This is a genomic window from Cellulomonas sp. P5_C5 (assembly GCF_054049655.1).
On the sequence record NZ_JBFULY010000007.1, the window covers coordinates 115,343 to 170,677 of the forward strand.

The 55,335-nt window shown below is 72.3% G+C and carries 51 protein-coding genes (1 of these 51 running past the window's edge); 19 read left to right on the plus strand and 32 right to left on the minus strand.

Annotated features, from left to right (window positions below):
- From acnA to ACXJKF_RS08655, 4 genes are all read right to left on the minus strand, one after another.
- Positions 1-2,200, minus strand: the 5' portion of a protein-coding gene (gene acnA / locus ACXJKF_RS08640; protein WP_456787329.1) for an aconitate hydratase AcnA. 545 nt of this gene lie to the left of the window's left edge; only the first 2,200 of its 2,745 coding nucleotides appear in the window; the start codon lies at positions 2,198-2,200; its stop codon lies off the left edge, out of view.
- Between the two features lie 200 nt (positions 2,201-2,400).
- Positions 2,401-2,571 (minus strand): hypothetical protein, encoded by a 171-nt coding sequence (locus tag ACXJKF_RS08645; protein WP_055913928.1) that lies wholly within the window; start codon positions 2,569-2,571, stop codon positions 2,401-2,403.
- A gap of 81 nt (positions 2,572-2,652) precedes the next feature.
- Positions 2,653-3,921: a class I SAM-dependent RNA methyltransferase gene (locus tag ACXJKF_RS08650; RefSeq protein ID WP_456787330.1), complete on the minus strand. Its 1,269-nt coding sequence runs from the start codon at positions 3,919-3,921 to the stop codon at positions 2,653-2,655.
- Positions 3,911-5,914, minus strand: a complete 2,004-nt coding sequence (locus ACXJKF_RS08655; protein WP_456787331.1) for an APC family permease — start codon at positions 5,912-5,914, stop codon at positions 3,911-3,913. The genes ACXJKF_RS08650 and ACXJKF_RS08655 overlap by 11 nt, the downstream gene beginning before the upstream one ends.
- Before the next feature lie 101 nt (positions 5,915-6,015).
- Here ACXJKF_RS08655 and ACXJKF_RS08660 point away from each other — a divergent pair, with 101 nt between their 5' ends.
- Together ACXJKF_RS08660 and ACXJKF_RS08665 are read left to right on the plus strand one after the other, a co-directional pair.
- Positions 6,016-6,666 (plus strand): potassium channel family protein, encoded by a 651-nt coding sequence (locus tag ACXJKF_RS08660; RefSeq protein ID WP_456787374.1) that lies wholly within the window; start codon positions 6,016-6,018, stop codon positions 6,664-6,666.
- The gene (locus ACXJKF_RS08665) at positions 6,663-7,337 is read left to right on the plus strand and encodes a potassium channel family protein (RefSeq protein WP_456787332.1); all 675 of its coding nucleotides are present in this window, start codon (positions 6,663-6,665) and stop codon (positions 7,335-7,337) included. Before ACXJKF_RS08660 ends, ACXJKF_RS08665 begins: the two co-directional genes overlap by 4 nt.
- On the opposite strand, the gene ACXJKF_RS08670 is transcribed toward ACXJKF_RS08665, so the two are convergent.
- The 4 genes from ACXJKF_RS08670 to dut form a co-directional block, all read right to left on the minus strand.
- Entirely contained in the window at positions 7,270-8,037 is a 768-nt protein-coding gene (locus ACXJKF_RS08670) for a DUF3159 domain-containing protein (RefSeq protein WP_456787333.1), read from the minus strand. The genes ACXJKF_RS08665 and ACXJKF_RS08670 overlap by 68 nt on opposite strands.
- A complete protein-coding gene (locus tag ACXJKF_RS08675; protein ID WP_056584684.1) occupies positions 8,030-8,398 on the minus strand; it encodes an OB-fold nucleic acid binding domain-containing protein in 369 nt (122 codons plus the stop codon). The genes ACXJKF_RS08670 and ACXJKF_RS08675 overlap by 8 nt, the downstream gene beginning before the upstream one ends.
- Positions 8,395-9,192 (minus strand): DUF3710 domain-containing protein, encoded by a 798-nt coding sequence (locus ACXJKF_RS08680; protein ID WP_456787334.1) that lies wholly within the window; start codon positions 9,190-9,192, stop codon positions 8,395-8,397. Before ACXJKF_RS08680 ends, ACXJKF_RS08675 begins: the two co-directional genes overlap by 4 nt.
- Positions 9,193-9,256: 64 nt before the next feature.
- Positions 9,257-9,727, minus strand: coding sequence for a dUTP diphosphatase (gene dut, locus ACXJKF_RS08685; protein ID WP_456787335.1), 471 nt, complete (start codon positions 9,725-9,727; stop codon positions 9,257-9,259).
- 38 nt (positions 9,728-9,765) lie between these two features.
- Between dut and ACXJKF_RS08690 the strand changes: the two genes are divergently transcribed.
- Positions 9,766-10,245: a DUF3093 domain-containing protein gene (locus tag ACXJKF_RS08690; protein WP_456787336.1), complete on the plus strand. Its 480-nt coding sequence runs from the start codon at positions 9,766-9,768 to the stop codon at positions 10,243-10,245.
- A gap of 68 nt (positions 10,246-10,313) precedes the next feature.
- Here the strand turns inward: ACXJKF_RS08690 and ACXJKF_RS08695 are convergent, their stop codons facing one another.
- From ACXJKF_RS08695 to ACXJKF_RS08705, 3 genes are all read right to left on the minus strand, one after another.
- Positions 10,314-10,613: a DUF4193 domain-containing protein gene (locus ACXJKF_RS08695; protein WP_055913906.1), complete on the minus strand. Its 300-nt coding sequence runs from the start codon at positions 10,611-10,613 to the stop codon at positions 10,314-10,316.
- A gap of 161 nt (positions 10,614-10,774) precedes the next feature.
- A complete protein-coding gene (locus ACXJKF_RS08700) occupies positions 10,775-11,584 on the minus strand; it encodes an inositol monophosphatase family protein (protein WP_456787375.1) in 810 nt (269 codons plus the stop codon).
- 59 nt (positions 11,585-11,643) lie between these two features.
- The gene (locus tag ACXJKF_RS08705; protein WP_456787337.1) at positions 11,644-12,276 is read right to left on the minus strand and encodes a trimeric intracellular cation channel family protein; all 633 of its coding nucleotides are present in this window, start codon (positions 12,274-12,276) and stop codon (positions 11,644-11,646) included.
- 148 nt (positions 12,277-12,424) lie between these two features.
- Here ACXJKF_RS08705 and sepH point away from each other — a divergent pair, with 148 nt between their 5' ends.
- Entirely contained in the window at positions 12,425-13,456 is a 1,032-nt protein-coding gene (gene sepH, locus ACXJKF_RS08710) for a septation protein SepH (protein WP_456787338.1), read from the plus strand.
- Between the two features lie 6 nt (positions 13,457-13,462).
- On the opposite strand, the gene ACXJKF_RS08715 is transcribed toward sepH, so the two are convergent.
- Genes ACXJKF_RS08715 through ACXJKF_RS08730 form a run of 4 tightly spaced genes read right to left on the minus strand, consistent with a single transcriptional unit; the run spans position 13,463 to position 18,687 of the window.
- On the minus strand, positions 13,463-14,122 hold the full coding sequence (locus ACXJKF_RS08715; protein ID WP_456787376.1) for a thymidine kinase: 660 nt from the start codon (positions 14,120-14,122) through the stop codon (positions 13,463-13,465).
- Positions 14,122-15,330, minus strand: coding sequence for an alkaline phosphatase family protein (locus ACXJKF_RS08720; RefSeq protein WP_456787339.1), 1,209 nt, complete (start codon positions 15,328-15,330; stop codon positions 14,122-14,124). Before ACXJKF_RS08720 ends, ACXJKF_RS08715 begins: the two co-directional genes overlap by 1 nt.
- A complete protein-coding gene (locus tag ACXJKF_RS08725; RefSeq protein WP_055913890.1) occupies positions 15,327-15,902 on the minus strand; it encodes a DUF5998 family protein in 576 nt (191 codons plus the stop codon). Before ACXJKF_RS08725 ends, ACXJKF_RS08720 begins: the two co-directional genes overlap by 4 nt.
- Positions 15,903-15,951: 49 nt before the next feature.
- Positions 15,952-18,687: a GNAT family N-acetyltransferase gene (locus tag ACXJKF_RS08730; RefSeq protein WP_456787340.1), complete on the minus strand. Its 2,736-nt coding sequence runs from the start codon at positions 18,685-18,687 to the stop codon at positions 15,952-15,954.
- Between the two features lie 103 nt (positions 18,688-18,790).
- Between ACXJKF_RS08730 and ACXJKF_RS08735 the strand changes: the two genes are divergently transcribed.
- Positions 18,791-21,265, plus strand: coding sequence for a DNA gyrase/topoisomerase IV subunit A (locus ACXJKF_RS08735; RefSeq protein WP_456787341.1), 2,475 nt, complete (start codon positions 18,791-18,793; stop codon positions 21,263-21,265).
- A 3-nt stretch (positions 21,266-21,268) separates the two neighbouring features.
- Here ACXJKF_RS08735 and ACXJKF_RS08740 read toward each other — a convergent pair whose 3' ends face one another.
- From ACXJKF_RS08740 to ACXJKF_RS08750, 3 genes are all read right to left on the minus strand, one after another.
- Positions 21,269-21,997 carry a lysoplasmalogenase gene (locus ACXJKF_RS08740; RefSeq protein ID WP_456787342.1) on the minus strand — a complete coding sequence of 243 codons (729 nt, stop codon included), beginning with the start codon at positions 21,995-21,997 and terminating at the stop codon, positions 21,269-21,271.
- 125 nt (positions 21,998-22,122) lie between these two features.
- Entirely contained in the window at positions 22,123-23,163 is a 1,041-nt protein-coding gene (locus tag ACXJKF_RS08745; RefSeq protein WP_456787343.1) for a GNAT family N-acetyltransferase, read from the minus strand.
- 40 nt (positions 23,164-23,203) lie between these two features.
- The gene (locus tag ACXJKF_RS08750) at positions 23,204-25,330 is read right to left on the minus strand and encodes a DNA gyrase/topoisomerase IV subunit B (protein WP_456787344.1); all 2,127 of its coding nucleotides are present in this window, start codon (positions 25,328-25,330) and stop codon (positions 23,204-23,206) included.
- A 163-nt stretch (positions 25,331-25,493) separates the two neighbouring features.
- On the opposite strand from ACXJKF_RS08750, the gene ACXJKF_RS08755 reads away from it, so the two are divergent.
- Both ACXJKF_RS08755 and ACXJKF_RS08760 read left to right on the plus strand, forming a co-directional pair.
- The gene (locus ACXJKF_RS08755) at positions 25,494-25,703 is read left to right on the plus strand and encodes a DUF7455 domain-containing protein (protein ID WP_055915761.1); all 210 of its coding nucleotides are present in this window, start codon (positions 25,494-25,496) and stop codon (positions 25,701-25,703) included.
- 126 nt (positions 25,704-25,829) lie between these two features.
- Entirely contained in the window at positions 25,830-26,195 is a 366-nt protein-coding gene (locus ACXJKF_RS08760) for a hypothetical protein (protein WP_456787345.1), read from the plus strand.
- Positions 26,196-26,296: 101 nt separating this feature from the next.
- Here ACXJKF_RS08760 and ACXJKF_RS08765 read toward each other — a convergent pair whose 3' ends face one another.
- From ACXJKF_RS08765 to ACXJKF_RS08775, 3 genes are all read right to left on the minus strand, one after another.
- Entirely contained in the window at positions 26,297-27,859 is a 1,563-nt protein-coding gene (locus tag ACXJKF_RS08765; RefSeq protein ID WP_456787346.1) for an RNA polymerase sigma factor, read from the minus strand.
- Between the two features lie 253 nt (positions 27,860-28,112).
- Entirely contained in the window at positions 28,113-28,508 is a 396-nt protein-coding gene (locus ACXJKF_RS08770; RefSeq protein WP_456787347.1) for a universal stress protein, read from the minus strand.
- A 97-nt stretch (positions 28,509-28,605) separates the two neighbouring features.
- Positions 28,606-29,730: a DUF4192 domain-containing protein gene (locus tag ACXJKF_RS08775; RefSeq protein ID WP_456787348.1), complete on the minus strand. Its 1,125-nt coding sequence runs from the start codon at positions 29,728-29,730 to the stop codon at positions 28,606-28,608.
- Positions 29,731-29,853: 123 nt separating this feature from the next.
- Here ACXJKF_RS08775 and ACXJKF_RS08780 point away from each other — a divergent pair, with 123 nt between their 5' ends.
- Both ACXJKF_RS08780 and ACXJKF_RS08785 read left to right on the plus strand, forming a co-directional pair.
- Entirely contained in the window at positions 29,854-30,408 is a 555-nt protein-coding gene (locus ACXJKF_RS08780) for a hypothetical protein (RefSeq protein ID WP_456787349.1), read from the plus strand.
- A gap of 9 nt (positions 30,409-30,417) precedes the next feature.
- On the plus strand, positions 30,418-31,539 hold the full coding sequence (locus ACXJKF_RS08785) for a polyprenyl synthetase family protein (RefSeq protein WP_456787350.1): 1,122 nt from the start codon (positions 30,418-30,420) through the stop codon (positions 31,537-31,539).
- 23 nt (positions 31,540-31,562) lie between these two features.
- Here the strand turns inward: ACXJKF_RS08785 and ACXJKF_RS08790 are convergent, their stop codons facing one another.
- Complete coding sequence (locus tag ACXJKF_RS08790) at positions 31,563-31,976, minus strand: Rv2175c family DNA-binding protein (protein WP_456787351.1); 414 nt, start codon at positions 31,974-31,976, stop codon at positions 31,563-31,565.
- A 144-nt stretch (positions 31,977-32,120) separates the two neighbouring features.
- On the opposite strand from ACXJKF_RS08790, the gene ACXJKF_RS08795 reads away from it, so the two are divergent.
- Both ACXJKF_RS08795 and pknB read left to right on the plus strand, forming a co-directional pair.
- Positions 32,121-33,257 carry a LysM peptidoglycan-binding domain-containing protein gene (locus ACXJKF_RS08795; RefSeq protein WP_456787352.1) on the plus strand — a complete coding sequence of 379 codons (1,137 nt, stop codon included), beginning with the start codon at positions 32,121-32,123 and terminating at the stop codon, positions 33,255-33,257.
- Positions 33,258-33,305: 48 nt separating this feature from the next.
- On the plus strand, positions 33,306-35,345 hold the full coding sequence (pknB, locus tag ACXJKF_RS08800) for a Stk1 family PASTA domain-containing Ser/Thr kinase (protein ID WP_456787353.1): 2,040 nt from the start codon (positions 33,306-33,308) through the stop codon (positions 35,343-35,345).
- Between the two features lie 56 nt (positions 35,346-35,401).
- On the opposite strand, the gene ACXJKF_RS08805 is transcribed toward pknB, so the two are convergent.
- The 3 genes from ACXJKF_RS08805 to ACXJKF_RS08815 form a co-directional block, all read right to left on the minus strand.
- Positions 35,402-36,754, minus strand: a complete 1,353-nt coding sequence (locus ACXJKF_RS08805; RefSeq protein WP_456787354.1) for a class II 3-deoxy-7-phosphoheptulonate synthase — start codon at positions 36,752-36,754, stop codon at positions 35,402-35,404.
- The gene (locus ACXJKF_RS08810) at positions 36,751-37,971 is read right to left on the minus strand and encodes a pyrophosphate--fructose-6-phosphate 1-phosphotransferase (protein ID WP_456787355.1); all 1,221 of its coding nucleotides are present in this window, start codon (positions 37,969-37,971) and stop codon (positions 36,751-36,753) included. Before ACXJKF_RS08810 ends, ACXJKF_RS08805 begins: the two co-directional genes overlap by 4 nt.
- A 79-nt stretch (positions 37,972-38,050) precedes the next feature.
- Positions 38,051-38,851 carry a lysophospholipid acyltransferase family protein gene (locus tag ACXJKF_RS08815; protein WP_456787356.1) on the minus strand — a complete coding sequence of 267 codons (801 nt, stop codon included), beginning with the start codon at positions 38,849-38,851 and terminating at the stop codon, positions 38,051-38,053.
- A gap of 134 nt (positions 38,852-38,985) precedes the next feature.
- Here ACXJKF_RS08815 and ACXJKF_RS08820 point away from each other — a divergent pair, with 134 nt between their 5' ends.
- A complete protein-coding gene (locus ACXJKF_RS08820; protein WP_456787357.1) occupies positions 38,986-39,636 on the plus strand; it encodes a hypothetical protein in 651 nt (216 codons plus the stop codon).
- A 36-nt stretch (positions 39,637-39,672) separates the two neighbouring features.
- Here ACXJKF_RS08820 and ACXJKF_RS08825 read toward each other — a convergent pair whose 3' ends face one another.
- Entirely contained in the window at positions 39,673-40,620 is a 948-nt protein-coding gene (locus ACXJKF_RS08825; protein ID WP_456787358.1) for an ROK family glucokinase, read from the minus strand.
- A 209-nt stretch (positions 40,621-40,829) separates the two neighbouring features.
- Between ACXJKF_RS08825 and ACXJKF_RS08830 the strand changes: the two genes are divergently transcribed.
- Entirely contained in the window at positions 40,830-42,644 is a 1,815-nt protein-coding gene (locus ACXJKF_RS08830; RefSeq protein ID WP_456787359.1) for an AMP-dependent synthetase/ligase, read from the plus strand.
- A gap of 4 nt (positions 42,645-42,648) precedes the next feature.
- Here the strand turns inward: ACXJKF_RS08830 and ACXJKF_RS08835 are convergent, their stop codons facing one another.
- From ACXJKF_RS08835 to ACXJKF_RS08850, 4 genes are all read right to left on the minus strand, one after another.
- A complete protein-coding gene (locus ACXJKF_RS08835) occupies positions 42,649-42,885 on the minus strand; it encodes a hypothetical protein (protein WP_456787360.1) in 237 nt (78 codons plus the stop codon).
- Positions 42,886-42,920: 35 nt separating this feature from the next.
- Complete coding sequence (locus ACXJKF_RS08840; RefSeq protein WP_456787361.1) at positions 42,921-44,219, minus strand: NYN domain-containing protein; 1,299 nt, start codon at positions 44,217-44,219, stop codon at positions 42,921-42,923.
- A gap of 88 nt (positions 44,220-44,307) precedes the next feature.
- Positions 44,308-45,801 carry a S1 family peptidase gene (locus ACXJKF_RS08845; RefSeq protein WP_456787362.1) on the minus strand — a complete coding sequence of 498 codons (1,494 nt, stop codon included), beginning with the start codon at positions 45,799-45,801 and terminating at the stop codon, positions 44,308-44,310.
- 91 nt (positions 45,802-45,892) lie between these two features.
- The gene (locus ACXJKF_RS08850; RefSeq protein ID WP_456787363.1) at positions 45,893-46,852 is read right to left on the minus strand and encodes a LysR family transcriptional regulator; all 960 of its coding nucleotides are present in this window, start codon (positions 46,850-46,852) and stop codon (positions 45,893-45,895) included.
- A gap of 104 nt (positions 46,853-46,956) precedes the next feature.
- Here ACXJKF_RS08850 and ACXJKF_RS08855 point away from each other — a divergent pair, with 104 nt between their 5' ends.
- Positions 46,957-48,882, plus strand: a complete 1,926-nt coding sequence (locus ACXJKF_RS08855) for a DEDD exonuclease domain-containing protein (protein WP_456787364.1) — start codon at positions 46,957-46,959, stop codon at positions 48,880-48,882.
- Positions 48,883-48,890: 8 nt separating this feature from the next.
- Positions 48,891-49,172 (plus strand): Lrp/AsnC family transcriptional regulator, encoded by a 282-nt coding sequence (locus ACXJKF_RS08860; protein ID WP_146844535.1) that lies wholly within the window; start codon positions 48,891-48,893, stop codon positions 49,170-49,172.
- Between the two features lie 58 nt (positions 49,173-49,230).
- On the opposite strand, the gene trpD is transcribed toward ACXJKF_RS08860, so the two are convergent.
- Positions 49,231-50,298, minus strand: a complete 1,068-nt coding sequence (gene trpD, locus ACXJKF_RS08865) for an anthranilate phosphoribosyltransferase (protein WP_456787365.1) — start codon at positions 50,296-50,298, stop codon at positions 49,231-49,233.
- The gene (locus ACXJKF_RS08870; protein WP_456787366.1) at positions 50,295-50,726 is read right to left on the minus strand and encodes a hypothetical protein; all 432 of its coding nucleotides are present in this window, start codon (positions 50,724-50,726) and stop codon (positions 50,295-50,297) included. Before ACXJKF_RS08870 ends, trpD begins: the two co-directional genes overlap by 4 nt.
- Positions 50,727-51,026: 300 nt before the next feature.
- On the opposite strand from ACXJKF_RS08870, the gene ctaE reads away from it, so the two are divergent.
- From ctaE to qcrB, 4 genes are all read left to right on the plus strand, one after another.
- On the plus strand, positions 51,027-51,674 hold the full coding sequence (gene ctaE / locus ACXJKF_RS08875; RefSeq protein ID WP_456787367.1) for an aa3-type cytochrome oxidase subunit III: 648 nt from the start codon (positions 51,027-51,029) through the stop codon (positions 51,672-51,674).
- A 70-nt stretch (positions 51,675-51,744) separates the two neighbouring features.
- Entirely contained in the window at positions 51,745-52,530 is a 786-nt protein-coding gene (qcrC, locus tag ACXJKF_RS08880; protein WP_456787368.1) for a cytochrome bc1 complex diheme cytochrome c subunit, read from the plus strand.
- The gene (gene qcrA / locus ACXJKF_RS08885) at positions 52,527-53,567 is read left to right on the plus strand and encodes a cytochrome bc1 complex Rieske iron-sulfur subunit (RefSeq protein WP_456787369.1); all 1,041 of its coding nucleotides are present in this window, start codon (positions 52,527-52,529) and stop codon (positions 53,565-53,567) included. The genes qcrC and qcrA overlap by 4 nt, the downstream gene beginning before the upstream one ends.
- Entirely contained in the window at positions 53,564-55,300 is a 1,737-nt protein-coding gene (gene qcrB / locus ACXJKF_RS08890) for a cytochrome bc1 complex cytochrome b subunit (RefSeq protein WP_456787370.1), read from the plus strand. The genes qcrA and qcrB overlap by 4 nt, the downstream gene beginning before the upstream one ends.
- Positions 55,301-55,335 lie beyond the last annotated feature (35 nt).

Consider the following 55,335-nt stretch of genomic DNA (forward strand, 5'->3'; position numbering starts at 1 on the left):
CCTCGTGGTTGCCGCGGCGCGATCCGTAGGAGTTGAAGTCGCGACGACCCACGCCGTGCTCGGCGAGATAGAGACCTGCCGGGCTGTCGGCCTTGATCGAGCCGGCCGGGCTGATGTGGTCGGTGGTCACCGAGTCGCCCAGCTTGGCCAGCACGCGCGCACCGTGGAAGTCCACGACCGCCGCCGGCTCGGCCTGCATGCCCTCGAAGTACGGGGGCTTGCGGACGTACGTCGACTCGGGGTCCCACTCGAACGTGTCGCCCTCGGGCGTCGGCAGCGCACGCCACCGGTCGTCGCCGCTGAACACGTCCGCGTAGTCCTTGGTGAACATGGCGCGGTCGATCGACGCGTCGATCGTGGTCTGGACCTCGTCGGGCGTCGGCCAGATGTCCCGCAGGAAGATCGGCTGGCCGGCCTCGTCGCGGCCCAGCGGGTCCGCCTCGAAGTCGAAGTCCATGGTCCCGGCGAGCGCGTACGCGATGACCAGCGGCGGCGAGGCCAGGTAGTTCATCTTGATGTCGGGGTTGATGCGCCCCTCGAAGTTGCGGTTGCCCGACAGGACCGCCGCCACGGCGAGGTCGTGCTCCTGGATGGTCTCCGAGACCTTCTCGTCGAGCGGGCCCGAGTTCCCGATGCAGGTGGCGCAGCCGTAGCCGACCAGGTGGAAGCCCAGCTTCTCGAGGTACGGCCACAGGCCGGCCTTCTCGTAGTAGTTGGTGACGACCTGCGAGCCGGGCGCCATCGACGTCTTGACCCACGGCTTGGCGGTCAGGCCCTTCTCGACGGCCTTCTTCGCGACGAGCGCCGCGGCGATCATCACCGACGGGTTCGACGTGTTGGTGCAGCTCGTGATGGACGCGATCGCGACGGCGCCGTGGAACAGGTCGAACGACCGGCCCTCCGTGTCCGTCGTCGGGTACACCCGCATGGCCGACGACGTGATCGCGGGCGAGTCGGACGCCGGGAAGGACTCCCGCTCGGCCTCGTCGACCCCGTTGGTGACCTCGGGCGCGTACGTCGGCAGGTCGCGCTGGAACTGCTCCTTGGCCCGCGACAGCTCGATGCGGTCCTGGGGACGCTTCGGGCCGGCGATGGACGGCACGACGGTGGACAGGTCGAGCTCGAGGTACTCGGAGAACACCGGCTGGACGTAGCTGTCCTGCGTCGGGTCCAGCCACATGCCCTGCTCCTTGGCGTACGCCTCGACGAGCGCGATCTGCTCCTCCGAGCGGCCGGTCAGGCGCAGGTAGTCGATCGTCACGGAGTCGATCGGGAAGATCGCGGCGGTCGAGCCGAACTCCGGGCTCATGTTGCCGATCGTGGCGCGGTTGGCCAGCGGCACCGCGGCGACGCCCTCGCCGTAGAACTCGACGAACTTGCCGACGACGCCGTGCTGGCGCAGCTTCTGCGTGATGGTGAGCACGATGTCGGTCGCCGTGACGCCCAACGGGATGGTGCCCGTCAGCTTGAAGCCGACGACGCGCGGGATGAGCATCGACACGGGCTGGCCGAGCATGGCCGCCTCGGCCTCGATGCCACCGACGCCCCAGCCGAGCACGCCCAGGCCGTTGACCATCGTGGTGTGCGAGTCGGTGCCGACGCACGTGTCGGGATAGGCCTTGCCGTCCCGGACCATCACGACGCGCGCGAGGTACTCGATGTTGACCTGGTGCACGATGCCGGTGCCGGGCGGCACGACCTTGAAGTCGTCGAACGCCGTCTGGCCCCAGCGCAGGAACTGGTAGCGCTCGCGGTTGCGCTCGTACTCGAGCTCGACGTTGCGCTCGAACGCGTCGGCGCGGCCCGCGACGTCGATCTGCACGGAGTGGTCGATGACCAGCTCGGCGGGGGCCAGCGGGTTGATCCGGCTGGCGTCGCCGCCGAGGTCGACGACGGCCTCGCGCATGGTGGCCAGGTCGACCACGCAGGGCACGCCGGTGAAGTCCTGCATGATCACGCGCGCGGGCGTGAACTGGATCTCCGTGTCGGGCTGGGCGTCCGGGTCCCACTCGGCGAGCGCGCGCACGTGGTCCGCCGTGATGTTGGCGCCGTCCTCGGTCCGCAGGAGGTTCTCGGCGAGAACCTTGAGGCTGAACGGCAGGCGTTCCACCCCCGGGACGGCCGAGAGCCGGTAGACCTCGTACGAGGCGTCACCGACCTCGAGTGTTCCCTTCGAACCGAAGCTGTCGACGCTGCTCACGGGGGGCTCCTTCGCTGGCGAGTCTGCCGGTGGTGCTGCCGGGGATGGGTAGTCACCCGGACCGCTGGGCGGTGCGACCTCTCAGCCTAGGTGGCCGGGGTCGCGATTTATCTCGACATCAAGATACATGCTCGCGGGCCCCCGCGCACGCGTGTGCCACATCGGCGCGCCGCGTGCGCGAGGGCCCGCAGGGCCGGTGCTCAGCTGCGCGCGGCCTGCTCCGCGTCGACGGCGTCCTGCGCCTTGCGCTCCGCCTCGATCGCGCGCTGGTGCGAGCGCGGGTCGTAGTCGGGTGTGCCCTGCTTGTGCAGCTCCTGGGTGACCAGCCGCTTGGCCTCCGCCAGCCGGCTGACCGCGTCCTTCTCGCTCACCGTGCCGCTCCTCCCTGCCGGGCCGTGGCCGGTCCGGCGACGACTTCCACGCTAGCCCGGCACCCCTGCCCGCGCACCCAGTCAGCGCGTGAGGACCGCGACCGCCTCGAGGTGGTGCGTCATCGGGAACAGGTCGTAGGCCTGCAGGTCCGCCAAGACGTAGCCGGCGTCGCCGAACAGCGCGATGTCCCGCGCCAGCGCCGCCGGGTCGCACGCCACGTAGACCACCCGCTCCGGCCGGAGCTCCGTGATCCCGGCCACGACCTTGCGGCCGGCGCCGGTCCGCGGCGGGTCGAGCACGACCGCGTCCGCGTGCACCACGTCGGAGTCGGCGTCGAGCCGCCCGGTGAGCACCTGCGCGACGTCGCCGGCGTGCAGCTCGACGTTGCGTCGGTCGTGCAGGTTGCGGCGGGCGTCCTTCACGGCGCGCGCGTCTCCCTCGACCGAGATCACCTCGCCGGTCTCCCCCACCGCGTCGGACAACGGTGCGGTGAACAGGCCGGCACCCGAGTAGAGGTCCAGCACCGCGGCGCCGTCGACGTCTCCCAGACCCGCCAGCACCGCGGCGACCAGCAGGTCCGGCGCCTCGCGGTGCACCTGCCAGAACCCGGCGCCCGCGACCCGGAAGTCGTACCCGACGTCCCCGAGCTGGACGTGCTCCTTGACCGCCGTGCGCGCGTTGGGCCGACCGTCCATCCGACCGCGACCGATGTCGAAGGGCGCTCCGTCGACCAGGACGAGAGGGCTGTCGCCGCTGGACGGGGCGATCGCCTCGACGCGCGCGCCGCCCGACCAGCGGCGGCCGAACAGGTCGAGCGCCGCGATCGCATCGCTGGCCAGCGGCATCGAGTCCAGCAGGTGCACGTCGTGCGAGCGGAAGCCGTGCATGCCTGCGCGGCCCTCCGCGTCGGTGACCAGGTCGATGCGCGTGCGCCACCCGAGGCCGCCGCGCTCGTCGTCACCGGGCGCCGCCTGCACGGGCACGTCGAGGTCGAGCTTCGCCAGCCGGCGCAGCTGCTCGGCGAGCACCGCGGTCTTCCATGCCCGCTGGCCAGGCAGGGACACGTGCGCGAGCTCTCCCCCGCCGACGCCACCGGCACCGGCGGCCGGCCACGCGGACTCGACGCGGTCCGGGGACGCCTCCAGCACCTCGACGGCGTCGGCACGCCAGAACTTGGCGGTCTCCCCCGCGTCGGTCAGCCGGGCCCGGACGCGCTCGCCCGGGAGGGTGTGCCGGACGAAAACGACGCGGCCCTCGTGGCGCGCCACGCAGTGGCCGCCGTGCGCCACCGGGCCGATCTCGAGCTCGACGAGCCCGCTCGTGCTGTCGGAAGACGTCTCAGTAGCCACGCGGAACCGTACCCCGGACCGGCTCCTCGAGACCCGTCTGCCCCTCGGAGGACGCCAGCTGCCAGGGCACGGACGCCACGACGACACCCGGCGTGAACAGCAGCCGGCCCTTGAGGCGCAGCGCCGACTGGTTGTGCAGCAGGTGCTCCCACCAGTGCCCGACCACGTACTCGGGGATGTAGACCACGACGAGGTCGCGCGGGCTGTCCCGCCGGATCGACCGCACGTACGTGAGCACCGGGCGCGTGATCTCCCGGAACGGCGAGTCGAGCACGCGCAACGGCACGGGGATGTTCATCGTCTCCCACTGCTCGCGCAGGACGTCGACGTCCTCCGGGTCGACCCCGACCGTGAGCGCCTCCAGCACCTGCGGCCGGGAGGCGCGTGCGTACGCCAGCGCGCGCATCGTCGGCCGGTGCAGGTGGGACACCAGCACGATGGCGTGCACGCGGCTCGGCAGCGCGCGGGCGGCCTCCGCGTCGGTGCCCAGCGCCAGCTCCTCGCGCACCAGCGCGTAGTGCCGGTGGATGGACTGCATGAGGACGTAGATGATCACCATCGCCAGGATCGCGATCCACGCCCCGTGCGTGAACTTGGTGATGAGCACGATGACGAGCACGGTCGCGGTCATCACCAGACCGACCGAGTTGATGATCCGCGACCGCTTCATCCGCGTGCGGGTGGCGGGATCCGGCTCCGTGCGCAGGTGCCGGGTCCAGTGCCGGACCATGCCCAGCTGGCTGACCGTGAACGACACGAAGACACCGACGATGTAGAGCTGGATCAGTCGGGTGACCTGGGCGTCGAAGGCCCAGATGAGCGCGATCGCGACGAGCGCCAGGGTGACGATGCCGTTGGAGAACGCCAGCCGGTCGCCGCGCGTGTGCAGCTGGCGCGGCAGGTACCCGTCGCGCGCCAGGATCGAGCCGAGCACCGGGAAACCGTTGAACGCCGTGTTGGCCGCGAGCACGAGGATCAGCCCGGTGACCACCGAGATGAGGATCGCGACCACCGGCACGCCCGAGAACACCGCGGAGGACAACTGGCTGATCACGGGGTGCTGGACGTAGCTCTCCCCCACCGGCACGCCGTTCTCCAGCAGCTGCGTCTGCGGGTCGTCCGCGAACACCACCCCCGTCGCCCGGGACAGCAGCAGGATCGACATGATCATCACGATCGACAGGCCGCCGAGCAGAGCGAGGGTCGTCGCCGCGTTCTTCGACTTCGGCTTCTTGAACGCGGGCACGCCGTTGCTGATCGCCTCGACACCGGTCAGGGCAGCACACCCGGACGCGAACGCCCGCAGGATCAGGAAGAACCCGGCGAGTCCCGTGAGGCCCTGGTCGAACGCGGCGTCCGGCGCCAGCTCGAAGCCCGAGCTCTCCGCCATCGTCAGGTTGCCCGTGAGCAGCTGGATCGAGCCGACGACGGCGATCGAGCCGATGGCGAGCATGAACAGGTAGACGGGGAGCGCGAACAGACTCCCCGACTCCTTCACCCCGCGCAGGTTGGCGACCGTGAGGAGCACGACCAGGCCGACGGCGAACAGCGCCTCGTGCCCGCGCAGCGCCGGGAACGCCGACGCGGCGTACTGGGCGCCGGAGGAGATCGACACCGCGACCGTGAGGACGTAGTCGACCAGCAGCGCGCTGGCGACCGTGACGCCGGCGTTCTTGCCGAGGTTGGTCGTCGCGACCTCGTAGTCACCGCCACCCGAGGGGTACGCGTGGACGTTCTGCCGGTACGACGCGACGACGACGAGCATCACCGCGACGACGGCCAGGCCGACCCACGGCGAGATGACGAGCGCCGCCATCCCGGCGAGCGAGAGCGTCAGCAGGATCTCGTCGGGCGCGTACGCCACCGACGAGAGCGCGTCCGACGCGAACACCGGCAGCGCGATGCGCTTCGGCAGGAGCGTGTGACCGAGCCGGTCGCTGCGGACGGGACGTCCGAGCAACAGGCGTTTGGCAGCATCCGCGAGGTCCGACACGATCCGCAATGCTAGGCCCGCGCACGGCCGCCCACACCACCTCACCCGGCGCGCCGGGTGAGGTGGACGGTATAGCGTGCCGCACTGTGCACTTCGTGATCATGGGATGCGGCCGGGTCGGAGCGACGCTGGCGAAGAGCCTGGAGGACAACGGGCACTCGGTGTCCGTCATCGACCAGAATCCCGAGGCCTTCCGGCGGCTCGACTCCGAGTTCGGCGGGAACAAGGTCACCGGGCTCGGCTTCGACCGCGACACCCTCAAGCAGGCGGGGATCGAGGACGCGTTCGCGTTCGCCGCAGTGTCCGACGGCGACAACTCGAACATCCTCGCGGCCCGGGTGGTGCGCGAGACGTTCGGCATCGAGAACGTCGTCGCCCGCATCTACGACCCGCACCGGGCCGAGATCTACCAGCGCCTCGGAATCCCGACGGTCGCGACCGTCCGCTGGACCGCCCACCAGGTCCTGCGTCGGCTCCTCCCGATGGGTGCCACCGACGAGTACCGCGACTCCTCCGGCCAGATCCAGCTCTCCCAGGTCGACGTGCACGTGGGGTGGGTCGGCCTGCCGTTGCGCGCCCTCGAGGACGCCACCGGAGCCCGGATCGCGTACCTCACCCGCTACGGCGACGGCCTCCTGCCGACGTCGACCACCGTCCTGCAGGAGAACGACACCGTGCACGTGCTCATGCGGGCGGACGCCTCCGCCCTGGTCGAACGCATCCTCACGAGCGCACCGGCGGTGACCGCGTGAGGGTCGTCATCGCGGGTGCCGGCTCGGTCGGCCGCTCCATCGCGCGCGAGCTCCTCGGGCACGGCCACGAGGTGACGCTGATCGACCGTCAGCCGTCCGCCATGCGGGTCTCGCAGGTGGCCGAGGCGGACTGGCTGCTGGCGGACGCCTGCGAGCTGCCTACCCTGCGCGAGGTCAAGACCGACGAGTGCGACGTCGTCGTGGCGGCCACGGGCGACGACAAGGCGAACCTCGTGATCTCGCTGCTGGCCAAGACCGAGTTCGGCGTCCCCCGGACGGTCGCCCGCGTGAACAACCCGAAGAACGAGTGGATGTTCGACGAGGCCTGGGGCGTCGACGTCGCCGTCTCGACCCCCCGGATCATGACCGCCATGGTCGAGGAGGCCGTCACGGTCGGGGACCTCGTGCGCATCTTCACGTTCCACCAGTCCCGTGCCGACATCCTCGAGCTCACGCTCCCGGACGACTCGCCGCTGGCCGGGGTGCGCGTGGGTCAGATCGAGTGGCCGGCCGACACGGTACTGGCCTGCATCGTGCGCGACGCGCGGCCCATCGCCCCCAGCCCCGACGACACGCTCGAGGGCCGCGACGAGCTGCTGTTCGTCACGGCCCGGGAAGCGGACGAGGCTGCTCTGGAGGAGCTGCTGACGCACGGACCACGAGCCAGCTGACCCACAGCGCCAGCGCCGTGCCGGGCACGCCCATCACGAGCTTCGCGGTGCCCAGCCAGGTCACCTCGGAGCTGAAGTAGAGCGGCAGCTGGACGGCCAGTCGCAGGCCGAAGAGCGCGACGAAGGGCACGGTCGCCAGCGCGTACGTCCTCCGCAGCGGGCGGTCCTGACGCCACGCGACGGCCCCGGCCCACGACCCGCCCTCGTTGAGCGGACCGACCTTCGAGAACAGGCCGACGACGAGGCCGACGAGCGGCCAGCCGATGACGATGGTGAGCAGCGTCCCGAGGAACCAGGAGACGTTCACCCACAGCCCGTAGGCGAAGAAGTCCTTGGCGTCGCCGGTCCGCCACGCCCACAGCACGCCGATCCCGACGCCGAGGAAGCCCCCGAACGCCTGCGTCGGTGCCTGCCGCTGGACGAGCCGGACGACGACCGTGATGACAGCGGCCGAGAGCGCGACGACGAGTGCCGGCGCGAGCGTCTGCCCCGTCGCGATGTACACGACGACGAACAACATGCCGGGTGCGACGGACTCGATGATCCCGCGCACACCCCCGACGGCGTCCGACGCGGAGAAGGTGTCCGACGTCAGCACCTTCATCCCGCGCGCGGGGCCGTCCTGAGGATCTGTGCCGTCGTCGACGTCGTCGACGCCAGCGATGACGTCGTCCGGGTCCCTGCGCTCCGGCTCACTCACCGGGACGCGGCCTGAGCTCGTAGCGGGGGTTGAACACGGTCCGCCGACCGTCGATCAGGCACACGAGCCCTTCGATCTTCAGCCGACGCCCGGGCGTGACGCCACCGATCTCCCGGCGACCCAGCCACACCAGGTCGAGCGCGCCGCTGCCGTCGTACAGCTCGGCCTCGAGGGCGGGCACGCCTTCCCGAGGCCGCAACGTGACCGACCGGATGACGCCGGAGACACTCGCGCGGGAACGGTCCGCCAGCTGGTCGACCGGCGTGCAGCCGACCGAGCGGTGGGCGTCGGCGCGCTCCTCGTCGGCCTCGATCTCGGCCTGCGACGCGACCGCCTTCTTCAGGCGCTCCTTGAGGCTCATCGGATCTCCGTGATCTCCGGGCCCCGGGTCAGCGGGTCGAAGTCGGGAGCCGCAGGAGCGTCAGTCGCGTCGGTCGCCTCGGCCGCCTCGACCGGCGCGGCGTCGCCGGAGGACTTGAGGTTAGGCGTGCCGGGTCCCGGCAGACGGAGCGTGAGCAGGTCCCGGGGCGGACGGGCGTCCGTGCCACGGACGACGACGATCCCGGCGAACAGCTGCTCGAGGGCGGTCGCGGCCGACGGGTCCACCGCCGCGCGACCGGTGATGACGCCCCGCACGAACCACCGGGGACCGTCGGCGCCGACGAACCGGGCCGGCCGGTGCCCCGTGCGCCCCTCGGGCGTCCGGACGGGGAGGCGGGCCAGGAGCTCGCGGCCGAAGGGACCGGGCAGGTCGTCGGCGGAGCCGCCCTGCTGCGTCACGGACTCGGCGATCTCGGCGCGGATCTCGTCCCAGATGCCGTCGGTCCGCGGTGCGGCGAACGCCTGCACCTGCAGCGACGAGCCGTCCAGGAGGATCGAGGCGGCGGACACCACGTTCGTCGCCTTGTCGATCTCCATCCGCAGCTCCATGCCCTGCACGCCGGGCAGGAGGATGGCGCCGAGGTCCACGCGCGGCAGGTCGTCGTCGACCTGCGAGGCGTCCCACGGTCCACCCGTCCGCTCGACGGGGGCCGGTCGTACGTCGTCGATCTCGTCGATCTCGTCGCCGCCGTCGACCGCGGTCGACTCGTCGACGTCGGTCTCCACCGCGTCTTGGGGGGCGGGATCCTTCCCACCACGCCGGAACAGCGCCACGTGCTCACTCCTCTTCGACGCGCTCGCACGCATCAGTTGCCAACAGATCGACAGTAGTCCCGACCTAGTGGGTCGGCGCAGCCTTCCAGCCACCGCTCGACCCGAAACCGCCCTCGCCGCGGTGCGACCCGGGCAGCTGCTCCGCCTCGACGAAGCGGACGCGCTCCACGCGCTGGATGACCAGCTGGGCGATCCGGTCGCCCCGGTGCAGCTCGATCGGGTGCTCGACGTCGGTGTTCAGGAGCGTCACGGCGATCTCTCCGCGGTAGCCCGCGTCGACGGTGCCGGGGGCGTTGACGATGGTGAGCCCGTGCCGCATGGCCAGCCCGGAACGTGGGTGCACGAACGCCGCGAAGCCGTCGGGCAGCGCGATGGCCACCCCGGTGGGGACGGTCACGCGGCCCTGCGGCGGGATCACGACGTCGATCCTGGAGACCAGGTCGGCGCCGGCGTCACCGGGGTGCGCGTAGGCGGGCGCGGGAAGCTCGGGGTCGAGGCGCAGGAGGAGCACCTCGGTGCTGGGATCGGCCGTCACGGGGCCCGACCCTACCCGCCGGATGGGATGCTGGGTGCATGCCTGAAGCTTCCCGTGGAACCCCGCTGCCCTCGCCCCGGGCGACCACGCCGACCTATGCCGAGCGGCTGTGGCTCGGGCCGCTCGGCTGGGTCCTGCTCGTCGTGTTCGCCGCCATGATGGCCGTCGCGTTCCTCCCCCTGGACCCGCGCGTCGCGACCCTGGTCGGCGTCGGTGTCCTGGTCGTCGGCGCAGTCGTCCTGGTGGGACTGGCGCCGCGCGTCGAGGTGCGCGACGGCGTGTTCCGCGCCGGTGGGGCGCACATCCCGGTGGAGCTCCTCGGCCCCGCCGTGCCGCTCGACGCGGACGCGACCCGGGCCGAGCTGGGCCCGAAGCTGGATGCGCGCGCGCACCTGTGCCTGCGCGGCTGGATCCACTCGGCGGTCCGGGTCGAGGTCCACGACCCGCAGGACCCGACGCCGTACTGGGTGGTGTCCACCCGCCGGCCGGCGGCGCTCGCCGCCGCCCTGCACGCCTGAGGGTCGGCCGCCCGGTCGTGCGGGGCGGCCGACCCTCAGGTCAGGCGTGGGCGGTCGGGTGAAGACCGTCAGGCAGCGCACTCCGAGCAGACGGGACGACCGTCGCGCTCGTAGGCAAGCTGGCTGCGGTGGTGGACCAGGTAACAGCTCGAGCAGGTGAACTCGTCCGCCTGCCGAGGCAGCACGCGCACGGAGAGCTCTTCGCCGGACAGGTCCGCGCCCGGGAGCTCGAACCCTTCGGCCGCCTCGGTCTCGTCCTCGTCCACCACGCCCGAGTTCTTGTCGGAGCGCCGAGCCTGAAGCTCCTGGAGCGAGTCCTCGCTCAGGTCCTCTTCGGTCTTGCGCGGGGCGTCGTAGTCGGTAGCCATGTGTGGCGTCACACTCCGTGGTCTTGATGGAAACGCATACGCGGGATCAATGCACGCGACGCGCTTTTTGTTCCCGCGCGCGGTGGGATTCTGCACCACTTTCGAGCCCCGTGCGAACCGGACGCGCGACCGATTTCGTCACACGTGCCGTGAGAGCGTTTTCATAGGTCGGAGTCGGCGTCGAGCGCCTCCAGGAACGCCCTCAGGTCCTCGACCCGTCCGGGGGGTCCCCCGACGGTCATCGACTCCTGGGCCGCCTGCCCCCGAAGCCCCGTGACCAGCGCGCCTGCCTCCTGCGCGACCAGCGCGCCCGCCGCGAGGTCCCACGGCTGGAGCCCTCGTTCGTAGTACAGGTCGAGAGTTCCGGCGGCCAGCGCGCACAGATCTAGGGACGCACAACCGACGCGACGAATATCACGTACCTGCGGCAACAGTTCCGCGACGATTCGTCCCTGCACACGCCTGCGCGAGGCGACGTATCCGAAGCCCGTCCCGACGAGCGAGTCGATCAACGGTCGCGCCGCACCCACGCGCAGGCCGACCCCGTCGAGCGTCGCGCCCAGCCCACGGCCCGCCGTGAACGTCCGGCCGTCCTCGGGCGCGAAGACGCACCCCGCGAGCGCGGTCCAGGTCGCCGGGTCCGGGGCGGCGGTCGGGTCGGGACCGACCACGGCGGCGACGGACACCGCGTAGCTCGCGGACCCGTAGAGGTAGTTGACGGTCCCGTCGATAGGGTCCACCACCCACGTCACGCCGGAGGTGCCGGGCCGGAACGCCTCCTCCTCGCCGAGGATCGCGTCGTCGGGACGCAGCTCGGCCAGGCGGCGTCGCAGGAGCGACTCGGACGCGAGGTCCATCGCCGTGACCACGTCCTGGTCGCTGGACTTCGTGGCCGCCACGGTGACGAGCTGTCGTCGCCCGTCCCGCACGAGCGCTCCGGCCTCCCGGGCGAGCAGCTCGGCGACCGCCATGAGCGCGCGGACCTGGTCAGGAGATTCGGGGTTCACCCGTCCATCCTCCCAGCAGGCACTCAGTGCACCGATCCCCGCCACGGGCCGGGCGCCTTGAGCTGGAACCGCAGGGCGCCCACCCGCAGCACGAACACGGCGATCACGACGACCACGCTCGTCGCGGTGGTGAGCACCTCCTGCCACCACAGGATCGCGGTGGCGGTCGACCCGAGGAGCGCGGGGATCGCGTAGAGCTGGCGGTGGTGCAGGACCACCGGCACCTCCCCCGAGAGCAGGTCGCGCAGCACTCCCCCGCCGACGCCGGTCATCACGCCGACGATGACCGCCGCGGTGAGCGTCGTGCCGTACTCGAGACCCTTCGTCGTGCCGACGACGCTGAACAGGGCGAGCGCCCCGGCGTCCAGGACCACGATGAAGCGACGCGCCCGTTCGAGCCGGGGGTGGAAGAAGTAGATGACGGTGGCACCGGCGACGGCGGTCGCGATGAACCGCCAGTTCGAGATCCCGACGGGCGGCACCGCGCCGATGAGGACGTCGCGCAGGATGCCACCGCCCAGCCCGGCCGCCCACGCGAGCACCATGATCCCGAACACGTCGAACTGCTTGCGCACCGCGGCCAGCGCCCCGGACATCGCGCCGACGAAGACCCCGACGAGCTCGAGGACGGGCTCCAGGGGGATGTCTGTGTCCACGGCGCCGATCATCGCAGCGGCACCCCGGCAGGCGTCGAAGGCTGCCGACGACGCCCCGATACGCCGGTGATCATGCGCCGCACCGCTGCGGGTGCACGCCGACGGGCCGGATCGGTGGCAGGCTCGTGCCGAGTTCCCGGGAGGTCGCATGGGTGAGCTGGAGCTGGTGGGTCTGCACGAGGACGGGGAGCATCTCGTCCTGGTGGCCCCGGACGGGGCGCGCTTTCGTGTGCGCATCGACGAACCGCTGCGCGCTGCGGTGCGCCGCGACCGCCCGCAGCTCGAGCAGCTGCGCGCCGAGAGCGCCGGGACCCTGAGCCCGCGGGAGATCCAGGCACGCATCCGTGCGGGCGCGACGACGCAGGAGGTGGCGGACTCCGCCGGCCTGCCCGTGGAGCGCGTCCGCCGGTACGAGGGCCCCGTGCTCGCCGAGCGCGAGCACGTGGCGGAGCAGGCGCGTGCCACCCGGGTCGGACGGGACGCCGGCGCGCCGACGCTCGGTGACCTGGTGACGGACCGTCTCGCCGCGCGCGGCGTCGACCCCGCCTCGCTCGCGTGGGATGCCGCGCGTGACGCGTCGGGGCCGTGGGTCGTCCTCGCGCGGTTCGCCGTGGGTGACGTCGAGCACGAGGCACGGTGGACCTTCGACCTGGCCAAGCGCACCGTCGTCGCCGACGAGGACGAGGCGCGCTGGCTCTCGGAGACCGAGCTGCCCGACGAGCCCGTCTCCCGCCGCCACCTCGCCGCCGTGCGCGACGTGGTCTTCGACTTCCAGGGCGACGGCACCCTGCACACCCCGCAGGACGTCGTCGTCGACGAGCCCGAGCCCCTGCCCGACCCCCAGGAGGAGACCGCGTCGCTCCTGGACGACCTGCGTAGCCGGCGCGGGGTCCGGCAGGCCGTCGAGCTCGACGACGACTCGGAGGAGTTCGAGGGCTTCGGACCGCAGCACGCGTTCGACTTCGGACGACCCGACGCGTCCGTGCCCGGCGCCCATCCCGTCGACGCCGACCCCGCTGCCGAGGCTCAGGTCTACCCGGCTCCTGCGGTCGTGCCCGAACCGGTCACCACCCCGGCGGCGGCGGTCGAGCACGACGACAGCGAGCGACCCCGCGCACGCCGCGGCCGCGCCAAGGTGCCCAGCTGGGACGAGATCGTCTTCGGCGCCAAGCCCGAGTAGGGGTTCTCAGGCGGTCGAGTCCTGCGCGGACGTGAGCGTCTGCGCGCTCGGCGAGGACGCGCGGGCCGTGGCGGCGGTCATGCGTCGCATGTGGTGGCGACGGCACAGGACCTCGTAGCCGACCTCGTCGGCACCGGCCTCGACGTCCCCGACGACGACCTGAGCACCCTCGACGACCATGGTCCCGCCGATGGTCCGGGCGTTGTGCGTCGCTCGCGAGCCGCACCAGCACAGTGCGCGGACCTGCAGGATCTCGACGCGGTCGGCCAGCTCGACCAGCCGGGCGGCACCGGGGAAGAGCCGGGCCCGGAAGTCGGTCGAGATGCCGAACACGTAGACGTCCACCCCGAGCTCGTCGACGACCCGGGCCAGCTGCTCCACCTGGTCCGCCGTGTAGAACTGCGCCTCGTCGCCGATGAGGTAGTCGACGGGCCGACCACGCGTCCGGCGGGAGATGACGTCCGACCAGAAGTCGGTCGCGTCGTCCACCTCGTGCGCCCGCTGCGTGAGCCCGAGCCGGGAGGAGATGGTCGCCGCGCCGGCGCGGTCGTGCCGCGTGAACAGCACACCGTCGCGGCCCCGCGCGGCGTGGTTGTGGTGCATCTGAAGTGCGAGCGTCGACTTGCCGCTGTCCATCGTGCCGGAGAAGAACACCAGCTCGGCCATCAGGCGACCACCAGGCACGGGACGAGCATCTCGTGACGGGTCAGCGATCCGTGCACCCCGACGAGGTCCAGCGACGCCGGGGTCTGGGTCCGGGAGTCGACCACGGTCGCGCGCCCCGCCATCGCCACCACCACGTCCCCGATCACGGGTGCGACGTGCTCGGCGACCTCACCGAACCAGGCGTCGGCCATCGCCTCGGCGCGTGTCACGACGACCGCCGCAGGACCGAGCACGTCCCGCCACCGGTCCGCGACGTGCGTCGGGTCCGCTCCCGGCTCGAGGTGCAGGTGCAGCGCGCGCGGCTCCCCCGCGACGAGCGCGACTCCGGCGCCGAGGACGGCGTCGGTCCCGACGTCCCACCGCTGCGTACGGTCCACGTCGACCATCCCGTGGTCGGCCGTCACGACCAGGAGGGTGTCCCGGGGCAGCAGCCGCGCGAGCCTGCCCAGCTCGGCGTCGAGCTCGGCGAGCGCGTCTCCCCACTGCCAGGACCCCCACCCGTGGTGGTGGCCCGCCTTGTCGACGTCCCCCCAGTACAGGTAGGCCACGCCCGGTTGCCGCAGCGCGTCCACGGTGGCGTCGACGCGCGCCGCGAGCGACTCGGCCGCCTTGTAGGTGGGTCCACGCAGGGCGGCCTCGGTGAGCCCGGAGCCCGCGAACCGCGCCGGGCCGATGCTGGTCACGGCGGTGCCGGCCGCGACGAGACGCTCGAACACGGTCGTCTCGCGCTGCCACTGCCGCGCGGGCGGCAGGCCGGTCCAGCTGACCAGGTTGCCCAGACCGCCGGTCGCGGGGTCACGGACCGTGTATCCGAGCATCCCCGTGCGACCCGGCGGCAGCGCGACACCGAACGTGCCCATCGCGGTGGCGGTCGTGGAGGGGAACGTGCTGGTCAGTGGCGTGGAGCCACCGAGCCGACGACGCAGGAACGGTGCGTGTCCCGCGCGTTCGGCGAGGTTGGCGTGCCCGAGCCCGTCGACCAGCACCACGCAGACCCGGGTCGCGTCGGGGAGCCCGAGCAGGCGCTGCGAGTCGGCCGCCTCCGGCACGTCGACCACGCCGAGCGCACCGGCGACGGCCGGGAGCACCCGGCCCAGGCACGGGTGGTCCGAGCCCGGCGCCACGAGGTCGGCTGCCTCGAGCACGGCGCGCACGCGCGACGGGACCGTCGACAGCGGTGTCGTCGCCGGCGACTCGAGGTCGGTCATCGGGCCCGGGCGCTCGCCGCGGACAGCTGCCGGGCGAATGCCGTGGCGGCGCGCACCGAGTCGAGACCCTCCGCGGCCGCACTCACCCGCACGACCACGTCGTCGGGCGCGAGGGTCCCGGTCAGGCCGTGGTCCGCGTCGCAGTTCGGGTCGCCGCAGGTGGCCGGCTCCAGGTCCACCCGGGAGACCGCGCCCCAGCCGACCACCAGGGTCAGCTCCTGCGCGGGCCGGCCGCGCTCGTGCTTCTCCGGCAGCGGCACGACGTGGGTCAGCGCCACCGACGTGAGCTCCGCCAGCGGAACCGCCTCGGTCGTGGCCGACGCAGACGCCGACGGGTGCTCGGAGTCCGCGGGGTGGTCGTCGACGTGGGCGACGATCAGCCGTGTGGGTGTCAGCACCAGCACGGTGACGTGGCGGCGCACCTCGGCCGCGTCGAACGTCGTCTCGGGGTGGACCAGGTGAGCCACGACCTCTTCGTCGGCCAGGGCCACGTCCAGCACGTCGACGACGAGCTCGGGGTAGTAACCGGCACGGTGGAGATCGTGGTGCAGGGCGGGAGCAGCAGCGGGCACGCGCCCATCCTCCCACCTCACGGGGCGTGTCCCGCGAGCGTGCACAGGGTCACACCCTCGGGAGCCGTCGGGTGGCGTCAGCACGGTCCGCGCGGGACACCGCGGCGCGGGCGCCGAGGACCGCCACGCCGTGCTCGGACACGACCACCGGGTTGAGCTCCAGCGAGCGCAGCTCCGGCAGGTCGTCGGCGAGCACCGCGACGCGGGCGATGAGGTCCTCCAGCGCCGCGACGTCCAGCGCCGGCAACCCGCGGTACCCGAAGAGCCGAGGGGCTGCGCGGGCCGTGCGGACCAGCTCGGAGACGTCCACGTCGGTGAGCGGCGGCACGCCGTACGCGACGTCACCGAGCAGGTCGGAGGCGTCGCCGGCCAGCCCGAAGCTGATGATCGGGCCGAACAGGGGGTCCTCGACCGAGCGCACGACGCACGCGGAACCGTGCGGGGCCATCGCCTGCACCTCCAGGGGCTCGTCCCCGTCCGTCGTCTCGAACCCCGCGGCGAGCGCGAGCACCTGCGCCACGTCCGCCCGCAGCTCCGCCTCGTCCTCGACGTCCAGGCGGACCCCGCCGAGGTCGGCCCGGTGACGCAGCGCCGGCACGGTCGTCTTGAGCGCGACCGGCCAGCCGATCCGTTCTGCGGCGGCGACGGCGTCGTCGGCGTCGTGCACACGGGTCGACGGCACCACCGGCACGCCGACGGTGGCGAGCAGCTGCGCGACCTGGCTGCTGTCGAGCGCCAGGGCGGTGTCGCCCGAGGCGTCCGCACCGAGCCATCCCGCCACGAGCCGGCGGGCGGCCCGTGTCTCGGCGCCCTCGGGGTGCAGGGGCCGCCCGCGGTCGCTGTCCCGCCAGCGCGCGTAGCGGGCGGCGTGCCCGAGCGCCAGGGCGGCGTCCTCGGGCGTGCTGTACGCGGGGACCGTCCACTCCCGGTCGTCGTCGTCGCGGGCGGTCAGCTCCGGTGTCAGGCCGTGCAGGTCGTAGATGCACGCCACGGTCGTCCGCCGGGACCGCGCGGCCCGCTGCGCGACCGCGTCCTGCAGCACGGTGTCGGGACCGCCGACGGTCGGGATGCGGACGACCACGACGACGTCGCTGTCGGGGTCGTCGTAGAGGGCGTCGACCGCCGCCCGGACCCGGTCCGGCGGGGCGTCCTCGGCGAGCAGCTGGACGTGCCCGCTGACCACGAGCCCGGCCGCCGCGACAGCCTCGGCGACGAGGGCGGCCACCGACGCGGAGCTCGCCAGGATCGCCGTGCGGCGGCCGGCGGGCAGCGGCTGGTGCGCGAGCACCTGGGCGACGTCGAGGAGCTGGTGCGTGTTCTCGACGCGCACCACCCCGGACTGGCGCAGCATCTCCGCGAGCGTGCGCGGTGGGGCGTGCGTCGGCCGCACGGCGTGCCCCGGTGGCACCACCTGGCCGGACCGCCCGGCGGTCACGACGATCACGGGCTTGATCAGCGACAGTCGCCGGGCCACCCGGGAGAACTTGCGCGGGTTGCCCAGCGACTCCAGGTACAGCCCGACGACGTCCGTGCCGTCGTCATCGGCCCAGAACTGCATCAGGTCGTTGCCGGACACGTCGGCGCGGTGACCGGCGGACACGAACTGCGAGACCCCGATGCCCCGGCGTCGCACCGCCGCGAGCAGCGCGACGGACAGCGGGGCGGACTGGCAGAACAGCCCGACCCGCCCCGACGCCGGCGGGGACTTCGCCAGGGACGCGTTGAGCTGCAGGCCGCCCTCGCGCGTCGAGACGATCCCGTAGGAGCTGGGACCGACCACCCGCATGCCCGACCCGTGCGCCGCGCGGAGCACCGCGCGCTGCCGGTCCAGGCCGTCGGGGCCGTCCTCGGCGAACCCCGCACTCAGCAGGACGATCCCGTGCACGTCGAGGCGCGCGAGGTCCCGGGCCACGTCGGACGCCGCGGCGGCGGGCACGGCGACGACGGCGAGCTCGACCGGCCCGGGGACGTCCGCGATCCGGGCGTGCACCGGCAGCGGCGGGTCGCCCGGGACGGCGACCGCGTGCACGACGACGGACGGGTCCCCGACGAGCAGGTCCGCCAGCACGCGCGAGGCCAGCCGGCCCTCGAGCGTCTCGCCCGCCTCCGTCCCCGGCCCGACGACGACGACCGACGACGCGTGCAGGACGCCGCGCATCGACAGCGCCTCCGCGCGGTGCTCGCGGTCGGCCATCACGGCCAGCGAGCGGTCGGTCGGGTCGATGTCGAAGCCGACCGCGACGATGCCGTCCTCGGTCCGCTGCCGGACCTCGTACCCGGCCTGCTTGAAGACGGCGATCATGCGGCCGTTCTGCGGCAGGACCTCGGCGACGAACCGTCGCACGCCCCGCTCGCGTGCGGCCGCGGCCAGGTGCTCGAGCAGCACGGAACCCAGGCCACGTCCCTGGTGGGCGTCGGCGATGTTGAACGCGACCTCGGCCTCGTCGGTGCCGATGCGGTCGTACCTCGCGACGCCGATGATCTGGTCAGCACCCGTAGGTCCTGCCCCACTCGACACCGCGACCAGCGCCACCCGGTCGACGTGGTCGACGTTGACCAGCCGCGCCAGGTCCCGCTCGGACAGCCGCTCGAGCGGTGCGAAGAAGCGCAGGTACGTCGACCGTTCGGACTGCCCGACGTGGAACGCCTGCAGGGCGTCGGCGTCGTCGGGACGCAGCGGCCGCACGTGCGTGGTCGAGCCGTCGTGCAGCACGACGTCCGCCTCCCAGGCGGCCGGGTACGCGAGACCCGGACGCGGGTGGCCGTCAGCCGTGACGTCTGCCATGACGGTCACGCTAGTGCGGGCAGCAGCGCGCCGCGCCCGCCAAAGGTCCCGGACGGTCCACAATGGTCGCCGCACAGCAGACCGGCCCCGAGGAGCAAGCAGCATGGCGCGTCGCCCCGCGACACCCGACCTCCCGCCCGAGGACCTCGTCGAGCGCATCGTCGACATCGACGTCGCGACCGAGATGGAGGGCTCGTTCCTCGAGTACGCCTACTCCGTCATCTACTCGCGCGCCCTGCCCGACGCCCGCGACGGCCTCAAGCCGGTGCAGCGCCGGATCCTCTACCAGATGTCGGACATGGGCCTGCGCCCCGACCGTCCGTACGTGAAGTCGGCGCGCGTCGTCGGCGAGGTCATGGGCAAGCTGCACCCGCACGGCGACGCGGCGATCTACGACGCGATGGTGCGCCTGGCCCAGCCGTTCTCGCTCCGCCTGCCGCTGGTCGACGGCCACGGCAACTTCGGCTCGCTCGACGACGGTCCCGCGGCGCCCCGGTACACCGAGGCGCGCATGGCGCCGGCCGCGCTCGCCATGACGACGGGTCTCGACGAGGACGTCGTCGACTTCGTTCCCAACTACGACAACAAGCTCACGCAGCCCGAGGTGCTCCCCGCGGCGATCCCGAACCTCCTGGTCAACGGCGCGTCGGGGATCGCGGTCGGCATGGCCACCAACATGGCTCCGCACAACCTTGTCGAGGTCGTCGCGGCGGCCCGCCACCTCGTCCTGCACCCCGACGCCACGCTCGAGGACCTGCTGCGCTTCGTCCCGGGCCCCGACCTGCCGTCCGGCGGCAAGATCGTCGGCCTCGACGGTGTCCGCGACGCCTACCGCACCGGGCGCGGTGCGTTCCGCACCCGTGCGACGGCCCGGATCGAGAACGTCACGCCCAAGCGCAAGGGCATCGTCATCACCGAGCTGCCGTACACGGTGGGCCCGGAGAAGGTCATCGAGAAGATCAAGGAGGGCGTGCAGAGCAAGAAGCTCTCGGGCATCTCCGACGCGGTCGACCTGACCGACCGCCAGCACGGCCTGCGCCTGGTCATCGAGATCAAGACGGGCTTCGTCCCGGAGGCCGTCCTCGAGCAGCTCTACCGGTTCACCCCGCTCGAGGACTCGTTCTCGATCAACAACGTCGCGCTCGTCGACGGGCAGCCGCGCACCCTCGGGCTGCGCGAGCTGCTGGTCGTGTGGGTGGAGCACCGCCTCGTCGTGGTGCGGCGGCGCTCGCAGCACCGCCTGGCCAAGCGGCTGGAACGCCTGCACCTGGTCGAGGGCCTGCTCGTCGCGATCCTGGACATCGACGAGGTCATCCAGGTGATCCGCACGTCCGACGACGCCGACACCGCGCGCGCCCGGCTGCGGACCGTGTTCGACCTGTCGGAGCCCCAGGCCGAGTACATCCTGGAGCTGCGCCTGCGCCGCCTGACCCGGTTCTCCCGGATCGAGCTGGAGAAGGAGCAGCAGCAGCTCGTCGAGGAGATCGCGGAGCTGCGGGCCATCCTCGCCGACGAGTCCCGGCTGCGCGGGCTGGTCTCCGACGAGATGGCCGAGGTCGCCGCCACGTACGGCACCCCGCGCCGCACGATCCTGCTCGAGTCGGCGGGCGGGACCTCCATCACCGGAGCCCCTGCGGCGCGCGGTGCGGCGGCCCCGCTGGAGATCGCCGACACCCCGTGCTGGGTGCTGCTCTCGGGCACCGGCCTCCTCGCACGCACGGCGTCGGAGGACCTGCCGGCGCGTGCCGACGGTGCCCGTCGGGCCAAGCACGACGTCGTGTCCGCGTCGATCCCCGCCACGGCGCGTGCCGAGATCGGTGTCGTGACGTCGCAGGGCCGCATCGTGCGCGTCTCCGTGCTCGACCTCCCGGGTCTGCCCCCGACGGACGGCGCGCCGTCGCTGTCGGGCGGCGTGCCGCTCGGCGAGGTCGTGTCGCTGCTGCCCCGTGAGCGGGTGGTGGGCCTGGCGTCGCTCGCGACCGACGCGCCGACCCTCGCGCTGGCCACGGTCCAGGGCACCGTGAAGCGCGTGACGTCCGGTGACGTCCCGGGCAACCGCGACGCCTGGGAGGCGATCTCGCTCAAGGACGGTGACGAGGTGGTCGGTGCGGTCGCCGTGCGCGACACCGACGAGCTGGTCCTGCTGTCCTCCGACGCCTCCCTGCTGCACTTCCCCGCGTCGGCCGTCCGGCCGCAGGGGCGCTCGGCGGGCGGCATGGCCGGCATCAAGCTGGCGCCCGGCCAGCGCGTGGTCGCGTTCAGCGCGGTGCCCGCCGACGGTGCCGCCGACGCGGTCGTGGTGACCGTCGCGGGCGCGTCCGGCGCGCTCCCCGGCACCCAGACCGGCTCGGCGAAGGTCACCCCGTTCGAGGCCTACCCGGGCAAGGGGCGCGCCACGGGCGGCGTCCGGGCGCACCGCTTCCTGCGCAACGAGGACGTGCTCCTGCTCGGCTGGGTCGGTCCGTCCCCGGCGTGGGCGACGGGCTCGGCGGGTCAGCCGGTCGAGCTGCCCGCGGTCGACCCGCGGCGAGACATGTCGGGCACGTCGTTGTCCGCGCCCGTGCACGCCGTCGGCTGAGCGTCAGACGAGCGCGACCACGTTGTCCGGCACGGGCGGCCGCTGCGCGTACGTGCGAACAGGTCGCGGCGCGGGCGCCCGACGCTCGGCGACGTTGCGCCCGATGACCGCCGCGGCCAGGAGCCCTTGGCCGACGGTGTAGGTCAGCATCACCCAGAAGCCCTGCCCGGCCAGCTCCCAGCCGGGCACGAACGCCTCGAGCGCGATCAGGCTGTCGCTCAGCAGGAAGACCGCGCCGCCGAACGCGCCGAGGCGCCCCAGACCCGTCGCCAGGACCGCCATCGCGACCAGGACGCCGCCGTAGAGGGCGACCGGGACGAGCAGCGCACCCGCGCCCGGCGCGCACAGCGCCACCAGCGTGACGAGCACGGCCGCGTACGGCAGCAGGAGGACCGGGCGGCTGTGCACCACGGAGCGCCGGACCAGGGGTGCGAACGCCACGACGTACGCCACCTGCGCGAGCAGGAAGAAGCCGACCATGACGAGGAAGGACGCGTCCGGGCCCACCAGAGACGGCACGAGGTCGCCGAGCCAGGAGAAGCCGAGGGCGACGAGCGTCCACGTCACGACGCGACCGCGCGGCCACCGCGTCGCGCTGACGACGACCGCGGCGAGCGCGGGCATGAGCATCCACTGGGTGACGTCGGCCAGCGTGGTGGCGCCCGCCCCCTGCGCGGCGAGATGCACGAGCACCAGCACGACGAAGACCGCGACCCACGTGCGCGCGGCCATGGACAGCGAGCGTCCCACGGCGACCTCCAGGAGGCCGGACGTCCTCGTCCGGCGACAGCGACGGCGGGACCTCGTCGTCCCGCCGCGCCGATGCTAACCCGCGACGGGCGCGCTGCGACGCAAGTTCAGAGCTCGATCGAGTACATCGTGGAGCTGTGGAAGACCGCGTACCCGAGGCCCTCGTAGAGCCGGTGCGCACCGGACTGGTTGGCGGTGTCGACGCCGAGCTCGGCCATGTCCATCCCGTCCGCGCGGTAGGCGGCCATCACGGTGGCGAGCAGCGCCGGCGCGAGCCGGCGACCTCGCCACGCGCGGCGCACGCCGAGCAGGTCGGTGTAGCCGGCCTTGTAGCCGAGCAGGGGCCAGTCGTGCTCGAACCGGGCGGACATCAGGTACCCCGCCACCTCGCCCGTGGCGTCGTCGATCGCGGCGAAGCTCCAGGTCGGCGCGAACATGCTCCGCCCCTGCACCCACTCCTGCGCCGTGCGCGGCTCGCTCCCCCAGTGGTCGGCGAACGCCTCGTTGTGCGCGAGGCGCACCTGCTCGTCCAGCTCGGTCGTCCACGGCACGATGCGCAGGCCCTCGGGCACGTCGATGGGCGGGAGCTCGACGTCGAGGGGGCGCCGCATCTCCGCGTAGTACCGGGCCGGGGTGAAGCCGCCCGCGCGCACCAGCCGGATCGCGGCGTCGGCGTTGTCGTGGAGGAACACGGCCAGACGGGCGGGGAGCTCCTTGCCGGAGGCGGCGAGCAGCTGGCGGCCGCGCGCGGTCTCCCACTCGAGCACCTGGCGGCCGATCCCCCGACCGCGCCACTGCGGGTCCACGGCGCCGTCGAGGAAGACCCGGACCACGCGCGCGTCGCCGGGGGGCTGGTTGGCGCGCGCGTACGCGCGGATCACCCCGTCGGCGTCGACCCCGGCGAGCGTGTCGCGGGCGTGGTCCTTCCAGTCACCGTCGAACTCGTCGTCGATCTCCTCCGCAGAGGTCCGGTAGGGCGCCTCGTCGGCGTCCTCCGCCGCCGTGACGAGGCGAGCGAGTGCGGGGACGTCGTCGAGCGTCAGCGGGCGCCAGGTCAGGCCGTCCGTCCCGGTGGGCAGCGGGACGTCGGCGGGCGCGGCGGCGCGCTCGGCGATGGGAGCGAGGTCGGCGGCGGTCACGTCGTCCACGATCCCGGCCGACGCACCCTGACGGCAACCGGATTGCGGGTCAGGCGTCGATGCGGCTGCGGTCCAGACCGTCGGCGCCCGCGACGATGAAGTCCTTGCGCGGCGCGACGTCGGAGCCCATGAGCAGCTCGAAGATCCTCTCGGCCCGCTCGGCGCCCTCGACGGTCACGCGCCGCAGCGTCCGGTGCCGCGGGTCCATGGTCGTCTCTGCGAGCTGGTCCGCGTCCATCTCCCCCAGGCCCTTGTAGCGCTGGATGTCGTCCTTGTAGCGCTTCCCCGCCTTGTCCAGCTTCTTCAGGGTCGCGACGAGCTCGGCCTCGGAGTACGTGTAGACGTACTCGTTCTTGCGCCCTCCGCCCCCGATGACCTCGATGCGGTGCAGCGGTGGGACGGCGGCGTACACGCGCCCTTCCTCGACGAGCGGTCGCATGTACCGGAACAGCAGGGTGAGCAGCAGGGTGCGGATGTGCGCGCCGTCGACGTCGGCGTCGGTCATCAGCACGATCTTCCCGTAGCGCGCGGCCTCCAGGTCGAACGAACGACCCGACCCGGCGCCGACCACCTGGATGATCGCGGCGCACTCGGCGTTCTTGAGCATGTCCGTGACGGACGCCTTCTGGACGTTGAGGATCTTCCCGCGGATGGGCAGCAGTGCCTGGAAGTCGGAGCTGCGCGCCAGCTTGGCCGTGCCGAGCGCGCTGTCGCCCTCGACGATGAACAGCTCGCTGCGCTCGACGTCGTCGCTGCGGCAGTCCGCCAGCTTGGCGGGCAGCGAGGACGTCTCGAGCGCGTTCTTGCGACGGGAGATCTCCTTCTGCTTGCGCGCCGACAGCCGGGCGCGCATCTCTCCGACGACCTTGTCCAGCAGGAGCGACGACTGCGCCTTGTGGTCCCGCTTGGGCGAGGCGAAGATCGCGGCGAGCTCGGTGTCGATGACCTTGCCGACGATCGCGCGGACCGGTCCCGTGCCCAGGACCTCCTTGGTCTGCCCCTCGAACTGCGGCTCGGCCAGCCGGACGGTGACGACCGCGGTCATCCCGGCGAGCACGTCCTCCTTGTCGATCCGCTCGGAGGTGTCGCGCGCCGAGATCTTCAGTCGCCGGGCGTTCGCGTCCACCTGCTTGCGCATCGTGCGCAGCAGACCGGCCTCGAACCCGGCCAGGTGGGTGCCGCCCTTGGGCGTGGAGATGATGTTGACGAAGCTGCGGACCTCGGTCTCGTAGCCCGTCCCCCACCGCAGCGCGATGTCCACGTCGCAGGTCCGGGACACCTCCTGCGCCGTCATGTGGCCACGCTCGTCGAGCACCGGCACCGTCTCGGTGAACGCACCCGAGCCGGTCAGGTGCCAGGTGTCGGTCACGGCGGTGTCGGGCGCCAGGTGGTCCACGAAGTCGACGACGCCCCCGCTGTGCAGGAACGTCTCCTCGTGCGGGCCGTCGGCGCCGGGCGTCCCCGCGATACCACGCTCGTCGCGCACCGTCAGCGTCAGGCCCGGCACCAGGAAGCTCGTCTGGCGGGCGCGCGTGACCAGCTCGTCGTACGCGAAGACGGCAGCCTTGGGGAAGATCTGCGGGTCGGCCCAGTACCGGACCCTGGTCCCGGTCCGGGCACGCGCGACCTTGCCGCCCACCGCGAGCTCGGACCCGGACACGAACGGCTCGAACGGGTTGTCCGGACCGAGGCCGGCCCGGTCGTCGAACACGCCGGGCTCACCGCGGTGGAACGTCATGCGATGGGTGCGACCGCCCCGGTCGACCTCGACGTCCAGGCGCGACGACAGGGCGTTCACCACAGACGCACCGACACCGTGCAGGCCGCCGGACGCCCCGTAGGACCCGCCGCCGAACTTGCCGCCGGCGTGCAGCTTGGTGAACACGACCTCGACACCGGTCAGCCCCGTCTTCGGCTCGATGTCCACGGGGATGCCGCGACCGTTGTCGCGCACCTCCACCGAGGAGTCGGCGTGCAGCACGATCTCGATCCGGTCCCCGTGGCCCCCGAGCGCCTCGTCGACGGAGTTGTCGATGATCTCCCACAGGCAGTGCATGAGCCCACGGCTGTCCGTGGTGCCGATGTACATGCCGGGGCGCTTGCGCACCGCCTCGAGCCCTTCCAGCACCGACAGGTGCCGGGCGGTGTAGCCGGACTGGGGGGAGGTCGTCGTCACGGGGCCGATGGTAGTCGCCGGGCACGACAGGCGGCTGGAGCCGTGCCGCCGGCAACGGCCATGTTTCGGGCGGGTCACAGTCTGCTACGCGGTGAGCGAACCACCCGCTCTGGGTGCGATGGATCCGGCGCCGGGATGGTTCTATTGATCTGTGACCGGGACCATGACGCATCCACTGACCGCGGCCGACCGCTGCGACCGCTGCGGCGCACAGGCCTATGTCCGAGTTGTCCTCGCGGTGGGCGAGCTGCTGTTCTGCGCGCACCACGCACGCGAGCACGCACCGAAGTTCGCCGAGCTGGCGACCCACGTGCAGGACGAGACCGACCGCCTCCTCGCCGAGCACGGCGCGGGAGCCGGTGCCGCGATCTGACGCAGCGCGCACCTTTCTGACGACGCGAGGCCCGGACCTGATGGTCCGGGCCTCGTGCTCGTCCGGGTCACGTCGCCCCTATGCTCGGCGGCGACACGTCGTCCCCGAACGAGCAGGAGCCGTCCCGTGACAGAGCCCGACGTCGATAAGGCCGAGCAGCTCGAGCTGGTCAGCCGCGGTCTCCTGCAGGGCGAGGAGGTGCTGGCCGTCTACGACTGCATCGGGACCGGCACCGGCTTCGTCGGGCTGACGACGCTGCGGGTCGTCATGCAGGACAAGAGCTTCGTCGGCAAGCGGGTCGCGATCACCTCGATCCCGTACCGGCACGTGCGCTCGGTCTCGGTCGTGAGCAACACGTCGTTCGCCGGCAAGTTCACGTCCAGCAGCAGCATCGCGATCGACGTCGGCGGCACGATCCACGAGGCCGACTTCCGCGGCGTGGAGAAGGCGCACAAGGCCCACGACCTGATCCTCTGGTACATCACCCGCTGACGCCGGTCCAGGATTGCCATCTCGCGAACGCGCCGACCGCCAGGCACGACGAAGGCCCGGACCATCGCGGTCCGGGCCTTCGTGTGGTTTGTTGCTGCCTGTCAGTCCAGGTAGTCCCGCAGGACCTGCGAACGGGACGGGTGCCGCAGCTTCGACATGGTCTTGGACTCGATCTGCCGGATCCGCTCACGCGTGACGCCGTAGACCTTGCCGATCTCGTCGAGAGTCTTCGGCTGACCGTCCGTGAGGCCGAATCGCATCGAGACGACGCCAGCCTCACGCTCGGAGAGCGTGTCGAGCACCTGGTGCAGCTGCTCCTGCAGGAGCGTGAAGCTCACGGCGTCCGCGGGGACGACGGCCTCGGAGTCCTCGATGAGGTCACCGAACTCGCTGTCACCGTCCTCACCGAGCGGGGTGTGCAGCGAGATGGGCTCGCGGCCGTACTTCTGGACCTCGACGACCTTCTCAGGCGTCATGTCGAGCTCCTTGGCCAGCTCCTCCGGCGTGGGCTCACGGCCCAGGTCCTGGAGCATCTGGCGCTGGACGCGCGCGAGCTTGTTGATGACCTCGACCATGTGCACCGGGATGCGGATGGTGCGGGCCTGGTCGGCCATGGCCCGCGTGATCGCCTGCCGGATCCACCACGTGGCGTACGTCGAGAACTTGTAGCCCTTGGTGTAGTCGAACTTCTCGACCGCGCGGATCAGACCGAGGTTTCCCTCCTGGATCAGGTCCAGGAAAAGCATGCCGCGACCGGTGTAGCGCTTGGCCAGGGACACGACGAGGCGCAGGTTGGCCTCGAGCAGGTGGTTCTTGGCCCGCCGGCCGTCGTTCGCGATCCACTCGAGCTCGCGCTTGATCTTGGGCTCCATCGTGATGCCCGCGTTCAGCCGCTCCTCGGCGAACAGCCCGGCCTCGATGCGCTTGGCGAGGTCGACCTCCTGCTCGGCGTTCAGCAGCGCGACCTTGCCGATCTGCTTCAGGTAGTCCTTGACCGGGTCCGCCGTCGCGCCGGCCGTGACGACCTGCTGGGCGGGAGCATCGTCGTCGTCGGCGTCGGAGTAGACGAAGCCGCTGTCCTCGCTCTCCTCCTCCTTCGCGGCGGGCTTCTTCTCGCCGTCCTCGGAGTCCTCGTCGTCCGTGTCGGCGGCATCCTCGACGACCTCGACGACCTCGACCGCCTCGACGACGACCTCCTCGATCGACTCGATGTCGGGCTCGTCGCCCTCGACGACCTCGACCTCGTCGGCGTCGGCTGCGGCCTTCTTGGCGGCGGCGGACTTGGCCGCAGGCTTCGCGGCGGCGGTCTTGGCCGCCGCGGCCTTCGGCGCTGCCTTGGCACGCGTGGTCGCGGCAGGTGCGGCAGCACCCTCGGCGGGAGTCACGACGGCCTTGGTCGACGGGCGAGCCTTCGCGCTGGTCGCAGCGACGGCGCGCGCGGGTGCCGCCGGAGCAGCAGGCTCGCGGACACCGATCCCGGCGGTGGCCAGGCCGCGGACGACGGCGCGCAGGCGCTTGGCGTCCTGGACGTCCGCCTGCTCGCACGCGGTGCGCAGCTCCTCGGCGCCCACGGTGCCGTGGGTGCGCCCGCGCAGGACGAGGTCCTGCAGGGCGGGGTGCTCGAACTCACGCGGAAGAGCGGGATGCGGGGTCTGGGACGACACGAACGACCTTTCGGCAGCGCGACACCCGGAACGGGGCCGGGAGGTAGATGGATATTGTACCGACCCCACGGGCCGGTCGGCGCGATCACGGGCACGACGAGCCGGCCGTCGCGGACGGCAGTCATGGGGTCACGGTGCTCAACGAACGGCGGACACCAGAGATTCCCGCCCGCACGACCACGTTCGGCCGATCCTGAGGATCAGCCATCCGGGTGTGTCGGCGTGCACGGGCGGCGGTCCAGCGCAGCTCGCGTCAGCTGGGCCCGGGCTTGACGGTGAGCACCGGGCACGGCGCGTCGAACAGCACGCGCTGCGCGTTCGCGCCGAGGATGAGCTTGCCGACGGGGCTGCGGCGTCGCAGACCCAGCACGACCAGCTGGGCGCCGACCTGCTCCGCCGTCAGGATGAGGTCGTCCGCGACGTCGCCGCCGCTGAGCACCCGCACCTCGTGGTCGACGCCGGCGGACACCAGCTCGTCACGGGCCCGGTCGAGCTCCGCCTCGAGGGCGCTGCGCTGCTCCTCCGGAGCGTCGGGACGTGTGCTCACGACGACCACGACGCGCGTGTCGCGCTGCCGTGCTTCCTCGATCGCCGCCCCGAGGGCCGCCCGACCTTCCGGAGTGGCCAGATAGCCGACCACGATCCCCATCGGTCCTCCCCTCGTCCCGCGGCAACACCGCCGTCAACCGTGACGCTACCGGAGGCGGCGGGTCGCGACGACCTCTCGGGTGGGATCTCCTCGCAGGTCAGTCGGTGTGCCGGACCCAGCCGGGCGGGATCGCGGCCGCCAACGCGTCGTCGAGCAGCTCCGCGAGGTGGTACGCCGCGTCGGCGTCGAGTGCCCCGTCCAGCAGCAGACGCGCCCGCGCACCGTCCCCGCGCCACCACGAGAGCAGTGCCAGGAGAGTCAGCGCCGGCGCCTGCGCCCCGGTCCTGCCGCGCGCCACGACCGACTCCAGGACCGCCTCGTGCACCGCCGTCGCCCGGACGGGCGGGATGACGCCGCGGCTCGGGTCCAGGATCAGGGCAAGCGCGCCACCGAGCGCCGCGTCGAGCTCGGGTGTCGACGGCACCGTGCGGACGCACCGTTCGGGCAGGTCCGCGGTCCCCGGGACGAGCGCGACGAGCACCGCGTCCCGCACGCGACGGTCGACGAGGCCCGCCTCGAGGCGCCCCCACGGCGCCCCGCCCGGTCCCGGCTCGCCCGCCTGGACGATCGCGACCGCCGACCGCCAGGCCGCGAGCGAGTCCGCCCGCCACCGGTCCAGGGCGTCGGCGCCCGTGCTCTGCGCCTCCTCGCACCGGTGCTCCCACCGACGCCGGACACGCGCGACGGAGCGGCGGACGTCACCGTGCTGCGGGCGGATCCGGGCGATGTCCTCACGCGAGTCCGCCACCGCGGAGCCCGCCAGCACCAGCGTGGCACCCACCTGCGTCGAGTCGAGGTCCCGCAGCGGTCGGCCACCCGTCGGGCAGCAGGCCTCGACGCAGTCCAGAGAGAGGTATCCGGTCGGGGTGACCACCCACACCGCGACCTCCCCGAGGGCGTCCTCCGCCGCCTCGCGCAGGTGCCGCGCCGCGTGCTGCGCGGTGCCGTCGTCACCCCGGGGATCCCGGTCGGTGTAGAGCACGAGGATGCCGCGACGAGCCCCGTCGCGGCCGAGGTGGGCGACGAGCGTCCGGGCGAGCAGCGGCCCGTCGCCGGCGTCCGCGAGGTGCGGCAGGTCCACGCGCACGACGAGCCCGACCTCGCCGCGCGGGGGACGCAGGCTCACGACGACCGCACTGTCCCGCGGCCGGAAGCCGAGTCGATGAGGGACGAGCGCGAGGATCTCCTGGGGTTCGCTCACCCGGAGCGTGGTGGTCTGCATGGCGCCAGCCCACCGGACGGGCCGGCGACCGTGCGGGCCTGCCGGAGCATCTGTGCACGTCGGATCAGGACCGGGGGGATGTGGGCGTCTCGATGCGGCTCCGCGTGCGGCTAACCTGTCGCGATGCCCCGTCCTGCGCCTCTCTCGGCGCGCACCCGTCCCGGCCTCGCCGCTGCCGTCGTCGCGCTGGCGCTCGGGATGTCCACCGCCGCGTGCTCGACCAGCGCCCCCGGACAGGCCTCCCCCACCGGGAGCGCAGTCACGATGGCGACACCGGGGCCCCGGCCCTCGGAGTCGCTGCTGCCCGAGTCGGACGCCGACGCGCACTCCGCCGTCGGCGAGCTCGTCGCCGGCTTCCCGGTCGCCCTCATCCCGGTGCCGGACGGCGCCGAGGTGCTGCTCTCGTCGGCCGCGCCCGTCGACGGCACCGACCTCACCGACGTCAGCCTCAACCTCCGCACGTCTCAGGACACCGCCGGGCTGCTCGACGCCGTCCGGGGACCGCTCGTCGCAGCCGGCTTCGTCGAGAACGCCCCGCCCGCCGCCGAGCCGGGACTGGCCGCACAGTCCACGTTCTCCCGGGGCGACGGCTCCGAGCTGCTCGTCATCGGCATCCTCGACCGTGACGAGCAGCGCACGCTCACCCTCGGGGGGCGGGTCCGCGCAGCCGCGCCGTAGGCTGCCCGCGTGAGCCCCACGACCCCGTCGCTCGTCGACGTCGAGGATGTCCGGTCCCGTATCGACGAGCTGCTGACCAGGCACGTCGCACGGCTGCGCACGGTGCTGGCCGCGGCCAGCGACGACGCCGACGTGCTCGCGGACGCGGTCGCCCAGATCCTCTCGGGCGGGAAGCGTCTGCGAGCGGCGTTCTGCTACTGGTCCTGGCGCGCGCACGGGGGCCGGGCCGGGACCGCCGAGGCGGACGCCGTGCTGCGCGTCGGCGCCGCCCTCGAGCTGTTCCAGGCGGCCGCGCTCTTCCACGACGACGTCATGGACGACTCGGACACCCGTCGGGGCTTCCCCGCGGCGCACCGCGCGTTCGCCCGCCTGCACACCCAGCACGGCCTCACCGGCGACGCCGAGCGCTTCGGGATGTCGGCCGCGATCCTGCTCGGCGACCTCACCCTCATCGCGAGCGAGCAGGAGTTCGCGGGGGCCCTCGCGCTGCAGCCGCTCGCCCGCGCCGAGCGCGCCCGCCTCGTGTTCGACCTGATGCGGACGGAGGTCACCGTCGGCCAGTACCTCGACGTGCTGGCGCAGGCGCTGCCGTGGGGTGACGACCCGGCGGCCGACGAGGCGCGCGCCCGCGAGGTCATCCGCACGAAGGCGGCGCGGTACAGCGTCGAGCACCCGATCGTCCTCGGCGCCGCGCTCGCCGACGCCGACGAGGGCGAGCTCGAGGCGTGCCGCACGCTCGGCCTGCCCCTGGGTGAGGCGTTCCAGCTCCGTGACGACCTGCTCGGGGTGTTCGGCGACCCCCGGACGACCGGCAAGCCCGCGGGCGACGACCTGCGTGAGGGCAAGCGCACGATCCTGACGGCCCGAGCCGTGGCCCGCGCCCGAGCCGCGTCCGACGAGGCCACCGTCGAGCTGCTGCGCGCGCGGCTCGGTGACCGTTCACTCACGGACGCGGACGTGGTGACCCTGGCGGCCGCCATCCAGCGCACCGGCGCGCCGGACGACGTCGAAGCGCTCATCGACGACCTGGCCGGCGCCGCCTTCGCGCTCATGGACCAGCGCCCGTGGGCCGAGCCCGCGCGCGGCCAGCTGATCGGGCTCGCGCACGCCGCGGTCGACCGGCGCGCCTGAGCGCGACCGACGGCCGCTCCCGGTCAGAGCTCGGCCGCGGCCCTGCGCCGGATCTCGGTCTTGCGGCCCGTGCGCAGCGCCTCGATCGGCGTCCCGGGCAGGGAGTCGTCGGGGGTGAAGAGCCACTCGATGGCGGCCTCGTCGCTGAACCCGGCGTCCGACAGGACCGACAGGGTGCCCTGCAGCGAGGCGAGGACGGTCCACGGCTGGTCCGCGTCGGGAGTCGTGGGCTGAGCCGGGTTGGCGAGGTGCCCCGGCACGAGGAACGCGGCGGGCACGACGAAGACGCGCGGATCGCCGCGGCGGACGCCGATGATGCGGCGCTCCTGCACGATCCGACGCACCTTCGAGGCGTCGAGGCCGAGCCGGTCGGCGACGTCAGGGACGGTGAGCCACTCGTCGACCAGCCGGTCGAGCGTTTCTGCGGAATCGTTCACCCGACAAGAGTACGCATCGTTGAATTACACCTGCGCAATTCCCGTCCGCGCTTTCCCCGTGTGCGGTATTCGGATACGTTCGCATTCTGTCACTCCAGTCACACAGGCACCATCCGTTCACTTCCGCACCACGAGGTAGGCATCATGTCGCAGCAGCACGCCATCGCCCGCCGCGTCGCCACAGGGACCGGCGCGACGCTCGCGCTGGCCGTCGTCGGGGTGACCGCGACCGCAGGTGCGGCTCACGCCGACGACTCGTACACGGTGCGCACGGGCGACACCGTCAGCCACATCGCGACCCGCAGCGGCACCACCGTGGCCGCCATCGCGCGCGCCAACTCCCTGGCTGACGCGTCCCGGATCCGCATCGGTCAGGTGCTGACCATCCCCAGCGCGTCGTCCGCCGCGGTCGCCGCCCCCGCGCCCGCCGCGGTCACGGCTGCCTACACCGTCGTCCCGGGCGACACGGTGAGCAGCATCGCCGCGAGGCACGGCACGACGGTCGCCGCCGTCGTCGCGGCCAACGGGCTGGACTCCCGTGCCTTCATCCGCATCGGCCAGTCGCTCTCGGTCCCGGGCGCCGCCGCCCCGAGCTCCACCGCTCCGGCTCCCGCCGCCGTCGCGCCGGCAACGGGCTCCGTCTCCTACACCGTCCGGTCAGGCGACACGGTCACCGGGATCGCCGCCAAGCACGGCGCCACCGTCGCCGCCGTCGTCGCGGCCAACGGGCTGGACTCGCGCGCCTTCATCCGCATCGGCCAGACGCTGGTCGTCCCCGTGCCCGCTCCCGCCGCCACGGTGGGCAACACCTTCGCGGGACGCACCTACGCCGACTCGGTCGTCGCGGCAGCCAACGCGAACCTCGCCGCGCTGCGCAGCTCGCCGACGCCCTCGAAGGCAGAGATGCAGGCGAAGATCGTCGCGACGGCACAGGCGATGGGCGTCGACCCCTCCCTCGCCCAGGCGGTCGCGTTCCAGGAGTCCGGGTTCAACCACGCCGTCGTCTCCCCCGCCAACGCGATCGGCACCATGCAGGTGATCCCGACCTCGGGGCAGTGGGCGTCGGATCTCGTGGGTCGTCAGCTCAACCTCGTGAACGCGGACGACAACGTCACGGCGGGCGTCGCCATCCTGCGCGCGCTCGTCGGCAACGCCCCGGACCTGCCCACCGCGATCGCGGGGTACTACCAGGGGGCGTCCTCGGTGCAGAGGAACGGGATGTTCGCGGACACCAGGCGCTACGTCGCCAACGTCCAGACGCACATGACGCGCTTCCAGTGAGGCCCTGCCTGCCGCATCCGAGGGACCGACGACCGTAGACTCCCTGGCGTGGGAGCCACCATCACCGATCCGTTCGTCGGCCGCCTGGTCGACAGCCGGTACGAGGTCGTGTCCCGCATCGCCCGCGGGGGCATGGCCACCGTGTACCTCGCGGTCGACCGGCGCCTGGACCGGGACGTCGCGCTGAAGGTGATGCACGCCCACCTCGCCGAGGGGACGTCGGGCTCCGACTTCGTCGCCCGGTTCCGGCGCGAGGCCCGGACGGCCGCACGACTGACGCACCCCGGACTCGTCGGCGTGTACGACCAGGGCGTCGACGGCGAGACCAGCTACCTCACGATGGAGTACATCGACGGCTGCAACCTGCGTCGGCACATCGGCGAGCGGGGCGCCCTCACCGTCGGTGACGCGCTGCGCATCGGGGAGAGCGTGCTGGACGCGCTGGCCGCCGCGCACCGGGTCGGCCTGGTGCACCGGGACATCAAGCCCGAGAACGTTCTGCTCGCCTCGGACGGACGGGTGAAGCTCGCCGACTTCGGACTCGCGCGCGCAGTCACCGAGGTCACCTCGACGACCACCGGGACGGTGCTCGGCACGGTCGCCTACCTCGCCCCGGAGCTGGTCGTCCGCGGCGTCAGCGACGCGCGCACCGACGTCTACGCGTGCGGGATCCTGCTCTACGAGATGCTCACCGGACGTCAGCCGTTCACGGGCGAGACGCCCATCCAGGTGGCGTTCCAGCACGTCAACAACGACGTCCCCGCGCCGTCGGAGCTGGTCGACTGGCTCCCCATCGAGATCGACGACGCGGTCCGCGCCCTCGCCGCGCGCGACCCCGACGACCGGCCGGTCGATGCCGCCGCCGCGCTCGCGCTGCTGCGCCGCACCCGAGCCACCCTGGACGACGAGACCCTCGCCCGCCACGCGTCCGTCGCTCCGTCCATCGTGCTCCCCACGGCGACCGACCCGGCCGAGACCGACCTCGACGCCGACGCGGACGAGTCGGACGAGAGCGCCGACGCACCCGCCGACGTCGAGGCGTCGTCGACGGCCGACGACGAGACCACGCTGATCGAGACCGGTGACGCCCGCGGGACGACGGTCGCGCTGCCCATCGGCCTCGGCGTCGGCGTCGAGGTGCTCACCGCTCCCCCGGCCGAACCGCCGCCCAGGCGCCACATCGCCCGCTGGATCGTGCTGCTCGCCGTGCTCGCCGGCCTCATCGGCGCCGGCACCTGGTGGTACCTGCAGGTGGGGCCGGGCGCCTACACGACGGTCCCGACGATCATCGGCCAGAACGAGGCAGAGGCGACGACGATCCTCGAACGTGCCGGGCTCGCTGCAGCCCCGTCCTCGGCGTTCGACGGAACAGCGCCGGTCGGCGAGGTCTTCGCGACGACCCCCGGCCAGGGCGACCGCATCCGCAAGGACGGGACGGTCGCGTTCACGATCTCCAAGGGCCCGGACTACGTGCCGTTCCCCGAAGGGATCATCGGCGCGTCGCAGGCCGACGCCGAGGCCGCGCTCGTCGCCGTCGGCCTCACGGCCACGTACGCGGACCCCGAGTACAGCGACACGACGCCGAACACCGCGATCATCAGCGCGACCCTGCCGGACGGCACCCCCGCCGAAGCCGGCGCCCAGACGATCCGGGACACCGAGATCAGGCTCACCGTGTCCAAGGGCCCGGAGCCGGTCACGATCACGTCCGTCGTCGGGACGACCCTCGACGACGCCACCGGTCAGCTCGAGCCGGACAACCTCAAGCTCGCGCCGACCGAGGTCTTCAGCGACACGGTCGCCGCAGGCCTGATCATCGACCAGAGCCCGGTCGCGGGCGCCGAGGGCCACCGCGGGGACACGATCGCGGTGAACGTCTCCAAGGGCCCGGAGATGCTGCCGCTGCCCAGCACCTACGGCCAGAACGTGAAGGCGGCAGAGGCCGCGCTGCAGGCTGCCGGGTTCATCGTGAAGGTCGAGCACCCGCAGGGCATCTCGCCGCTGAACATCGTCTACTCGCAGAAGCCCGACGGTGGCGAGGGCAAGACCGCCCCCCGGGGCAGCACGATCACGATCAACGTCTTCTGACAGCGCTGCCGCCCCGCCCGCGTGAGCGGATCGGGGCGGCAGCGGACTGCGTGCGGTCAGGACGCGCGGAGCAGCTCCACGACCTGGAACGCCATCTCCAGCGACTGCTGGTGGTTCAGGCGCGGGTCCACGAGCGTCTCGTACCGTCGCGCGAGGCCCTCGTCGTCGATCTCCTCGGACCCGCCGAGCACCTCGGTGACGTCGTCGCCGGTGAGCTCGATGTGCAGCCCGCCGGGCACGGTGCCCAGCCCGCGGTGCACCTCGAAGAAGCCTGCGACCTCGTCCATCACGTCGGAGAAGCGCCGCGTCTTGTACCCGGACGCGGACGTGATCCCGTTGCCGTGCATCGGGTCGCACACCCACGTGACGGGCCGACCGTCCGCGGTCACCTTCTCGACGAGCGCGGGCAGCAGGTCGCGGACCTTGCCGGCGCCCATGCGGGTGATGAAGGTGATGCGACCGGCCTCGCCCTGCGGGTTCAGCTTGTCGATGAGCGCGAGTGCGTCGTCGCCCGACGTCGTCGGGCCCAGCTTGATGCCCAGCGGGTTCTGCACGCGCGAGAAGTAGTCGACGTGCGCGCCGTCGAGCTGACGGGTCCGCTCCCCGATCCAGACGAAGTGCGCCGAGCAGTCGTACGGCAGCCCCGTCCGAGAGTCGACGCGGGTCAGCGGACGCTCGTAGTCGAGCAGCAGACCCTCGTGGCTCGAGAAGAAGTCCACGGAGCGGAGGGCGTCGAAGTCGGCACCGCACGCCGCCATGAAGCGGATGGCCCGGTCGATCTCCGCCGCGATCTCCTCGTAGCGCGAGTACGACGGGTTCGCCATGAAGCCGCGGTTCCACTCGTGCACGCGCAGCAGCGAGGCGAAGCCGCCCGTCGTGAACGCCCGGATCAGGTTCAGCGTCGAGGCGGACGTGTGGTACGCCTCGAGCAGCCGCTGCGGGTCCGGTGTGCGCGCCTCGGGCGTGAACTCGTAGTCGTTGATGATGTCGCCGCGGAACGCGGGCAACGTCACGCCGTCACGGGTCTCCGTGTCCGAGCTGCGGGGCTTGGCGTACTGGCCGGCCATCCGGCCCATCTTGATGACGGGCAGGCTCGCGCCGTACGTCAGCACCACGGCCATCTGCAGGATCGTCTTGATCTTGTTCCGGATGTTGTCCGCGGTCGCGGTGCTGAACGTCTCCGCGCAGTCGCCGCCCTGGAGCAGGAACGCCTCACCCCGGCCGGCCGCCGCCAGCTGCGCGCGGAGGTGGTCGGCCTCCCCCGCGAACACGAGCGGCGGCAGGGTCGACAACCTGGACGTCACCGCGTCCAGCGCGGACGCGTCCGGCCACTGCGGCTGCTGGAGCGCGCCCATCGACCGCCAGGCGTCCAGCCCGGCGACGACCTGCTGGTCCGGCTCGACGCTCATGAGTGGCTCGCCGGCACGAGGGGCTGACCGATGTCCGCCAGGAGCGCGCCGAACCACGGCTGCGACACGTCGAACGCCTTGCCGCCCGCGATGCGCGGGAACTCGATAGCACGCAGCACGTCGCCCTGCTCCTCGTCGTGCCCGATGACACCGGACTCGCCGCGCAGGGCGGACTCGACGGCGAGGTCCGTCATCGACTTGATGAGCCGCAGGTCCTCGGCGTTCGCGGCCGCGGCGCGCGAGTAGTACCCCGACTTCTGCACCATCGTCTTCTCGGCCCCCAGCTTCTCGCCGAACTGCTTGGCGAACCACTGGCCCGGGTTCACGGTGTCGAGCTTCACGTGCCCGAACGGGTCGCGCTCCACCGGCGTGCCGGCGGCCTCGAGCTGCTCCACGATCTCGTGCATGCCGGCGCCCTCCGACAGGAAGATGTTCACGTTGCCCTGCTCGTCCATGATCGCCTTGAGCCGCGCGGCCTCGGCGTCGATGTCGAGCGCGAGCTCGGGCACGAAGACGGCGTGGATGTCCCAGCGCTCCCGGGTGAGGCCGATGCCCGGCACCCACTCCTGCGTGTCGAGCCACGTGCGGTACTCGGCCGCGGCAGCCGCCGTGAGCCACCCGCAGTGCCGGCCCATGACCTCGTGCACGATGAGCATGCGCGGACCGGAGCGGTGCTCGCCGATGATGTTCGCCGCGAAGCCCGCGGCCTCCTCGGCGGCGGTCCAGGCGCCCAGCGACTGCTTGATCGGCACCACGTCGTTGTCGATGGTCTTTGGCAGGCCGACGACGGTCAGGTCGTAGCCGTTGTCGTGCAGGTACGCGGCGAGGTCCGCGGCCGTCGTGTTCGTGTCGTCGCCACCGATGGTGTGCAGGACGTCGACGCCGTCGGCCTTGAGCTGCTCGGCAGCCACCTGCAGCGGGTCCTGACCCTCCTGGACGAGCCCACGCTTGACGCAGTCCTTCGCGTTGGTGAGCTTGACCCGCGAGTTGCCGATGGGCGAGCCGCCGAACTTGTGCAGGATGCCGGCCTTCGCGCGCGTCTCGTCGTCGACCACGATCTTGTCGCCGCGCAGCAGGCCGTAGTAGCCGTGCTGGTACGCGATGATCTCGATGTCGGGAGCGATCTCCGTGTATCGCTCAATGAGCCCGCCGACGGCGGACGACAGGCACGGGGCGAAGCCACCTGCGGTCAGGAGGGCGACGCGACGAACCGACATGAGACACACCTCTCGTAGACAACCTTCGGCGCACCCGCATCGGCGGCGCGCCACGACGTCGGCGCTGCGGCCGACCGCGTCATCCTACTGACGTCTCCGTCTCGTCCTGCGGCGGTACCGGCACCTGGACGTCCGGTACGGGACGACCGCCCGGTGCGGCCGGCAGGTGGTCGGCCGCATCGCCCGCGACGGCCGGGTGACCGGTCGCGATCCGGGCCTTCTGCGTCGCCGCGTACACGTCGACGTACTCCTGGCCCGACAGGCTCATCACCGCGTACATGATCTCGTCGGTGACCGAGCGCAGGATGAACCGGTCGTTCTCCATGCCCTGGTAGCGGCTGAAGTCGAGCGGCTCGCCGATGACCACGCCGATGCGCATGACCTTCGGGATCCGCCGGCCCGGGGGCTGCGCCTCGTCGGTGCCCACCATGGCGACCGGGATCACCGGTGCGCCCGACTCCAGCGCGAGACGCGCGATGCCCGTCTTGCCGCGGTACAGCCGACCGTCAGGGCTGCGGGTGCCCTCCGGGTAGATCCCGAACAGGTCCCCGTCCGCCAGGCGACGCAGACCCGTGCGCAGCGCGGCCTCGCTGGCCTTGCCGCCCCCGCGGTCCACCGGGATGGTGCCCACGCCGCGCATGAACCCCGCGGTGAGCCGGCCCTTGATCCCGGCGCCCGTGAAGTACTCCTGCTTGCCGATGAACACGAGCTCACGGTCGAGGACCAGGGGCAGGAAGAACGAGTCGATCACCGCGAGGTGGTTGCTCGCCAGGATGGCAGCACCTTCCTCCGGCACGTTCTCGGCGCCGCGCACCCACGGCCGGTAGACCAGGTGCAGCAGCGGGCCCACGAACACCCGCTTCATCAACCAGTAGAACAACGGCTCACCTCTCGACCCGACACACGGACTGTCCGTCCACCCGAGCCTGGCGCTCGCTCCTGACGACCCCTTGCTGCAGACCGGGGCCGAGCGCGAACCACCCCGACTGCTCGGTCCGACTCTAGAGTGCTCCTATGGCACCTCGCCCTGACGACTCCGACGACGGCGTCCAGCCGACGGGCGCGGACGTCCCGCCGTCCTCGGCCGACGCGCCCGACGAGCTGCTCGGTGACCAGCCCGATCATGTCCCACCGCCGCAACCCACCGACGACGAGGTCTGGGCCGCGATCGTCGCGGAGCTGAGTGAGCTCGACGGGTACGACGGCGCCGACCCGTCCCCGGAGCCGGAGCCGGAGCCGGAGAGCGTCCCGCCGACGGGTGCGAGCGCGGAGCCGTCGGCAGGCCTGTCCTTCCCGGTGGCGCCCTGGGTGGCGGACCGCCGCGTCGTGCGCCCCGCCGCGGACGCGTCGCCCGAGCTGAGCGGTCGCGACTGGGACGGCACCTCGCAGATCGACGACGCCGAGGCGAGCATCGACGAGGAGGAGCACTTCGTGCCCCCCGACCCCGGTCCCGTCCTCGGCGGCGACCCGCTGCTCACGATGGCCTGGTGCGCGGCCGTGGGGATGCCGCTCTTCCTGCTCGTCGTGCTGGTGGTATGGCGAGACGCACCGTCCGCGCTCGTGCAGGCGGCCGCAGCCGTCTTCGTCATCGGGGTCGGCGTGCTGCTGTGGCGGATGCCGCACCGCCGGGACCCGGACGACGACGACACCGGCGCAGTGGTCTGACCGGCGCGGACGACCGCGGTGATCGGCACCCCGTCGTCAGCCGCGTGCGAGGTCGGCCGCGCCGACCATGCCCGCGTCGTTGCCCATCGACGCCACGACGATCGCCGCCTCCGGCCGGTGACCCCGGCCGGAGAGCTGCTCCGCGAAGCTCTTGCGAGCCGGTGCCAGGAGCAGGTCGCCCGCGTCGGCCACGCCGCCGCCGACGACGATCAGCGCGGGGTCGAGCAGAGCGGCGGCCGACGCGGCACCCTCGCCGACCCAGCGGCCGAGCTCGGTGAGCAGCTCGACGGCGAGGGGGTCGCCCTCCTGGGCGGCCTGCGTGACCTGCGGACCGGTCAGCTTGTCGGCGTTCCCGCCCGCCAGCTCGAGCAGCCGGGTCGCGCGCTCGGGGTGGATGATGACGGTGGCCTGCGCGTCCCGGACCAGCGCGCTGCCCGAGGCGTACTGCTCCCAGCAGCCCTCGTGCCCGCAGCCGCAGTAGTGCCCACCGGGGACGACGCGCATGTGCCCGACCTCGGCGGCCACGCCCCAGGCGCCGCGCACGAGCTTCCCGTTGGACACGATGGCGCCACCGAGGCCGGTGCCCACCGTGAGCATGAGCATGTCGTCGACGTCCCGCGCGGCACCGAACCGGAACTCGGCCCAGCCGGCCGCGTTGGCGTCGTTCTCGACGACGATCAGGACGTCCTCGTTCCCGAGGATCGCCTGCACCTTCTGCCGCAGCGGGTAGTCACGCCACGCGATGTTCGGCGCGAAGAGCACCGAGGACCGGTCCGCGGACACGAACCCGGCCGCGGCGACACCGACGGCACTGACCTCGTAGGACCCGCTGAGCTCCAGGTAGACGTCCGCGATCGCCTTGTCGATGCCCGCGACGTCGTCCGGCGACGTGTCGCGGCGCGTCTTGGCCAGGATCGTGCCGTCCTCGTCCACGACCCCGGCCGCGATCTTCGTCCCGCCGATGTCCACACCGATGGCGTGCATGTTCGTGTGTGCTCCTACGCGCTCGTTCCCGTGCTCGCTACCGTCCGGTGCGGGCTCCCACGCTATCCGCCTGCGCGGCCCCGGGCTCACACGTCCGGCGACGCCGCCACCTGTCCGCCGCAGAGCGTACCCATTCGGGTGCTCACCGCGCCGGGCTGCACGTCCCGTATCCTCAGGGCACACTTCGCCCCTCTGTCACTGGAGCCAGCATGGACGAGTTCCACCTCCCGTTGCGCGTCGAGGTCGACCCCTCGAAGAACCTCAACGACCTGTTCGCCGAGCGCGTCACCAGCACGCCCGACGGAGTGCTCGTCGAGCACAAGACGCAGCAGGACGGACCCTGGATCCCCCTGACCGCGCGGGAGTTCGACGCGGAGATCGTGGCCGTCGCCAAGGGCCTCGTCGCGCGCGGCGTGCAGCCCGGCGACCGCGTCGGCATCATGTCGCGCACCCGGTACGAGTGGTCGCTCCTCGACTGGGCCGTCTGGGCCGCCGGGGCCATCCCCGTCCCGCTGTACGAGACGTCGTCGGCCGAGCAGGTCCTGTGGATCCTCACCGACGCGGACGTCTCGCTGCTCGTCGTCGAGTCCGCCGCCCACGCGGCCGTCGTCGACGAGGTCCGCGCCGACACGCCCCACCTGCGCGAGGTGCTCGTCATCGACGACGGCGCCGTCGACGCGCTCGTCTCCGGCGGCACCGAGGTGGCCGACGACGAGATCGCACGTCGTCGCGGGCTCGCGTCGCTGGGCGACGTCGCGACGATCATCTACACGTCGGGCACCACCGGTCGGCCCAAGGGCGTCGAGCTCTCGCACGGCAACTTCTACGAGCTGACCGTCAACGCCGTCGCCGACCTGCACGAGGTGTTCAGCGAGCCCGGGGCACGCACCCTGCTCTTCATGCCGCTCGCGCACGTGTTCGCCCGGTTCATCGAGGTGCTGTGCATCCCCGCCGGCGCGGTCCTCGGTCACAGCCCCAGCACCGTGACCCTGCTCGAGGACCTCGGCACCTTCCGGCCGACGTTCATCCTCGCGGTGCCCCGCGTGTTCGAGAAGGTCTACAACTCGGCCGAGCAGAAGGCAGCTGCCGCAGGGAAGGGCTCGATCTTCCAGCGCGCCGCCAAGACCTCGATCGTGTACTCGCGCGCTCTCGACAACCCGCGCGGACCCAGCCCGTGGCTCCGCCTCCAGCACAAGGTGGCCGACGCGCTGGTGCTGCACAAGCTGCGCAACGCGCTGGGCGGTCAGGCGCGCTGGGCCGTCTCGGGTGGCGCGCCCCTCGGCGAGCGTCTGGGCCACTTCTACCGGGGCCTCGGTCTCAACGTGCTCGAGGGCTACGGCCTGACCGAGACCACGGCACCCGCGACGGTCAACCGGCCCGGCCGCGGCACCAAGATCGGCACGGTCGGCCTCCCCCTGCCGGGCAGCGGGGTCCGGATCGCCGCCGACGGCGAGATCGAGCTCCAGGGCATCCAGGTGTTCCGCGGGTACCACAACAACGACGCGGCGACCGCGGAGTCCGTGCACGACGGGTGGTTCCGGACCGGTGACCTCGGGTCGCTCGACGACGAGGGCTACCTGCGCATCACGGGACGCAAGAAGGAGATCATCGTCACGGCGGGCGGCAAGAACGTCGCGCCGGCCGTGCTCGAGGACCGCATCCGTGCACACCCGCTGGTGAGCCAGGTGGTCGTGGTCGGCGACCAGCGGCCGTTCATCGGCGCGCTCATCACGCTCGACCCCGAGGGCGTGCCGGGCTGGCTCGCGGCGCACGGCAAGCCGGAGATGACGCTGGCGGAGGCGAGCAAGGACGCGGACGTCCTGGCGTCGCTCGACAAGGTGGTCGAGAAGGCGAACAAGGCCGTGTCCCGCGCGGAGTCGGTGCGCAAGTACCGGATCCTCGACACGGACCTCACCATCGCCAACGGCTACCTCACGCCCAAGCTCAGCATCCGTCGCAACGAGGTCCTGAAGGACTACGCGGGCGAGGTCGACGCGCTCTACGACGGCCCGGCGCAGGACTGACGGGTCACACCGACCGCACGAGACGCAGGGGCGGGACGAGACCCGACGCCGCGAGCACGCCGATGGCGTGCTGCTCCGCGGAGTCGAGCTCGACCGCCCCTGCGGCCGCGCCGGCCGACCTGGGCGCACCGCCGGCGACCTGCGCGGCCGGCGACGCGCGCACCGGGATGGTCAGGAACGTCACGACGCAGTCCGCGCACGCGGTGGCGGGCGCCGTGCAGGTGTCGCAGTCGATGATCATGCGTCGGACGCTAGCCACGACCACCGACAACGACGTCAGAGGCGCTGCAGACGGGCCACCAGCGTGCTCGACGGCACCACCCACGCGCCCGCCGTCTCGACGTCCCGGACGACCTCACGGTCGCTCGTCACGACGACGAGCACCCGTCCTGGCGGCTCCGCCTGGACGAGCCGGCGGATGAGGTCGTCGGCGATCTCCCCCACCGCGAACAGCACCCGGACGCCGCGCGCGTACCCGCCGGGCCCACCGGCCGGCTGCGCCTGTCCTTCCTGGCCGTCGAAGCAGCACGTCACCTCGGCGCCGGTGCGGGCAGCCACCCCGGCGAGCCCGTCCACGAGCCGGCGGCGCTGCTCGGCCAGCGACAGCTCGCCGAACCCCGACTTGGAGACGTTGTAGCCGTCGACGATCAGGTGCGCCCAGGGCTGACGGAGCAGCTCGTCCAGGAGAGCAGGGTCGTCCACCGAACGCCCGCGCGAGCCCGGACGCACCGCGACGCGCTCCGTCGGTGGGCTGACGAGATCGGCCGGAAGGTCCGCCACGGGCGGCAGCGCGAGCTCGGACCGCAGGCCGCTCGCCGCGTCGACGATGGTGTCGAGCAGCAACCGCACGCGGACGTCGGCGAGCTTGCGGGCCGCACGCAGCTCCGCGCGGGCCGCGGTGCGCTCGGCGTTGGCGGATCGGCGCTCGTCGAGCGCCTGCGCCAGGTCGGCCTCGGCACGCGACCGCGCGAGCTCGGCCGCGTCGAGGGACGCACGGGCGTCCTCGGCGGCCCGCCGCCCCTCGCTGCGGGCCCGGTCGGCGTCCGAGCGCAGCCGCCGCAGCTCGCGCTGGAGCGCCACGAGCTGGTCCTGGGCGGACCTCGCCTCGTCCCGCGCCGCGGCGGCCTCCGCGCGGAGCCGCTCGGACTCGGCCTGGGAACGCTCGAGCCGCGCCTGCGCCTGTGCCGTGCCGGCCCCGCCGTCGACCTCGTCCGCGGGGAGAAGGTCGCGCCACGCGGCGGTGCCGAGGAGCCAGGCACCGGTCGCCGCTCGCACCGACGGCGGGACAGGCTCCTCCGCGTCGGCCCCGAGGCGGCCTGCGAGCTCCGGGTGGTTCTGCGCCCACACCCGGGCGACCCGGGCGCGGAAGCCGTCGTCCTGCAGCGCGAGCCACAGCGGTCCGGCTCCCGCGGTCGCACGACGTCGGGGAGCGAACTTGTGCACGGCGCGCAGCGACTGCGGCACGTCGGCCGGTTCGGCCGCCCCGAGCACGTCGGCGGCGACCTGCACGAGCGCCGAGCGCAGCGCCTGTGGCACCTCCCCGGCACCGTCGCCGGACTCCTGCGCTCCACCCATGCCCTGCACCCTAGGTCGCGCCACGACCTCACGCGGCCCGACGGCCACCCGGTGGGGGTGAGCGTCGGGCCGCGCGTGTCACCGGACGTCAGGGCGTGGTCGCACCCAGGACGTAGGAGCCGGAGCCGGAGTACGCCAGCACGACGTACCGGTAGGTGCCGGCCGTGCCGTTGTAGGTGAACGCCTCGTTGTTCGACGAGGTCGTGCCCTGCGCGACGGTCGACCACGTCGACCCGCTGCGCTTCTGCAGGTAGAGGTCGAAGTCGGCGCCCGACGGGCCCGCGAGGCAGAGCCGGAAGGTGCCGCTGCGCGTCACGGTCACGGACCCACCGGACGGCTGGGCGACCGCTGCGCCGGAGCTGAGCGAGCCCTGGTAGCTGGCGCCGTAGCCCGTGCACGCCGTCGTCGGGGGCGGCGTGGTGCCGCCTCCGGTGGTCAGCGTGAGGCCGTAGGCGGACAGGATCTCGTTCACCGGCTGGAAGTACGTGGTGCCTCCCGAGGAGCAGTTGCCGGACCCGCCGGACGTCACGCCCTGCGCCTGGGTGCCGGCGATGAGCGAGCCACCGGAGTCACCGGGCTCGGCGCACACGTTCGTCCGGATCAACCCGCTGACCGTGCCCTGCGAGTAGGTCACGCTCGCGTTGCGGGCCTGGACCGTGCCGCAGTGCCACCCGGTCGTGGACCCGGAGCGGCAGACGGACGCACCGACCGCCGCGTCGGTCGACCCGGCCACCGAGACCCGGGAGCCGTCGTAGCGGTTCACCGCGCCGACCGGTGTGTTGCCCGAGGCGGCGCGGACCCACGCGTAGTCGTTGCCGGGGAAGCTCGACCCCGCGAACGTCCCGCTCGGCGACGTCGTCGTCGCACCCGACGTCCCGCAGTGGCCGGCCGTCACGAAGCCGCCGGTCACCGCGAAGCCGACCGAGCACCGCGAGCCGCTGCCGATGTAGTAGGCGTTCCCACCGACGATGTCGATGTAGGTCTGGGGCGCCTCCTCCGTGGCCTCGAACGACACCGAGCCGGCCGGGACGCCCGCACGCTCGATCAGAGCCTGGGCCGTGGCCTCTCCGCCGGGACGCACCGAGACGACGACGGAGTTGGTGGCGACGTCCACGTACCAGCTGGGGACCTGGTCGGCTGCGGCCGGGTCCGCCGCGTCGAGCGACGCCTGCCAGCTCTCCAGCTCGGCGAGCGTGTCGTCGACGACGACCGCCTTCGCGCCCGCCGCCTGGACCGCGGCCGCGGCTCCTTGGTCGGCCACGCCGACGTACAGCACGTTCTGCGTGGGATCGACCCACGCCCCTGCGAAGGAGGCGCCGAGCCGCCGCTCGAGGGCGTCCTCGATGCCTGCGGCGCGGGCCTGGAACGAGAGCCTCGCTCCCGCGTCGGAGCGGCTGATCCCGAGGTCGCGCTCCAGCGCGCGGGCGATCCCGGGGTCGACCTTCTGCTCGATGCCGAGCTCGTGGGGGCTGGTGGATCCGGGGTCGGATGCTGCGGCAGTCGATCCGACCGCCAGCGGTCCGGCGAGGAGCGCGCCGGCCGCACAGGCCGTCACCGCCGCTCTCCAGGTGTGTCGCGTCATGTCTGTCGTCCCTCCGTCGTCACATCGGCCGGGTAGGCCGGTTGTCACGATAGGGATGACAGGTGTCGAGCAACAGATCACTCGCAGGGCATCACACCGCAGTTATGTGGTGGCGCCCAGGGGTCATCCATTCCACGAAGCGCGGGCTGCTCCGGCTGACGGCCTCGGCGTGCGCGCCCACGGCGGCGTCGAGGATCCCCTCGACCGGCAGCGTGACGCTCTCGTCGTGCCACCCGACGTGGTGCGCCCACTGCAGCGGCACGCCTGCGAGGGGGACCACGGAGAGCCCCGGGGTGTCCGGGAACGTCGGCTGCACCAGCGCGACGCCGTGCCCCGCACGCACGAGGTCGACGCACGCCGCCCGGTCCGCCTCACTCACCTTGCCGGGCGTGAACCCCGCTCGGGCGCAGGCCGTCACGAAGCACCGCTGGAAGCACCCCGCACCGGACACCCCGAACCACTCGGCGTCCGCGAGGTCGCTCAGGGTGGCCACGGGACGGGCGGCGAGCGGATGGGCGTCCGGGACCAGCACGAACACCGGGTCGGTGCTCACCCGGGACCACCGGACCCCGTCCGCCGCCGGTGGCTCGGCAGTCCCGCACAGGCCGACGAGCGCCACGTCGAGCACCCCCGACGCCAGCTGCTCCGTGACGCCGTCGACGTCGGGCAGCGTCACGCTCGTCACCTCGACGTCCAGCTCCGAGATCAGGCGGTTGACGAACAGACCGCCGAGCGCCGTGCTCGCGGTGCCCACGCGCACCGAGCGCGTCCGCACCTCCGTCCCGGCCACGATCCGGTGCGCGTCCTCCACCAGCGCCGCCATGGCCGGCAGCAGGACCTTGGCCCGCCCGAGGACGAACTCGCCCAGCGCCGTCGGGCGCGCCCCGCGCTGGTCCCGGGTGAACACGGCGGCGCCGAACGTCCTGTCGATCCGGTTGAGCTGGGCGGTCACGGCCGGCTGCGTGAGCCCGAGGGCGGTGGCCGCGCGCGTCACCGAGCCCTGCTCGGCGACCGTGATGATCAGACGCAGGTGACGCAGCTCCAGCTCCATCGGTCGAAACTATCGACCTCCCGTCCCCAGGGGGAGGTCCGCGGGCTGCGACGCACCGCACGGAGATCCCGCTCGTGTCGGTGGCCGTGGGTAGCGTCCCCGTCATGTCGACCGTCCGCTCCCTGCGCCCCGTCCGGGCGGACGCCATCCCCGACCCCGCCGGTCGCCCGGTCCAGCTCACCCTCGAGGACCTGGGCACCCCGCTGTCGGACGTCACGTTCGTCGTCGTCGACCTGGAGACCACCGGCGGCACGCCCGCCGACTGCGCGATCACCGAGATCGGGGCGGTCAAGGTGCGCGGGGGCGAGGTCCTCGGCGAGTTCCAGACGCTCGTGGACCCCGGCGGCCCGGTCCCACCGTTCATCCAGGTGCTCACCGGGATCACCACCACCATGCTCATCGGCGCCCCGCCGATCGAGCAGGTGCTGCCCAGCTTCCTCGAGTTCTCCCGCGGAGCCGTGCTGGTCGCCCACAACGCCCCGTTCGACGTCGGGTTCCTCAAGGCCGCCGCCGCCAGGACCGGCCACGCCTGGCCCGGCAACCAGGTGGTGGACACGGTCCGGCTCGCCCGGCGCGTCGTCACGCGCGACGAGGCGCCGAACCACAAGCTGTCGACCCTCGCCGGCCTGTTCCACGCCACCGTCACGCCCAACCACCGGGCGCTGGCGGACGCCCAGGCGACGGTGGACGTGCTGCACGCCCTGCTGGCGCGGCTCGCTCCGCTGGGCGTCACGCACCTGGAGGACCTCGCCACCGCGACGGACCCTGTCCCGCAGGACGTGCGGCGCAAGCGCACCCTCGCCGACGGGCTGCCGGACAGCCCGGGCGTCTACCTGTTCCGCGGTCCCGGCGACGAGGTCCTGTACGTGGGCACGTCCACCACGTCGCTGCGTCAACGCGTGCGGTCGTACTTCACGTCGGCCGAGAAGCGCAGCCGCATGATCGAGATGGTCCGGGTCGCGCACCGCGTGGACCCGGTCCCGTGCGCCACCCCGCTGGAGGCGCGCATCCGCGAGCTGCGGCTCATCGCCGCCCACTCCCCCCGGTACAACCGCCGCTCCCGGTTCCCGGAACGGATGCCGTGGGTCCGGCTCACCTCGGAGCCCTACCCGCGACTGTCCGTCGTCCGCGAGGTCAAGGACGAGGACGGCGCCACCTACATCGGGCCGTTCTCCTCGGCGTCCACCGCGCAGCTGGCGGTCGAGGCGTTGCACGAGAGCTTCCCGATCCGGCAGTGCACCCGCCGGCTCCCCCTGGTCGCTCTCGCCGGCACGTCGGCCTGCGTGCTCGCCGAGATGGGCAAGTGCGGGGCGCCGTGCACCGGCCACCAGAGCCCGGTCGACTATGCGGACGTGGTCGACCGGGTCCGGCACGCGATGCTCGCGGACGCGACTCCGGTGGTCGAGGCGCACGCCGACCGCATCGCCTGGCTCGCAGCACAGGAACGGTTCGAGGAGGCCGCGACCGTCCGGGACCGGCTCGGCGGCTTCCTGCGCGGTGCAGCACGCGCCCAACGGTTCGCGCCGCTCGCCGCCTGTCCCGAGCTCGTCGCCGCCCGCCGCAGCGACGACGGCGGGTGGGAGATCGTGCTGGTGCGTTACGGACGCCTCGCCGGGACGGCCCGCGTCGACCGTCGTACCGACCCCCGCCCGACGATCGCGACCCTGCAGGCCACCGGCGAGCAGGTGGAGCCCGGCGTGGCTCCGGCGACGGCGGCCCACCCGGAGGAGACAGACCTGATCCTCGCCTGGTTGGAGAAGCCCGGCGTCCGGCTCGTCGCCGTGGACACGCCGTGGGCGTGCCCGGTGCGGTCCGCGGAAGCTCTGGGCGATGCTGCCACCGCCGTCGGCTCCCTGGACCGGCCGCGTCTCGCCACCACACCGGACGGCCGCGTCGTCCAGCTGGTGCCGGCGTCCGGGAGCGCCGGCGGGGAACGAGAGCTCGACATCACCGAGGCGCGTCCGGTCACGCTCGACCTGGACGCCGCGCGGGTCATCCCGATCAGCGCCCGCCCGCCACGCACGGCATGATGACGACCATGCTGACCGCCATCGTGCTCATCGACTCGGACGCCGCGAGGATCCCGGAGGTCGCCGCGGCGATCGCGGACCTGCCCGGTGTCAGCGAGGTCTACTCCGTCACCGGAGAGGTCGACCTCATCGCCATGGTCCGCGTGCGCGAGCACGACGACCTCGCGGACGTGATCGCGGACAAGGTGAGCAAGATCGAGGGCGTCCTGCGCACCCAGACGTACATCGCGTTCCGCACGTACTCCCAGCACGACCTGGAGCAGGCCTTCTCCCTCGGGCTGGAGGACTGACCCGGAGCGGAGCGCAGGGTCGGTCCGACCACCAGCACGCGGCCCAAGGCCAGTGCCGTCAGCGTGCGCTGGCGGCCCGCCAGCGTGCCAGGGCGTCCGCCGCGGCGCCGGTGTCGAGCGACGCACGCGCGTGCTCGCTGCCCGCTGCCAGTCGCTCGACGAGCGTGCCGTCCGCCGTGCCGGGCAGGGTGCCGTCCGCCACGAGCGCTGCCGCGGAATTGAGCACGACGGTCTCGCGCACGGGACCCGTCTGGCCGTCGAGCAGCCGGCGAGCGACGTCGGCGTTGTAGTCCGCCTTCGCTCCTCGCAGCGACTCGAGGGTGATCCGCGCGACCCCGAGGTCGGCCTCCCAGTCGATCACCGACTCCGAGACGCCCCCGTCCCGCACCTCCCAGATGCGCGTGGGACCGGTCGGGGCGATCTCGTCGAGCCCGTCCTCGCCGCGGAACACGAGCGCGCTGGCTCCCCGTCCGGCGAGCACGCCGGCCAGGAGCGGCGCCATCCGCGCCTCGGCGACACCGATCGCGGCGGACCGGGGCTGGGCCGGGTTGGTGAGCGGCCCGAGGAAGTTGAAGGCCGTGCCGATGCCCAGCTCGGTGCGCGCCGCGGCGGTGTGCCGGAACGAGGGGTGGAACACCTGCGCGAAGCAGAACGTGATGCCCACCTCGGTGGCGAGCTCCGCGACCCGTGCAGGGGGGTGGTCCAGCCGGATGCCCAGCTCTTCGAGGACGTCCGCGGAACCGGACGACGACGACGCGGCACGGTTGCCGTGCTTGACGACCGTGATCCCCGCACCGGCGATGACCAGGGCAGACATGGTCGAGATGTTCACGGTGTGGGACCGGTCACCACCGGTGCCGACGATGTCGAGGGTCCGGCCCGGGACCTCGATGCGGACCGCATGCGCGAGCATCGTGTCGGCCAGGGCGGAGAGCTCTTCGACGGACTCGCCCTTGGTCTTGAGCCCGAGGAGGAACGCGGCGATCTTCGGCGTCGTGGCTGCGCCGCTCATGATCTCGGACATGGCCCACGACGTCTGCTCGCTCGAGAGGTCGGTGCGTGCCGCGAGCGTGGCGAACAGGTCTGGCCACGTGTACGGCGTCGGTGCGGTGAGGGCGTCCGTCATCGTGTGACGGCCGTCGACTCGACGATCGCCGCGACGGCTCCGTGCAGCTCCACGGGGTCGAGCGGGCGGCTCACGACGGCGTCGGCGTTCGACCAGGACGCGAGCCAGGCGTCCTGGGGGCGTCCGGTGAGGACAAGGGTGGGCGGGCACCGGAAGATCTCGTCCTTGAGCTGACGCGCGAGCCCGAGGCCACCGACCTTGTCGGCCTCGCCGTCGAGGATCAGCAGGTCCAGGCTGCCCGACTCGGCCTGCGCGATGACGGCGGCCGCGGTGGCCACCTCGACCCACTCGATGTCGGGGGCACCCCGGCGCAGCCGGCGACCGACCGCGAGCCGCACCTGCGCGCGCGCGTCGACGTCGTCGCTGTACAGAAGGATCCGCGGGCCGGGGGTGGCGGCTCCTGCGTTCTCGGGCTGCGCCGTGCTCATGGAAGGTCCTCACTCGTCGTCGACGTGCGTCCGTTGGGGATTCTGGCACGGCTCGTCCCCCTGGGGTGGGCAGGCCCGCGTCCGGGTCTCCCGAGCGCATAGCACGGGCGTCGCGACGCGCCGCGCACGGAGGTTCCGCCACGGCGCCAAGGCACCCTCGCAGCGTCCCTGCGGAGGCTCCAGATCCGCGTGATCTCGGGGCGGCTCCTCGCGCGCGAGGCCCCGGATCATGACGGTGTGACATTTACCTGAGGCCACGCTGAGCGTCCGACGTCCCATGGGGGTGCGTCATCAGCCATAATGACGATCGTGTCGACCGCAACGGCTGCCCCGCGCACCAGCCCCCACGTGAGCGTCAACCGACCCAACCCGGTGTCGGTAGGCACGATCGTCTGGCTGGCCAGCGAGCTCATGTTCTTCGCCGGCCTCTTCGCCATGTACTTCACGTTGCGTGGCGCCGATCCGGAAGCCTGGGCGGAGAACACCCCCAAGCTCAACATCACCTTCGCCGCGATCAACACCACGGTGCTGGTGCTGTCCTCGGTGACGTGCCAGATGGGTGTGTGGGCCGCGGAGCGGTTCCAGCCCGTGCGCACCGGTTCCCTGATCCAGGTGAACCGCTGGGGCATGAACGAGTGGATGGCCCTGACGTACCTCATGGGCGCCTTCTTCATCGGCGGACAGATCTACGAGTACGCCGAGCTCGTCCACGAGGGCCTCACCATCGCGTCGAGCCCGTACGGCTCGGTCTTCTACCTGACGACCGGGTTCCACGGTCTGCACGTCGTCGGCGGTCTGCTCGCCTTCCTCTTCCTGCTCGGTCGGTCCTTCAGCGCCAAGCGGTTCGGTCACCACGAGGCGACCACCGCGATCGTGACGTCGTACTACTGGCACTTCGTCGACGTCGTGTGGATCGCGCTCTTCGCCGTCATCTACCTCCTGAAATAGAGGCGGCGGGCGCCCCCGCCCCTCGCTTTCCGTAGTCCCTATCCCCCATGTGCGAGACGAGGATCGATCCGTGAAGGCACTCGCAGCCCGCAGGCAGGATCGGCGTGCGCCGATCGTGCTGCTCCTGCTGGCGCTGCTGCTCACCGGTGGCCTGTACGCGGTGCTGGCACCGACGTCGGCCGACGCGACGCCTGTGCAGGCGAGCACCAACGACATCGCGACCGGCGAGAAGCTGTTCCAGGCCAACTGCGCCTCCTGCCACGGACCGGCCGCGTCCGGCACGGCGAGCGGCCCGTCCCTCATCGGTGTGGGCGCCGCAGCCGTCGACTTCCAGGTCGGTACCGGTCGGATGCCCATGCAGATGAGCGGGCCGCAGGCGCAGGTCAAGCCGGTCCAGTTCGACCAGGAGCAGATCAACCAGCTCGCCGCGTTCGTCGCGTCGCTGGGTGCCGGTCCCGCCATCCCCACCGCGGAGCAGGTCGACCCCGCGCTCGGTGACGTGGCCAACGGGATGCTGATCTTCCGCACCAACTGCGCGATGTGCCACAACGCCGTCGGCGCCGGTGGTGCGCTGTCCCAGGGCAAGTTCGCCCCCAGCCTGTGGGAGACCACCCCCACCCACCTGTACGAGGCCATGCTGACCGGCCCGCAGTCGATGCCCGTCTTCAACGACGCGAACATCACGCCCGAGGAGAAGCGCGACATCATCGCGTTCATCGACCAGCAGGGCGGCACGTCGCCCGGCGGTCTCAACCTCGGCGCCCTCGGCCCGGTGAGCGAGGGCCTGTGGGCCTGGGTCGTCGGCATGGGCCTGCTCATCGGCGCAGCCGTCTGGATCGGAGCGAAGTCCTCGTGACCAACCACGACACCGGCCACGAGGCCAACAACGAGATCGTCACGCACGAGCCGGGCGTGCTGCCCGACAGGTTCGAGGACCCGGGTCACCCGGAGCACCACGACCGCCTCGGCGACAACGACCCGAAGGCGAACAAGAAGGCCGAGCGACAGGTGGTCGCCCTCTTCGCCGTCTCCGTCATCGCCACCATCGGCTTCCTGGTCGCGTACTTCGCGCTCCCGCCGGGCGACACCCCGGAGTCGATGCTCCGTTCGAACCTCGCGCTCGGGCTCGGGCTCGCGCTCAGCCTCCTGGGCATCGGCTTCGCGGCCGTCCATTGGGCCAAGGCGCTCATGAACGACCACGAGAAGTCCGAGGAGCGGCACCTGCAGCGCAGCTCGGACGAGAACCGCGAGGCCGCGGTCACCGTGCTGAAGGACGGCGCCGCGGACTCGGCCATCGGTCGGCGCGGCGTGCTCCAGGGCGCGATGATCTCCGCGCTGGCGCTCTTCCCGCTCGCGATCATCGTGCCGTTCGTCGGCAACATCGGCGACGACTGGAACGTCTCCAAGTTCCGGCACACAATGTGGAAGAAGGGCACCAAGCTCGCCACCGACCCGACGGGCCGGCCGATCAAGGCCGCGGACGTCACGATCGGTTCGGTGTTCCACGTGATCCCGGAGGACCTCCACGAGGCGGAGCACCCGCTGGACGAGAAGGCCAAGGCCGTCGTCCTGCTGGTCCGTCTCGACCCGGCCGACCTCACGGAGGCCGAGGACCGCAAGGGTTGGTCCTACGACGGGATCGTCGCATACTCGAAGATCTGCACCCACGTGGGTTGTCCGGTCGCGCTGTACGAGCAGCAGACTCACCACCTCCTGTGCCCGTGCCACCAGTCGACGTTCGACGTGGCGGACGGAGCGAAGGTCGTGTTCGGACCGGCGAAGCGGCCTCTGCCGCAGCTGCCGATCACTGTCGATGACGAGGGCTACCTGATCGCTCAGAGCGACTTCACCGAGCCCGTCGGCCCGAGCTACTGGGAGCGTCTGGCCCGATGACGACCACAGCCACCCCGACCCCCGTCGAGAAGCTCGCCGCGGGCACCGCGGACTACCTGGACCAGCGCACCGGCATCGGCACGTTCGTCAAGACGTTCGCGCGCAAGATCTTCCCCGACCACTGGTCGTTCCTGCTCGGTGAGATCGCGCTGTTCAGCTTCATCACGATCCTGATCTCGGGCGTCTTCCTCACGATCTTCTTCGTGCCGAGCATGAACGAGGTCCACTACGAGGGCCCCTGGGCCGCCATGAACGGCATCGAGATGTCCGAGGCGTTCGCCTCGACGCTCCGGCTGTCGTTCGAGGTGCGCGGCGGTCTGCTCATGCGGCAGATCCACCACTGGGCCGCCCTGATCTTCATGGCCGCGATCGTGACGCACATGATGCGGGTGTTCTTCACGGGCGCGTTCCGCAAGCCGCGCGAGGTCAACTGGGTGGTCGGCTTCCTGCTGCTCATCCTCGGCCTGGCCGCCGGCTTCTCGGGCTACTCGCTCCCGGACGACGTCCTGTCGGGCAACGGGCTGCGCATCACCGACGGCGTCGTGCGGGCCATCCCGATCATCGGCAGCTACACGTCGTACTTCATCTTCGGCGGCGAGTTCCCGGGCCAGGACCTGATCCCGCGCCTCTTCACGGTGCACATCCTGCTGGTGCCGGGCATCATCCTGGCGCTGATCGGGCTGCACCTGTTCTTCGTCGTGCTGCACAAGCACACCCAGTACCCGGGCTCGGGCCGGTCGGACAAGAACGTCGTCGGCTACCCGCTGTTCCCGATCTACGTGGCGAAGGCCGGCGGCTACTTCTTCACCGTGTTCGGTGTCATTGCTCTGATGGCGGCGACGATGTCGATCAACCCGGTCTGGAACTACGGGCCGTACGACCCCTCGCCGATCTCCGCCGGAGCCCAACCGGACTGGTACATGCTCTTCCTCGAGGGCTCTCTGCGCCTGATGCCAGGGTTCACCGAGGTCGTGATCGGGCACTACACGCTGTCGCTCAACGTGATCATCCCGGCGATGGTCGTGCCGGGCATCCTGTTCACGCTGCTCGCCGCGTACCCGTTCATCGAGGCCTTCGCGACGGGCGACAAGCGTGAGCACCACGTCCTGGACCGTCCCCGCAACCGGCCGTTCCGGACCGCGTTCGGCGTCTCGCTCCTGACGGCGTTCTTCATCCTGGTGCTGGCCGGGTCCAACGACCTGATCGCGACGCACTTCCACATGTCGCTCAACGACATCACGTGGGCGTTCCGCGTCCTGATCTTCCTGGGTCCGTGGTTCGCGTTCTGGGTGACCAAGCGCATCTGCCTCGGCCTGCAGCGCAAGGACCGCGAGCTCGTCCTGCACGGTCACGAGACGGGACGCATCGTCCGGTTCGCCAACGGTGAGTACATCGAGGTGCACAAGCCGCTGGACGCTCACGAGCGCTGGCTGCGGGTGCAGCACGACGCGATCCGGCCGCTCGAGATCGAGCCGGCGGAGGACTCGCGTGGTGTCCGCCGCAAGGGCTATGCGCTGGACCGGATGCGTCAGCGCCTCTCGCAGACGTTCTACGAGGACCGCATCGAGCCCGTCACCCCCGCAGAGCTGGCGGCGTCCCACTCGCACGGTGAGCACGACACGATCGGGTCCACCGGCGAGCACGCACCGGCCGAGCTGACCAGCGCTGTGGGCGGCGGGCAGCACCTGGTTAATCCGCAGGATGAGACAGCCCCCGAGTGGCGGAATCGCTGATCCTGAGCAAGAGTTGACCGTGGAGTCGGGGGGGG

Coding starts and splice junctions, on each gene's coding strand:
- ACXJKF_RS08660 (WP_456787374.1), top strand. CDS start 6,016: ATGGGATGCGGCCGGGTCGGAGCGACGCTGGCGAAGAGCCTGGAGGAC.
- ACXJKF_RS08675 (WP_056584684.1), bottom strand. CDS start 8,398: ATGAGCCTCAAGGAGCGCCTGAAGAAGGCGGTCGCGTCGCAGGCCGAG.
- ACXJKF_RS08690 (WP_456787336.1), top strand. CDS start 9,766: ATGCCTGAAGCTTCCCGTGGAACCCCGCTGCCCTCGCCCCGGGCGACC.
- ACXJKF_RS08695 (WP_055913906.1), bottom strand. CDS start 10,613: ATGGCTACCGACTACGACGCCCCGCGCAAGACCGAAGAGGACCTGAGC.
- ACXJKF_RS08700 (WP_456787375.1), bottom strand. CDS start 11,584: ATGGCGGTCGCCGAGCTGCTCGCCCGGGAGGCCGGAGCGCTCGTGCGG.
- sepH (WP_456787338.1), top strand. CDS start 12,425: ATGGGTGAGCTGGAGCTGGTGGGTCTGCACGAGGACGGGGAGCATCTC.
- ACXJKF_RS08715 (WP_456787376.1), bottom strand. CDS start 14,122: ATGGCCGAGCTGGTGTTCTTCTCCGGCACGATGGACAGCGGCAAGTCG.
- ACXJKF_RS08720 (WP_456787339.1), bottom strand. CDS start 15,330: ATGACCGACCTCGAGTCGCCGGCGACGACACCGCTGTCGACGGTCCCG.
- ACXJKF_RS08730 (WP_456787340.1), bottom strand. CDS start 18,687: ATGGCAGACGTCACGGCTGACGGCCACCCGCGTCCGGGTCTCGCGTAC.
- ACXJKF_RS08735 (WP_456787341.1), top strand. CDS start 18,791: ATGGCGCGTCGCCCCGCGACACCCGACCTCCCGCCCGAGGACCTCGTC.
- ACXJKF_RS08740 (WP_456787342.1), bottom strand. CDS start 21,997: ATGGCCGCGCGCACGTGGGTCGCGGTCTTCGTCGTGCTGGTGCTCGTG.
- ACXJKF_RS08755 (WP_055915761.1), top strand. CDS start 25,494: ATGACGCATCCACTGACCGCGGCCGACCGCTGCGACCGCTGCGGCGCA.
- ACXJKF_RS08770 (WP_456787347.1), bottom strand. CDS start 28,508: ATGGGGATCGTGGTCGGCTATCTGGCCACTCCGGAAGGTCGGGCGGCC.
- ACXJKF_RS08775 (WP_456787348.1), bottom strand. CDS start 29,730: ATGCAGACCACCACGCTCCGGGTGAGCGAACCCCAGGAGATCCTCGCG.
- ACXJKF_RS08780 (WP_456787349.1), top strand. CDS start 29,854: ATGCCCCGTCCTGCGCCTCTCTCGGCGCGCACCCGTCCCGGCCTCGCC.
- ACXJKF_RS08795 (WP_456787352.1), top strand. CDS start 32,121: ATGTCGCAGCAGCACGCCATCGCCCGCCGCGTCGCCACAGGGACCGGC.
- ACXJKF_RS08805 (WP_456787354.1), bottom strand. CDS start 36,754: ATGAGCGTCGAGCCGGACCAGCAGGTCGTCGCCGGGCTGGACGCCTGG.
- ACXJKF_RS08810 (WP_456787355.1), bottom strand. CDS start 37,971: ATGTCGGTTCGTCGCGTCGCCCTCCTGACCGCAGGTGGCTTCGCCCCG.
- ACXJKF_RS08820 (WP_456787357.1), top strand. CDS start 38,986: ATGGCACCTCGCCCTGACGACTCCGACGACGGCGTCCAGCCGACGGGC.
- ACXJKF_RS08825 (WP_456787358.1), bottom strand. CDS start 40,620: ATGCACGCCATCGGTGTGGACATCGGCGGGACGAAGATCGCGGCCGGG.
- ACXJKF_RS08830 (WP_456787359.1), top strand. CDS start 40,830: ATGGACGAGTTCCACCTCCCGTTGCGCGTCGAGGTCGACCCCTCGAAG.
- ACXJKF_RS08835 (WP_456787360.1), bottom strand. CDS start 42,885: ATGATCATCGACTGCGACACCTGCACGGCGCCCGCCACCGCGTGCGCG.
- ACXJKF_RS08840 (WP_456787361.1), bottom strand. CDS start 44,219: ATGGGTGGAGCGCAGGAGTCCGGCGACGGTGCCGGGGAGGTGCCACAG.
- ACXJKF_RS08845 (WP_456787362.1), bottom strand. CDS start 45,801: ATGACGCGACACACCTGGAGAGCGGCGGTGACGGCCTGTGCGGCCGGC.
- ACXJKF_RS08850 (WP_456787363.1), bottom strand. CDS start 46,852: ATGGAGCTGGAGCTGCGTCACCTGCGTCTGATCATCACGGTCGCCGAG.
- ACXJKF_RS08855 (WP_456787364.1), top strand. CDS start 46,957: ATGTCGACCGTCCGCTCCCTGCGCCCCGTCCGGGCGGACGCCATCCCC.
- ACXJKF_RS08860 (WP_146844535.1), top strand. CDS start 48,891: ATGCTGACCGCCATCGTGCTCATCGACTCGGACGCCGCGAGGATCCCG.
- trpD (WP_456787365.1), bottom strand. CDS start 50,298: ATGACGGACGCCCTCACCGCACCGACGCCGTACACGTGGCCAGACCTG.
- ACXJKF_RS08870 (WP_456787366.1), bottom strand. CDS start 50,726: ATGAGCACGGCGCAGCCCGAGAACGCAGGAGCCGCCACCCCCGGCCCG.
- ctaE (WP_456787367.1), top strand. CDS start 51,027: ATGACGATCGTGTCGACCGCAACGGCTGCCCCGCGCACCAGCCCCCAC.
- qcrB (WP_456787370.1), top strand. CDS start 53,564: ATGACGACCACAGCCACCCCGACCCCCGTCGAGAAGCTCGCCGCGGGC.